Source organism: Pseudoalteromonas tunicata, assembly GCF_002310815.1.
GTDB classification, from domain to species: Bacteria; Pseudomonadota; Gammaproteobacteria; order Enterobacterales; family Alteromonadaceae; genus Pseudoalteromonas; species Pseudoalteromonas tunicata.
In genome coordinates this window covers 1-57,671 of the sequence record NZ_CP011033.1, presented here as the reverse complement: position 1 = coordinate 57,671, position 57,671 = coordinate 1, and the positions used below count along the sequence as shown (strand labels likewise).

The following is a 57,671-nucleotide window of genomic DNA, read 5'->3' as shown; positions in this document are numbered from 1 at the left end:
ACTTCGCAAGCAGGCTTGCACCTACGTAAACGTCAAAGTTCACGCCGATGCTAACAATTCCCCCGTTATCACGCCCTAAAAATAAACAATTGATGCCTGTTTTACTGTTGAGTTCACATCAATTGATTATTTGCAGAATACAGCGTGATGTCGGTGGCGCTGAAAGTGTCCAAAGAGGGATCAGCGCTAGCCTCTCTTTGAATGCCGTCGCCAGTACGACAATGGTGTTAATTTAAAAAGCAGTTTTTTAATTTAACAGCAGTTGTTTATTTGAAAACGGCTTTTAAATAACTTTCGGGCTAAAGCCGGCTTGCACCTACAAACAGCCAAAGAACCATTACCAACTATATTGCATGGTCATCGCTAAATGTCGGGGTTTGCCGGGAAAATAGCGATCGCCGCTAAAACTAGTGTAATCAGCGCGATCGGCATACGCGGTATCGGCCAAGTTATTAATACGTAATGTCAGGCTCAGTTGTGCGGTCGGTTGCCAGTTGACGCGCACATTCAGTAACTGGTGCCCCTCATACTCATGGCGATTTTCAGCATCGGTGAAATAACGGCTAACATGATGCCACTCCAACGAGGTATTAATAGTGTCGCTTGGTTGCCAATTTAACTGCACATTGGCTATGTTACGCGGGGCGGTATCCATCTCGTTGCCTTTGATATTAATCTCACCCAATTGTTGATCAGACTCGTATTTGTGCTTGGCATGCGTGCCGGCAAAACGTATTTGCCAATCAAGATTAATTGCGTACTCAAACTCTACCTCAACACCTCGATGAGAGGACTGGCCATCGTTAATGGTGAAAAAGTCACTGTCGCGAAAAATAACCTGCTTTTTATCCATGGTATAAGCCGATAATATATAGCTTAACGCTGCAATATTACCCTTTAAGCCAATTTCTAAGTTGCTTGCTGTTTCGGGTGCTAAATCGGCGACGGTTTGTTTGCGCTCTAGCTGATACAGCTCCGATGCTTGCGGGGCGCGATAACCTTTTGAAAGATTGCTATACAATACGTTATTGTCGTTTAGGACCATGCTCAGTCCCAGTTTTGGCGACCAAGTACTAAAACTATTTTCACTACTTTGTGGGCGACTATAACGACACCCGCCCATGGCACAAGGTGTGCCATCATCACGGTTACGCCCTGCTTGCATATTATTTTCGTAATCATAACTTAAATGCTCAAAGCGCGCCCCAACGTCGATGCTTAGTGCTTGCCATTGCCACTGCAGATTAAAAAATGGTGCGTACAAACTGCTCGCAACCTCGTAATCATAGTGTTTGCCTTGTGGTACTGTCGCAACTAAAAACGCCGAGCCTTGTGTTGGGTTTTGTTGGTATTGCAACATGGTGGCTTGAGTGTATTCGCTATCAAAACCCAGTTCGATTTGGATATTTTCATCCTCTTGGTAGCGCCAAAGGGATTGTATCCCCGCCCCAGTTTGGGCGTTTTCTTCAAGCGGTGTACCGGGTAAAAAATGCTTAAAAAAGGTCATGTTCTGGTCGCGAAAATAGGGGGTGAGCACTAAGGTATTGCGCTCATCTTGCCAGGTAAATTGCGACCAAACCCGCAGTGCCTGTGCACTTCGAAACGCATCAGGGTAAGCATTACTTTGTGCTACATCTCGGTCTTTATAACTTTCAAACCCTTCTATAAAGCCTGCGGTTTGTTGATCAAGATGAGTAAATGTCAGCCCCGACATCACAGCAAGGTCATCGGTTTCAAGGCGATAGCGAAGGCTCAGTTTTTCTTGTTCGACGCTTTCATCATCGCGATAACCGCTATCACGCGTGACACTTGCGCTAATGCCAATGCCTGAGTCACCCATATCATGGCCTTGTTGAAACTTAGCCCGCTTATAACCAAAGGAACCTAAATCGAGCCCCGCAAAGCCGCGGTCTTGTGTACTGTCGGGTGTGATGACATTGATCACCCCATGCACGGCATTCGAGCCATACAAAGCAGATCCCGGCCCTTTGAGCACTTCGATGCGCTCGGCCATTTCGGTATGCGCTTCAAAGAGTTCGTTAATATTACAAAATCCTGCCGCGCGAAGCGCAATGCCATCTTCTGTGGTTAAAATGCCGCCACACGCACCCGCGCCCGAGAGCACCGGCGAGCGCAGCGCGGGTAAATATTCTTGGCCATTGCCATGCTGAACATTCGCCCCTGCGATTTGTTTGAGCACCTGTTCAATATGGGTGGGCGCGATAAGTGCTAATTGTTGTTGTGAAACCGTGCTGATCACAAAAGGCAATGGCGTGGCACTACCCACACTTCGGGTTGCTGTGGTGGTAATACGTTCAATATTGGCTAATTTATCAGCCATCACAGCCGTGGATGAGAGTGCCATATAAACAAGTAAAGAGGCGCGGCGCAGTGTCATAAGGTGTCCAGTAAAAATAAAGCCAACTGGTCAGTTATACTAATGACTTTTAGCGCGCAGCTCACCCAATCGCGATAAACAACCGATTAATACGATAGATACAAAAAAGCCCCGCTTAATTAACCGCAGGGCTTTGGACAAGTAACTGTTTTAATAAAAGTCGAGATACAATTAAAGCGCTTTAAACCGAATGGCAGTACCGCCACTGGTCGCAAGCGAGAGAATGAGCGATTCTTTGGCTGTCACGATGCGTTTTTCAATCACTAAATCGTATGGATTTTGTTTCCACTCGGCGTCTGCGCCATCTCGATAAATTTGCGCTTCATAGCGACGGTTGGCATCTAAAAAGTCGAGTTTAACTGTCACTTCGCGCGCTTGTTCATCACTTACGGCACCCAAAAACCAATCATCGCCATTGTAGCGCTCAGTGGCCTTCGCTTTACGGGCAAATACCACAAAATCGCCCACTTCACCGCCAAGCGCAATGCTTTGCTGCCAGTCGGTTGGCACATCTTGAATAAACTGAAATGCATCAGGCTTAGCTAGGTAATTTTTCGGTAAATCGGCCGCCATTTGTATAGGGCTGTAGAGCACCACATATAACGCTAATTGCTTGGCGAGGGTTGTTTGCGGACGATTGGTTTTATCACCTAAGCCGTTAAAACTCATATCAAAAATACCAGGAGTAAAGTCCATTGGGCCCGCCAGCATTCGGGTAAAGGCCAGCATAGGTGCATGCTCTGGTGGGTTAGGCGGTGTGCCCCACGCGTTGAACTCTTGCCCTCTTGCTCCTTCACGTGCAAGCCAATTTGGGTAAGTACGACGCAGGCCGGTATCTTTTATAGGCTCATGAGTATTGATACTGAGTTTATGCTTCGCAGCAAGTGCTACATTATAAAGGTATTCATTCACCATAAACTGGCCATCGTGCCATTCTTTACGCACTATGCCTTGCTCATCAACACGCTTAATGTTACCACCATCGGCAACATAACCCGTTTTTATTTGCTCTACCCCAGCTTCATTGTACAGCTCAAATGCAGCTGGCATTTGCTTGCGGTAATTAGTGACATTACCCGACGTTTCGTGGTGGCCAATCAATTTTACCCCCACTTTTTTGCCATGCTCGCTAATCGCTTTAATATCAAAATCAGGATAAGCTTGGTCAAACTTAAACACGTCGCCATTAAAAAACCAATCGCCATCCCAGCCAATATTCCAACCTTCAACTAATACCCCATCAAAGCCATATTGCGCGGCAAAATCCATGTATTCAATGGTATTTTTTGTAGTAGCTCCGTGTTTGTCACCACTGCCCCAGGTGTTTTCATTAATATGCATGCCCCACCAAATACCAACGTATTTACCTGGATTCACCCAAGTTACATCGCCGAGTTTATTAGGCTCATTCAGGTTTAAAATCAAATGAGAATTAAGCAGGCCGGTCGCTTGTTTAGCCACTTGAATGGTGCGCCAAGGCGTGGTGAAGCCACCTTGTTTTTTCACTTTTATGCCATCGGACCATGGCGTTAAATCGGCTTTAAATGTGCCTGGGCGGCGTTGATTCAAAGTCATGGCCGCATAATCAATCAGCGCAGCCTCATGAATACTAACATGTACATTGTTTTTTGTTTTAAAGGTAAACGGAGTGTGCACATGCGCCGCTTGCATGAGTGGCGTAGTATTATAAACGTATTCATACCGATTCCAGCCACGAGCAGGGATCCACCATGCGGTGCTTTGGTTGGCGTCGGCAATAGCAAATTCAGTCAATTCATCGGTTATTTCGCTATGATCAAAGCCTTTTTGTTCAGGCACTTCATAACGAAAGCCAATCCCATCGTTAAAAACCTTAAAGGTGACGGAATAACGACCTTGTTTTTTATCATCACTTTGTAGCATCAGCGTGAGCGCATTATGCTGGTCGCGAATGTTTTGCTGTTCGCCCCAAGGCTGTTGCCACGTGCTGTCATGGCTTGATTGATTCACGTTTGTAATTTTAAAGCCATCAGCAAACGGTGCTTGGCGTTTGAACGTCATGCCTAAATTGGAGGGCGCAATAATGAGCTGTTCTGCTAAGGAAACTTGGTACTGTACAAGAGCATGATCATCGTTGATGCTGACAGTCAGTTGACCGTCGGGTGAACTAACAGTCACAGTTTGAGCCTGCGAGGCAGTACTCAAACCCAATAGCGCTAAGCTAATCAGTCGCATTTTAAAATTCTTATTTTATGGGATGGGGTTTCAGATTACCTTGAGATGACAAAAAAGCAGACGGCTTGCATACGTATTCACACTAATTTTGTGTTTTAGTCTCGTTGTGTGGATAAGCCAATACAATTGTTTTAACTCGCTCAACCAACTCTTTAGCAGTGCCTAAACTAAACGCTAAACAAGGAGCGCCAAAGTCATATTCTTTTATCGGGAAAAGCTTTTCGACATGATCGTAATTAAGCCCTAATGACTCAAGCTGAGTGATCATTGAATATTCTGTTTGCATTAAAAAATCGAGCCGACCAGCCACAAATTTACGGATTGTTGCGGCTGAATCATTCGTCAGGTCTAAATTAACCCCCACTTCAAACCCATGATCGAGTAAATATTTATGGCTACTGTCATTTTTATTGCTACCGGTGCGGTATTTTACAGCTTCACTTATATTTTTAATCTTAATATCAGGGCGACTGCGTAATCGATAAACAAAAATCTTCACCGCAGGAATAAGCGGGCACACCCATTGATATTGATTTTTACGCTCTTCAGTTCGATAAATAGAATAAATAATCACATTGGGCTGAGTTTGAGCAATATGCAGCGCCCTGCCCCAAGGGTAACTGTTAAGGGTGTAATCAATTTTTGCCTCGGCTAACACTGCTTTTATTACATCGGTAGAGCGACCAACAATTTGACCTTGATCGTTGGTATAGTTAAACGGTGGCCACTCTTCTGTCACCACTTGCAACGTTACGGGATCGGCAAACACTTTAAAGGTGATAGACACCACAAAAAAGAGTGTTGGTATAAACAGCAGTTTAATCATGCAAAATCGTTTAAAAACTAGAGTAACAACAAGTATAGGCAAACAAAAAAAATATGCGTTTGATACAGATTAATAAAATTGTAAAGGGGCTTTACACAGAAAAATAAGGCAAGCCGGGCAGAACTTAGGGCAGGGATGAAACACGGCGAGCAAGCATGTCGTATGCCCGCAATGTTTTATAAATAAGAAACCTAGTGCTCTTAGTCTTCTATATTATCGGGGTGGCTCATAAACTTAGAAGCGCACACTGGCACCAACAAAGTAACGAGTGCCAAATTCGTCAACACTATGTACCACACTGCCAAAATCAGGCTGGCGTAACACCATAACTTCATTCGTTAAATTGACCGCTTCAATCGAGATATCAACATTATCCAGTGCATGCCAAACAAATGAGGCATCGAGTTGATCATATGCGTCATTCACACTGTCGCTGCCGCTATTGTTGTACTGACGCATCCAATTGTCACGGTAGTTATACGCTAAACGTACACTAAACATTTCATTTTCATAATATACAGAAGCGTTATAGGAGTTTTTAGATACTTCGTTGATAGGAACGGTTTTACCCACAGAATTTGTTACTTCACTGTCGGTATAGGTATAGTTACCCAGTAGTCCAAAACCATTGCCAAAATTATGCTGCAGCTGCAATTCAAGTCCTGATACATTTGCGGTGCCTACGTTACGAGAGCGTGTAACTAAACATGTTTGTGAACAACCATTATACAACTCAATAGCACTCGTAGTTTCTATATAATCACTAATATTTTTAACAAATAACGTCGCGCCTAACACAGAAGCACTATCAAAATACCACTCTAAACCAATATCATATTGGTCGGCTTTATAAGGTTTAAGATCTGGGCTGCCAACAGTTGCGGTTGCAAAGCTGACGGATATGGTTTCAGCCATCTGCATGTCATCATAGTCAGGGCGAGACACTGTTGATCCCGCAGCAAAACGAAAAATTAAGTCTTGTGCAATATCGGCTGCAATATTCACGCTTGGTAAAAAGTTGGAATAGTCTTTTTTACCTTTAGAAGGTATGTTATCGATTAGACCTTTTGACACCACTTCGGTGTCAACGAAGCGAAGACCTACGTTACCACGAAACCCTTCACCACTAAAATTGGCTTTGACATAAGAAGCAGTAATTGCTTCATCAATTGAAAATTTACTCAATGTTGTTGTACTACTCGCTTGATTAGCCTCTGCATAACTCCAAATCCTGCGACTACCGATAGGAAATACCGACAGACTACCCGAACGGCCAGCTTTACTATGCAAACCACTCACAAAACCACCGTTAAAATCAGCTAAAGTAAGGCCATCAGCAATGGCTTTATTGACATCAACATCCCTATAATCTCCTTGAGAAGCAAATATTTGATCTTGATATTTAAAGCCTGCTTCAATGGTCGAAAAAATACCTCTGTCTAGCTGATAAGTAAAATCGGCTTGATAATAATCTATATCATTATCTCGCACATAGTTAATGTAAGTGAACTCTGTGAAAATCATAAAGTTATTATGATCTTTCATGTAGTTTGAGTTTGTGGGAATAATCTCTAAAGCGCCATCAACATCATAAGTAAAACTAGCATTAGCTGCATTGGCAGTATCACCCCACCAAGTACTACTTTGTTTTGTACGTCCTTGTGCTGATGAGCTACCCGCGACAAAATTTACCGACCAATCTTCTGCGGCATATTCTACCGTAAAATTAAGTGCATCCGTTTGCATTTCAGGTGTACGTAGTACTGTATTATTAAAAAGTGGCGCAAGCCCTGGTCCATTTACACCATTGGTTGTTGCTCGTATCACCACCCCAGCACTATTTTCTGTCACTGAGTTGCCATCTAGCGTACCAAAACCAACAATACCGAATAATGCTGAATTATTATGATCATTATTTAGCTCAAACAAGTTGTAATTTAAGCTAAGTGTTAATGCCGTTGATGGCGCGTATTGTAAGGTAACTTGAGTACTTGAACGTTCTCTGTCCTCATCAAACAAAATTGATGACATAGCACCATAGGTAGCATGAGCAATATCATTGGTATCAGTGAAATTAGCTCCAGCGGGGCTTCCAAAATTAGATAAAGTTTCGCGATAAACTTTTGATTCTTCTTTTGAATACGCAACTAAAATACCAAAAGTATCATCATCGGTTTTCCAACTGCCTAAAGCCGAATAGGCTGGATCCCATTCTTTCACACTGGTGTGATATGCCCCCTCTATAGATGCAAAAAAAGTTCCGGAATCTAAATCAAGTGGTTTGCGGGTTTTTAAATTCACCGTCCCACCAATTGCCCCCTCATTAACGTTGGCTTCAACTGATTTAAACAGATCCATACCGGATATTTGCTCAGCAGCAAGCATCTCAAAGTTAAAACTACGATTAATTCCACCTAAATCAAACCAACCTACACTGGCGACATTTTGCCCATTTAAAAGCACCATACTGTGTTCAGGAGCAGTTCCTCGCACTGTTACACCATTAACTTCACCATAAGTACGAACAACGGTAACACCAGGAATACGCTGCATCGCATCACCAATATTTTTATCGGGAAATTTACCAATATCTTCTGCCGAAATCGAGTCTATTACTGAATCGGCAAAGCGTTTGGTATTAAGAGCCTCTTCAAGGCTACGGCGAATCCCGCGTACTTCAATGGTTTCAATATTTTGATTCGCTAATACATCATCATTTGCAAGCGCAGAAGTGCTAATGCCTTGTAGCGCTGCTGTGATACAAAACGCGAGGTAACAATTGGTTTTTATACTCATTTTTGTTTTCCTTGTTGTTAATGCCGCCCCTTGACTACTCGCAGCAAATAATTAGTAAACTTGTTTTACTAACTTTTAATAAATCATTTGGACTAATTTTCAAGTGATTGTTTATTTTTAATATTCGAATGTAAGTTTTTATAGATTTATGCTTTTTCGCCTTTGATAAGTGCTGCGATATACTCAGCACTGCATGCACGGCTTGAATAGGCACAGAGGTAAGTCGCAAGTTGAGGATACTGCTCAAGTTCATAATCAGAGCGCATAGCAATGACCACAACACGCTCGCCCCATCGCAAAATGGCTTGTTGCACGCGCTGTTGTTGTTGCGCTAAGTCAAACTGCTCACCCGGCAATGGGTAATCTTCCGTTATCAATACAATCGTTTGATTTTCATCGATTTGTTTTTCACCTATTAAGCATTTTTTTAACTTCTCAAACGACAAGATTGAGCAAGCAGCAGGGCCGTAATTTAAACTTTGGCAAATAACATCTCGTGCTGAACGAGGATCATTAGGCCCAATACCGCGGGCATTGACTAAACTGTCGTAACCTTTAGGGTCTGCAACGAATGCCACAACAAATGATTGGGATGTTAACGGCCATACTCCTGAGGTGTTTCGTAGCACCTTAACCGCCTTTTGCGCGCAGTGCTTGGCCACCTTTTGACAATGGTCGCGGCTCATAGTCATTGCTTTAGCATCAGCTTTTAAATAACTATATTTATAGGCTAAAACATGCTTCAAAATATCATCAATTAAAGTCTCGCCGAGCTCACCTTGCTGCACCGCATCAATGACACCAGCAATAGTTTGAGCCTGTATTTCTTTATACGCCGTAGTACTATTTTCATAATGTTCTTCACTGAGCATAATTAAATGCGCCCCCGCTTTTAAGGCTTGCACTGCAGCATCTACTGGCGAAAAATTTTTGCGCATAGCCCACATGTTCATGCTATCGGTAATAATTAGCCCTTTAAAACCCAGTTGCTCTTTTAATAAAGTCGTTAAAATAGTTGCCGATAATGTTGCAGGGTAATGCGCGTCAATTTTTGGGTAATTAATATGGCTGGTCATGATCATTGATACACCCGCTTCAATTGCACGCTTAAAAGGCAACAAATCTTGTTGCATCATTTCATTAAGTGATTTATTAACTACGGGTAAAGCTTGATGGCTATCGGTGTGGGTATCACCATGGCCAGGAAAATGCTTGGCACAGGCAAAGTTGTCGGTACTTAAAATACCTTTGACTGCCGCTGCAACATGGCTTGCGACATGTTCTGCGGTTTCACCAAAGGCACGTTGGCCAATAATAGGGTTTTTCGGATCTGCATTCACATCAGCACATGGCGACAATAAAGTGTTATATCCAATTGATTGCATTTGCTGCGCAAATACTCGGTACATATCATAAGTTAGCGCTAAATCATTGGCTTTACCTAGGGCTAAATTACCAGGCCCAAGGTCAGTTTGCTGGGTAAGGATCCCCCATGCACCTTCTTGGTCTACGCCAAGAATTAAAGGAGCATCACACGCCCTCAGCGCAGCTAGTTGCTGTAAGGTATTTGCAAGCTTGGCAGCACTTGCTAAATCAGCCGCGTTATCATCAGTAATGTAAAAACCACCAATATGATGTGTTTGAATTAAATGCTGAGCATACTCATAGTCATGGCCAGCAAAGGCTAATACAAATAATTGCCCCACTTTTTCTTTTATTGTTAATGACCCCAGTAATTGGGCTATTTTTTTCTCTAAATCCATGGATTAATCCTAAATTTTGGCCGCAAAAAACTAGGCCCATAAATTTGAGCCAACAGTTCAACAACAAAAATGAAATTTAAGTAGCGCTTATGCCGCCTGTGATTTTGCCCCAGTGATCAGGGCGACTAAATCTTCTTTAGTCACATCGGCAACGGCCACATCAGCCACCGACTCACCTTGATACAGCACCACTGCACGGTCGCACGTTTCAACTACATGCTGCATGTTATGGCTAATTAATAAAACAGCGACACCTTGCGAACTTATCACATTAATTAACTCGTTCACTTGAGCACTTTGCTCAACACCGAGGGCAGCTGTAGGTTCATCCATAATCACAATATCTGCCCCCCAATTAATGGCGCGAGCAATAGCGACCGCTTGGCGTTGCCCGCCCGATAAAGAGATAATTTGATTACTAAACGAGGGAATGCGGCTATTGAGCCGATTTAAAGCCTTTTTCGAGCGTTTCTCCATCGCCTTTTTATCTAGCCAACCTAGCCACGCCAAAATCGGATTTTTATGCCTAATTTCGCGGTTTAAAAATAAGTTTTCAGTGATATCAAATTCAGGCACCATGGCTAAATCCTGAAATACCGTTTCAATCCCCACCGCTCTTGCATCTAAAGGCGATTGAATAAATACAGGTTTATCATTGACTAAAATCTTGCCGTCATCAGGGGCATGAATACCTGAGATACAACGTACTAAGGTTGATTTACCTGCGCCATTATCACCAAGCAACCCCACCACTTCACCTTTATTAATTTTGAAGCTGACATTTTTAAGTGCATGGACACCGCCAAAACTTTTTTTCAGCGATTTCACTTCAATCGCGACCTGATCCAGTGCTGTTCTAACCATTTTTAAGCTCCTTAACCCCAATCGCGACAGCTATAATTAAAATAAGTCCTCGGGCAATCATTTGTTCGTTGGTCGAAAACCCAGATAAAATCAAACCATTATTGATCATACCCATTAGCCACGATCCCAAAATCGCCCCCACAATACACGCTCGACCACCAAATAAACTCGTACCACCAATGGCAACAGCCGCAATCACAGTGAGCAGATCAGCTTCACCCAGAGTGTAACGTGCGCCATGTAACCGTCCTGCGTATAACAATCCGGCAAGCGCCGCCGCCATTGATGAAATCACCAAAGCATAAATGCGCAAGCGCGTGACTTTAATGCCCATCGCAAGAGCCGCTTTTGGGCTGCCCCCAACAGCTAATAAATGACGACCAAACGCTAGTTTTTTCATCACAATATAAGCAAGAGTGGCCACAGCAACTGTCCATACTAACAGCACAGGAATGCCAAAAACATCACCCGCACCAAAGGCGAAATTAAAACTCTGGTTAATAATTGGCACCGATTCTAGATTGGTTAGTTGGCGGGCAATCCCTGTGACAACTCCCATTGTACCGAGGGTGATAAGCAAAGAAGAGACTTGCAAACGCTCTATTAAAAAGCCATTAATTAAGCCAACAAGCAAACCTATGGATAACGCTCCTATGATTGCGAATGGAATCCCCACATATTGCAGTAATAATGCGCCGACCAAGGCAGATAACGCCACCACAGAGCCAATCGATAAATCAATATGGCCTACCGCCAAAGCAAATGTAAGTCCAACCGCCATCACTGTGATAGGTGCAGTTTGGCGTACAATATTCATAAAATTAGTTGCAGTTAAAAATGCCGTATCGTGTAGAAAAATGGCAAATAACACCAGCACCACCAAAAAAATATAATAAATAAATGCTTCTCGGCGTAAAGCAAACTGTTTTAGCTGTGCCATAGCGGGCATTGCTGCACTCATATCCTTATCCTCTATTATTGTTTTAATGCTAAATTAAGCATGCGCGGCACTTCTGATTTAAACGCTTGCTGCCAAATATCAGCCACATTATTTTTTGTTACTTTATCAAATGGCACTAAGGTAAAAGGTGCCGCTTTGAGGCCGATAGTCGCACCAGCACCCAGACGTGCCATCGTCTGGCCAATATCATATGGACGATCGGATACAGTGCCATACATGTTGCCACTCATGGCCATATCCAATAGGTTATTCATTCCTAAATCGTGGGAGATCACTCTAATGTCTTGGCGTCCAGCTGAGCGAAGCGCTTCAATCACTCCTTCCGCAGCTGTATCCCATGAAACATAAATGGCATTTAACTCAGGGTGTTGCAATATCATCGCCGCCGCAATATTGCTGGTTTCATGTTCTTTAACAAACCCCTTTTGTGCAACAATTGTTAAATTGGGTAACGCTGTCATTGCCTTTCTAAAAGCACTGTCTCGGTTATTTGTAATAAAATAATCCGCATCGTGGTAAATAATTCCGACTTTACCTTTATTGTTAAGCGCTGCTGCCATCAACTCGGCCGCAGCTTGCCCCATTCCAAGCATGTCATCAGTGACAATTCCAACATAATCTTGATGCAAGACAAAATCGGGAACTGGGTTGCTGAGCAGCACCAACTTTGCGCCGTCTGCTATAACTTTTTGATAACTCGCTTTAGTGCTTGCGCCATCAACCGACAAGGATAAAATAATGTCTGGTTTTAACGCTGCTATGTTTTCAAGATCTGCTACTTGTTTTGCCGGATCAAACTGTGCATCTGTGGTTGCAACCACTTCAATCCCCAAAGCTGCAAACTCCTCTGTTGCACCACGAGACACCGCACTAACCCAAGGGCTTGAGCCATGCCAAACCAATACCGCTTTAAGCTTTTTATTCGTTATGGCTTTTTGCTGCAGTTGAGTTAAATGAATATTTTGAGATTTTTCGGCATTATAGATAGCTTGAATATCAACAGCTTGGGCTTTACTCGATCCAAACATCACCGCAATAAAGCACACACTCGCAAGTGCTCGCTCTAAAAGTTGAATTTTATCAAATGATGAAAACAACATGTTCATCCTTAATGTAATGAGTGTGAATATTAACCATATTAAGTTAACAAAATATTATGTCAAACATTTTGACTTAATATTTTAAGTTCGGTTTTTTCATATTACCCTGTAAGATAACCACCTTGCTATGCGATATCTTTTTAAAGGTTTTATACAGTTGAAAGGCTCTAACTCGAAACAAAATAAAGCGCTAAATTTACGTTTAGTTCTTGCCCAAATTGTTACTCTTGGGCCAATCTCTCGTATTGAAATCGCGCGTAACACACATTTAACCAAACAAACCATTACAAATATGGTGGAAGAATTACTCGCTGCAAACCTAGTACAAGAGTTAGGGGTTAAAAAGCAAGGCAGCGTTGGAAAACCAAGCCAAATGCTTAGCATAAATAAAACAGCAGCCTATACTTTGGGTTTTCGGATCAATGAACATGATATTGAAGCGGGTATATTTACGTTAGATGGCGATCAAATCAATCGCTTAACTATGCCATATCAATCAAACGATTTATTAAAGCAAGCTCAATTTTTATTTGAAACGTTGCTCAGAGCCAGCCAACTAGCAACTACCAGCATACTCGGTGCGGGGTTAAGTTTTTCACATGTAAAACAACGCACAGTAGAAAGCTACCAGCAAAGTAAAGCACTGCAATTGCTACTTGCTGAAGCACTTGATTTACCGATAGCAATGGAAACTACCGCCTCTGCTTGTGCCGCTTATCAAATGTTATTTGGTGAAGCTAAAGAGCTGCACAGCTTTGTATATGTACATATTAGTGAAGTGATTGAGTCTGCAGTTGTTTATAATCGAAAAATTATTTTAGGTCAAAATGGCTTAACAGGAGCCATGGGCGATTTGTTTGTAACACCTGAAACTGATGATACTACCGCAGAACTTGGCCGCCTAAACGACTTTGCTTCATTAGCCTCTTTAAAAACCATGATTAATCAACCTGACTTAAGCAACGAGCAACTGATGCATTATTACCAAACGCATCCTCAAAAATTCGAAAATTGGTTTGAACAAGCAGCAGAACCGATGCGTATTGCCCTGCATACTTTAGAATCGATATTAAACAGCCAAACAATCATTTTAGGTGGCGATATTAACGATGCTTTTTTAGATAAGTTCATTACCCAACTAAGACCATTCATTCCCTCTATTGCACAGTTTGGTGAGCGCAAAGTTGTTCGATTAGTGAAGACTCCTGACGTTGAAAATATAGCCTTAAAAGGCATTGCCACGTTACCGCTGCACGCAGCTTTAAATCATGAAAACATGCAAACCTTACACCTTGAGCATAGCGATACAATGCTTACTCCAATCCAGCAACTGATCTATTAAATACAAGCCATTAATAGTTTCTTTTGATACTTGATTACTATCACTCCATCTCATATTTAAACTAGGCTAAATTAGATTTATCGAACTACCTGCTATTCGTTTAAAATCATGTTTTGCAGAGTGAACAGTTAATTTATATGTTGGGAGGTAAAGGATTATGAATGACACAATTAAAATTAAGTTTTTATCTTATCCTGCACCTGCTCAAACACAATTATTATTACTGCATGAGCTGATACATGAATTGTGTCGGGAGCATAACCTTGGGGTGATAACAGAAAGCTTAAAGTGGGGAGAAGCTAGCTATTCAGTGAGTGGCGGTAGCTCAATTCGACTTGATTTTAAGCCTAAAACCCCTGACCATTTTTATTTATTTTTTAACTGCAAAACTCAGTTAGTGAGTACATTTAAAGTGCTTTACCAGCAAGAACTTACTTTTATAGGCAATAGAGCCATTATGCTCAATATTAATGAACCGATCCCTATCAAGCCTATTCGCCATTGTCTTTTACTGGCGCTGCAATATAAAAAGTTAAAACATTTACCTCTGCTAGGTTGCTAATTAGCATCAATATTAAATAATCAATCTATCTTGGATAGTTATTTTCAACGTTAACAGCATTCAATTAACTTACCATGCTTTGCAATGGTAAATGTCTTCCCCATCAACTCAGGTTAATGAAGTTTTTAGCTGTAAAGCCCCTTTACATTTTTGTCATGCAATAAAAAAGGGTCACATTGCTGTGACCCTTTGGCTAAATAAGCTTCTTACATAGCTTTTTTATTTTTCTTATGGATTTGCTTTAACCGTTAATGTCATGCCCGATGAAGCTCTGTAACCATAAACATCGATATACCAAGTACCTGCAGCTGGTGAAGCTTGGCTACAAGACTCATTATTTGAAGAACTCTCTGATTTACAATCGAAACTTGATGTTGTTGATGCTGCACCATGACGAATATATAAATCTGCATCACCTGAACCACCAGAAAGTGTTACATCAAATGACGCATAACCTGCTGCTAAATCGACTGTGTAACGTGTCCAGCTACGGCGAGCAACTGATACATTTGTTTTTGTTTGGTCGATAACTGGTAAATCACCACCCGTACCGCCACCTGTATCACCTTCGGTATAAGTCCCCGTTAAGCTAACGCCTGAGAACGTGCTGTATGCTTTAAGGCGAACATAATAAGTACCACCTGCATCTGTAACATCACATGATTCTGCATTGCCATTTTTATATGGACGACAATCATATGATGAATCCGTTGGCGCTGAACCAAATCTTACATACATATCAACATCACCACTGCCACCGGCAGTTGCAAAATTAATAGCCGATGCACCTGCAGGTACATCCATAGTGAACATTAATTCAGCACCAGTTGCTGCTGTTAAACTTGTTTTTGCCACGCCATTTACTAACACAGTGTCACCTGTTGGTGGTGGCGGTGGTGGTGGAGTACCGCCATTACCATCACAACCATTCGCTGTAATATAGTCAATTGCGTCTTTAGTTTGCGCTAGGCCATAACCAAATTTAACATCACGACCTGCCGCACCTAAGTCTTGGGCAGTGGCATTTAATACATTACGTATTTCTACGTTGGTACAACTTGGATGGTGACTCCACACTAACGCAGCAACACCAGCAACATGAGGTGATGCCATTGATGTACCACTCATTTTACCGTAATCACCCGCACCAATATTAATGCTTGCAGATAAACCAGCTTGAGTTTTCATCGTTGCGCCATCTGTATCAGATACCGTTACACCCGGGATAGTAGTTGTATTTGTATCCCCTAACGTACCACCAAATGCGCCCGCAGCATTGTTATAAATAATTGCGCCAACACCACCTGAGCTTTCACAGTTTTTCACTTTATCGTGGAATGAAATATTACCACGTTGAATTAAACAGATGCGGCCCGCAGCACCATTGTCAATGCTCTCGCCTGTTGCAAAATCATATAGTGAACCTGATGCTTGACCTTGATTTTCCATCGCATTGGCTGTGTATGAAGTACCTGCAACATTTAAGTCAATCACTGAACCTAAGCCTGTAGGATAAGTTGAATACACATCAACACCTGGGCCTGCAATTTCAACTTGGCTATTTTTTTGCGAGAAATCAGCAAGTACTTTTGCGCTATCAATTGCCGCAACTGACATCACAGAGTCATACGATGCAGGATAGCTCATAGCATCAGTAGTACTTGTTGCAACACCATCATTACCCGCAGCAGCAATCAGTAACATGCCGCTGTCATACGCAGCTTTAATACCATTTTTTTCTGTAGTGGTTGAGCCTGCGCCACCTAAACTCATATTTACAACGCTTGCGCCTGCATTTTTACAGACATTAATTGCATCAACTAACTCAGATGAGTAACCCCAACCCGCTTCATTAAATACTTTAACGATATGAAGATTTGGATTTGAGCCAATAACGCCACGTACACCTAACCCATTGTTAAGCGCTGCAATAGTACCTGCAACGTGGGTACCGTGTGGGCCGCCATGAACATACCAATTGCCTGTGCCGCTGTCGTTAGTACCGCCAATAGTGTCGTTACGAACGCCCATATCTTCATGTGGTAGATTTAAACCAGAATCGATAATACAGATTTTTTTACCGCCTGCGGCCGCTGATGCAACATAGTCGTCAACTTGGTCAGCTTGAACCATGCTAATACCATAAGGTTGAGTTTGCGCCATTAAACGACGTGGTAAATCTTCTTCAACATATTCAACATTGCTGTCTTTACGAAGTGCTGCGATATCAGCTGCTGATAACTCAGCTGTTAACATATTTAGTGCAGGATGCTCAGATTTAACTTTGGCACCTAAACTAGCTAATTTTGCTTTAACACTCACATCACTGATTGATGCAGTATTGTTTAAGCCAAACGTTGCATTATTGCTTGTTTTATATTTTACGATGTAACGTTTTGGTAATGGCGAGATTTGCTTCGCGGAATTTACATCATCAGAAATTTGCACACCCTGTGGCTGCGCTGCGTAAAGCGCTGTTGATACCGCCATTGATAACGTACTTGCGGTGATCAGTAACTGAGTTACTTTTTTATTGGTTTTATTTTGCATGAGATATTCCTGTGATAAATCTAATTAGTGTCCCCAAGGACAGTTCAGAAGATAACACCAGACACAAAAAATTAACAATAAGTTAACCATTACAATGTTAATGAATGTAAACAAAACCACCATTAAAAACCAACTAGTTGAAAATAAAAATATTTATTTTACTTTCAAAATAAAAAACATTAAAAATTGGTAAATATTTCTTCAAAATAAAGCTTGAAAATACAATTTATCGGTAACAATTACCTAAATAATGATTATTAAACAGATCATTTCACCAATAAAATAATATACAAAAACCATTTTATTGCATCAAACGCAATGACAGCGCTGACAATATTTTTACGCTAAAAACCATCCTAAAACTTAAAATAGTGCACCGTATTTAAAAGAGAGGAAATAATATCACAATTAAACCATTGCAAATAAAAACAATTATCATTAAGATGCGCGAAATTTTATTTAACGAATTCTATATGTTACGTTCTTCTCTAACTTTAATAGCTGTCACAATAAGCGGCTTACTCCACGCGGCACCAAATGAAAATAGCGAAAACATCGAGCGAGTCATAATTACAGGCAGCCGAGTTATTGAAAACATTGATGAAGTACCCGCTTCCATTACCATCATCAGCCAAGCGGATATTCAAGAACAATTAAAAATCACTCCTGAACTACAAAATATGCTGGCACAACTTGTACCAGGTATGGCGCCATCAACAGGCACAGCAAGTAACGCGTCACAAACTCTTCGCGGTCGGGCAGCATTAATCATGATTGACGGCGTGCCTCAATCAACCCCGCTTCGTAATGGCTCTTTAGGAATAAAATCACTTGATCCTAGTGCTATCGAACGCATTGAAGTGATCAAAGGAGCAACCAGTATCTATGGTAATGGCGCCGCAGGTGGCATTATTAATTACATCACTAAAAAAGCAGCTTCAGATAAGCAATTAACTGGCTCTGCAAGCATTTCAAGCCGTTTCAGTGCAGTAAAATTTGAAGACACTCTAGGTCTACGCTACAACGCAAGCGTTAATGGTCAGCAAAACAATTTAAGTTATGTGCTCAGCGCTTCATACGAAGAAAATGGCTTACAACGCGATGCACAAGGTGATGTGCCAGGTTTAATGTATGGCCTTTCAGACAGTGAAACTGAAAACATATTTGCTAAATTGGGCTACCAAATTGATAACGATAAGTCTGTTCAATTCACTTATAATTTTTATAAATCTCAGCAACAATCCGATCTAATTGATGTCACTGGCAGCGTCAATTCTGGCGAAAAAACTTACGCAGTAAAAGCTCCCGCCAATACAGATATCAAAGGCGTGCCACAAGGCCCAAGAGGTAATCATAACTTCATGATGAAATATACCGATTTGGCACTACTCGATAATACTCAGCTAACGGTAGATTTATATAAGCAAACTATTGAAAATGTATTCTTTTTCTCAGCAGCGCTGGCTAACCAAAGTGAAGGATTTGATGGCGGCCAGTCATTGATCAAATCCGATAAGTCTGGGCTGCGACTTACAGCCAATAGTCAATTTGATTTTGAGAATGTAGAAAGTACTTTGATTTATGGCATCGATACGCTGAACGATGTGACCTCACAACCTTTAGTTGATGGCCGGATTTGGGTGCCAGAAATGGACATGGAAAACATAGCCGGGTTTTTACAAACCAAATGGGTTGTGGCGGATGATGTTGTACTCAAGGCAGGCCTTCGCAAAGAATCTATCAATTTGGCCGTTGATGATTATCAAACACTCAAACTATGTCGTGAAATAAATCAGTGTTCTGTTGCAATGGATGTGAAAGGCGATACCTTACACTACAGCGCAACAACTTATAACATCGCAGCAAAGTATAATGCGTACCCGCAATTTAGCCCGTTTATTAGTTTCTCTCAAGGAGCAGATATTTCAGATACGGGACGCTTACTAAGAGCTGCAACCGTTAATGATATTGCCGATATTCAAACCGAAGCATCAATTATCGACAATTATGAACTGGGCTTTACCTCTGAATTTGATGACTTAAGATTTGAAGTGGCTGCGTATCGCAGTACCTCGGAGCTTGGCACGACCAATAAATTTAATGCTGCTACAGGCGTCTATGAGCCTGTGCGTGCACCGCAAAAAATTTGGGGTTATGAAGCATTAGTTCAATACCAACTCAATCAAAGTTTAGCCATCAACGCCACTTATAGCTGGATAGAAGGTAAAAATACCGCGCAAGATGTGTATCTTGGTGCGCAACAAATCTCAGCACCAAAAGCAACGGTCAACCTTCGTTGGCAAGCGCTTGAAAACGCGAGCTTAAGTATTAACTATTTACATGTTGGAAATCGTAAACGTTTTGAAAAAATCGAAGGGGAATATGTCGGCGATCAAGGCCCAATTGATAATTACCAAGTGGTTAACCTCAGTGGCCAAATGCTGTTTGAACACTACAAGGTTTTTGTTGGCATCGAAAACTTATTTAACCAAGATTACTACTCTGCCCGTTCGCAAAGCTTTACTTACAAGGGATACAATACAAAAAGTATTGGCACTACAGTGAACTTAGGTTTAAGTATTGACTTTTAATCATTAAAAGTCTGCAGCCAAAGGAATGGCTGTTTAGCGCTGTAGTAGTAAAAATATAGTCGTTAAAACCACAAAGCCTGTTGCAAATAACGGCCAACGGATCACTTTAAACTTTTGATTTTTTAATTTACTAATTGCTGCTGCTTCTGTACAGGCTGCAATTTTATCAACATAACTATAACCAGATTCTAAGTAGTTTTTACACACGACTTCATCTGCAGGGATAGCGGTAAGCTCGTTATTTTTCTTCAGGACATAAAAATCCATCTGCGCACCATTCTTTTAATTATTTGATCGTTTTAAACAGTGTTTACAACACGCCAAAAAACTAACTCTTGATTATTGCAATTCTTACTGCAAAAAAGTGGGCCGAATTTAATTACAATTAGCACTTAATTACAACTCTTTTTACTAACTTTTTTGTTATTAGCTTAAGCAAAAATGCACCAAATACTTCTTTAGAGAGTTATTTAAACTCTGTTTAGAATAAGGAGTTTACTAACATATTGAATTAAAGGTATATATCTAAGTTTTTTATCTCCAGCTAGGGATTTTCAAGGCGAACAAGACGGATCGACGCATCTATTGCAAATTAGCTCTCCCCTCTTAGCATTGAAAATGGCTGCCTGAGATAGATTTATTATCCAGTTTTGAGGTTATTTAGCTGTAAAGCCCCTTTACAACAAGCATTAAGCAATAATCAAAAGGAGCAAAATGAATAAAACAATGCCCTGTAATTTAGGTAAAACCCGTTGAAAAAAAGGGAGTTGATGCTTAACAGCCATTAATGCACTTTTTTCATTCCATGCTCTGACTTTACTGACAAAAACATAACCTTGGGTTAGGTGATATTGATAAAGATGGTGATCTGCTGCAATGGCAATAAACTTGTGACGCTTGGCTAAAATATAATAATACATCGTTCAACCTGCAGAGTTAATTTATCTCACAATAAAAGAGCTTGCCTGAACTATTGATGAATTGAGAAACGTTACTTGGAATAACATTTTTATTCCAAGTAACCACTAACATTAATGACTTAACTTCTGTTGCTCCGCAACCTGAATTTCTTTATCTAATGCAAGACGCATTGCAGGGCGACTACTCATCATTTTGCGAAAACGCTCAAGGTTATCAGGCAAATCACAACCTGATTTAACCGCCCAATTAAGGGTATGAGCCAATAAAATATCAGCAACCAAAGGTGAATCTCCACAGGTATATGTGTGTTCATTTAACCAAATAGCGGCTGTCTGTGCAGCTTTGTTAAATTCCCATAACCCTGTTTCAATTGCATCAGCTCGGCGCTGTGCTTCAGGTAACGCAAATTTATGTTTCGCCATGGTCCAAAGCCCTTGTTCAAGTTCACTAATAATAAAACTACACCACTGCCAATGATGAGCGCTTTGTGCACTACCCGCCTGTGGCAGCCAAGTACCTTGGCCGTACTTTTCAGCAATGTATAAACAAATAGCGGCAGATTCAGTTAACACTGCTGTATCATCTTGGAAAACAGGCACCTTACCTTCAGGACTTAGCGCTAAAAACTCAGCTTGGCGTTGCTCGCCTTTACCAAAATCGATAAAACGATATTGCCAATCGAGTTTCAGCTCTTCGAGCAACCATGAAACACGTAATGAACGAGAGCGGGGTGTACCAAATAATGTCAGCATGTTGACCTCTTAAAAACAATGAATAGGAGTTAGGTATAACTATAACCAGAAGTTTTGTTCAATTAACGTAAATTAATGACATTTGTCGCGTAATGATTGCTTATTTGCGCCAGATTTGAAATGGTCAAACTATAACAAAATCATAACATTGCTTTTACAGGAACAGCCATGAAATTTAAGTTATCAAAAATCGCAGCTCTGTTACTGCCTTTGGTGGTAAGCAGCTCTCTCCACGCAGGCGTGGTCGAACAAACTAAAGGCAATTATGTCGATAAGTTTCGCCAACTTGATGAAGTGCTCCCCACCCCAAATGTGTATCGTAATGCCGCTGGTGAACCTGGCCATCAATATTGGCAACAACAAGTTGACTACAAAATTAAAGTCACACTTGATGAGCAAAAACGTTACTTATCTGGCTCACAAACTATTAGTTACCAAAACAACTCACCAGACACATTAAAATATTTATGGTTACAACTAGACCAAAATATTTTTAAAAATGATTCTATTGCTGAAATGACCACCACCTACAGCAGTGACTTACAAAGTGGCCCATCAAGCAAACCAGCAAAATTAAGCCTTAATCAACTGCGTCGCCAGCAATTTATGAGTGATAACGAATTAGGCTATACCCTCAGTAATATCAAAGACTCATCAGGCAAAGCACTTAATGCCACAGTTGTTGGCACATTAATGCGTGTTGATTTAAATCAGCCACTCAAACCTGGTAAAAGTGTTGATTTAAGCTTAGATTTTGGCTTTAACATTGTTGAAGAAGATGCGGTTAATTCACGCTCAGGCTATGAGCATTTTGAAGAAGACGGTAACGATATCTTTTTACTTGCCCAATGGTTCCCGCGCCTTGCCGCTTATACCGATTATGAAGCGTGGACTAATAAAGAGTTTTTAGGTCGCGGTGAATTCACCCTTGAATTTGGTAACTACGATGTAGCAATCACCGTGCCTGCGGATCATTTAGTTTCAGCAACAGGCGAGCTTACCAACGCCAGTAAAGTGCTAACTAAAGAGCAGCAAAAACGCTTAGAGCAAGCAAAAAAAGCCGACCGCCCTGTTTTTATTGTCTCTGAAGACGAAGCCATAGAAAACGAAAAAGAAGGCACAGATAAACAAAAAACATGGCAATTTAAAGCCAACAATGTGCGTGATTTTGCTTTTGCCTCATCGCGTAAATTTATCTGGGATGCCAAAGGTTATCAGCAAGGCGGTAAAGAGCGCCCACTAGTTATGGCGATGTCTTTTTATCCAAAGGAAGGCGGCGATTTATGGAAAAAATATTCAACTGAATCCGTCATTCACACCATGGAAGTGTATTCTCGTTTCTCGTTTGATTACCCATACCCAGTCGCACAATCGGTCAATGGCCCAGTCGGTGGCATGGAATACCCGATGATCACCTTTAACGGGCCACGTACAGAGCTACAAAAAGATGGTAGCCGCACGTATACCCAAGCAGAAAAACGTTTCTTGATCGGTGTGGTTATTCATGAAGTCGGCCATATTTACTTTCCAATGATTGTTAATTCAGATGAACGCCAATGGACTTGGATGGATGAAGGTTTAAATAGCTTTTTAGACGGCGTCGCTGGTCGTGAATGGGACCCTATGATCCCATGGGGTGTAGAAGCACGTGATGTCGTAGATTACATGAAATCACAAAGCCAAGTACCCATCATGACGCAGTCAGACAGTGTATTGCACTTAGGCCCTAACGCTTATAGTAAGCCAGCTGCGGCACTCAATATTCTGCGTGAAGTGATTTTAGGGCGTGAACTGTTTGATTTTGCCTTTAAAGAATACGCTAACCGCTGGAAATATAAACGCCCTACGCCATCCGATTTTTTCCGCACCATGGAAGAAGCCTCAGGTGTAGATTTAGATTGGTTCTGGCGTGGTTGGTTTTACACTACAGATCACGTTGATATCTCAATCGATAAAGTCTACCAGCTGCGTTTAGATACAAAAAACCCTGATATTGATTTTGGCCGTTTACGTGAAGAAGAACTCAATAAGCCAGTTTCTTTTCATGTTAAACGTAATCAAGAAGAAGGCAAAGTATTGTGGGTTGATAAAAACAAAGATATCAGCGATTTCTACGACGAAAATGACCGTTTTACAGTTACTAACAAAGAGCGAAATGAATACAACAAATTCCTTAAAGGGTTAAAACCATGGGAACGTAAAACCCTTGAGCGCGCTGTTAACGAAGATAAAAATTACTACGTACTTGAGTTTTCAAACTTAGGTGGATTAGTAATGCCTATTTTACTACAACTGACATACACAGATGGCACAGTAGAAGATCAATACATTCCAGCTGAAATTTGGCGTCGAAATAGTCAAAAAGTACAAAAGTTAATTGTTACCGATAAAACTAAGGTACTTAAAGATATTGCGGTTGACCCAAGCTGGGAAACAGCCGATATCGATATCGAAAACAACTATTACCCTCGTCGTATCATTCCATCACGCATTGAAGTGTTTAAGGCGAAAAAACCAAGCGGTAAAGTTAATCGCGATATCATGCAAGATATTAAAACTGAGCTTAAAACTGAAAAAGATGAAAAAGACAATAAAGACGCTAAAAGTGATGATAAAAATGCAATCGAAACGGAGCAAAACTAACCATTATGTTTAAAGCGGTAATAACAGTTGCATTATTATTACTCAGTCAGGCTGCTTGGGCGCATCAGCTCAAAGCAGCTATTACGACGGTATTATTTAATGAACGCACCAACAATCTTGAAGTGATGCATCGCTTTTATCTGCATGATAGTGAACATGCTATTCAACATCTTTACAATAAAAATGCCGATTTAATGCAAGATGACGTCACACAAACTCAGTTTGCTCGCTATGTTGAGGGTCAATTTAAGCTGCAAACCTTATCGGGTGAGCCGCTAAATTTGCACAGCGTAGGCCATCAAATTGAAGGTAAATTCTTTTGGGTTTATCAAGAAATTGAAATTCCTAAAAAAGTGAAGGGCTTTCGAATGTCACATGGTGCGCTGCGAGAGCTTTGGCCATCGCAAGTCAACATGGTGAACATTGAAGGTAAAGGAGAGATAAAAACCCTTACCTTTAGTGGCGAAGACCAATGGTTAAGCACTGAACTTTCAAAGTAAAAATCGATACCTAAAAGCCATCAAATCTGATGGCTTTTTTATTATTCTCCCTTGGGTTGGGATCCGATTTTTACCAACGTATTTAATGAAAGGTCAATAACTCAATTATTCATCTTTAGCCAGATATTTTGAAGGTCTACAAAGCGGATTAGCTAGTCATTATTGACTATCTAGACCTTAATCCGGCGCTGTTAACCTTGATAATAACAGCATGTGATAAATCTATTATTCGCTTTGAAGTTATTTAGCACTGTAAAGCCCATTTACAGTGCTAAATAACTTATTAATTACCACAAATTAGCTATTTTATTCTTTAATTTAAAAATACTGTAAAGCCCCTTTACACTCGAACTAACGTTATTCGAGCAAAAGAATCTGTAACGCGGTAAAACTATTTGCCATACTCGAGCGTATAGCCAAATAAAGTTAAGCTAGATAACAATACATGATAGAAATTAATAACATCCGCGGTTTTATTTTTGATTTAGATGGCACGTTAGTCAGCTCAAAATTAAACTTTGCTCTTATCCGCAAGCAAATCAATTGCCCTGCAGATCAAGACTTACTTACTTTTATAGCCAACATCGGCTGCGACATTGAAAAGGCAAATGCATTAGCGCATGTCCATCAGCATGAATTAGATGATGCCTACGACGCTATTATGCTACCTGGGGTCGCCACCTTGCTAGATACTCTGCATCGAAAAGGTATCCCCACAGCAATAGTGACACGAAATTTTAAACAAGCCGCTGAAATCAAAATGCGTAATAACCAAATTAATATCAGTACCTTGATCACACGTGATGATGCACCAGCAAAGCCCGACCCAACCGCACTTATACAATTGGCCCACCAATGGCAAATTCCCACCCAAGAACTTATCTATGTGGGGGATTATGTTTACGATATCGATGCTGCGATTAATGCCAATATGCGCAGTTGTTTATATGTTGAAGGCAACCTTCCCCATTACGCACACAAAGCCGACATGGTTGTTTATCATTTTGATCAACTCACTGAAAAGTTGCGCTAAATTACCGATTTTAACCGATTGTATCAACGCGGCTATCTGGCATAATCAAGAACCTTGATGATTTTAGGAACCCTTGATTATGATAGATTTTCGTTCAGATACCGTTACACGCCCCAGTGAAAAAATGCGAACTGCCATAGCCTCTGCATTGGTTGGTGACGATGTGTATGGAGATGACCCTACCGTTAATCATCTTGAACAATTTGCCGCACAGCGACACGGTTTTGCCGCCGCATTATTTTGTAGTTCTGGCACTCAAGCCAACCTACTGGCTTTAATGGCGCATTGTGAGCGCGGCGACGAATATTTATGTGGTCAACAAGCTCATAACTATAAATTTGAAGGCGGTGGTGCCGCGGTGCTTGGTTCAATTCAGCCTCAACCCATTGAAAACGAAAAAGATGGCACGCTCGATTTTGCAAAACTTGCAGCGGCAATCAAACCAAACGACCCACATTTCGCCCGCACAAAATTATTAAGCCTAGAAAATACCATCAATGGTAAAGTACTGCCGCTCAGTTATTTAGCCAAAGCACGAGAATTTGTTAACCAACATAACCTTAAGCTGCACCTTGATGGTGCCCGTGTTTATAATGCCGCGGTAGCACAAAATGTTGATATAACCGAAATCACCCAGCATTTTGATTCGGTCAGCATTTGTTTATCAAAAGGCCTTGGCGCTCCTATTGGTTCTTTATTGTTAGGTGATGAACAGCTGATAGCGAAAGCCCGGCGCTGGCGTAAAGTGCTCGGTGGCGGTATGCGTCAGGCCGGTCTACTGGCGGCTGCTGGGCACATTGCATTGACAGAAAACGTTGCACGCTTAGCCGATGACCATGCTAATGCCCGCTACTTAGGTGAATGTTTAAACGAACTATCAGGCTTTGAAGTTAATATCAATCACACCGAAACCAATATGGTGTTTGTCAAAATCGACCCAAGTATCGATGTGCATGCCCTTGCCTCAGCACTTAAACAACGCGACATTCTAGTCAGCCCAAGCAACCTAATGCGTTTAGTAATGCATTTAGATATTAATAGAAGTGATATTGAACTGTTTATCCAATGCTTAAAATATAGTTTAAAAGGCTAATTGCGATAATCACCATCTTTTAATATTTAAAGGGTAAGTTAGCTTTTACATTTTAAGCCCCCAAAGAGAAGATATTTTCTTTGGGTTAATTCAATAAACAATACAAGCAATTAACGATTTCCTTGATGTATAGTGGATTCGCTATTAATATTTCGCGATTATAAGAACACTTTATAAAAGTTAATTTAAATCAGTTCTTCATGTTTATTTTTAAACGAACTTAAATTTTAAACAATCCATATAGAGTGATTACCAACCAAGTAAAGCTGGAACTACTGAAAAAATTAGATCTGAAAGTCAGAGTTAAACAAGGAAAGTTATGATAAAAAAATTAGGTTACGTTGCTACAGGTTTTTTGTTGTGTTTACTAATAACTAAGCAGCCATTTTTTAATGAAAAAGAAATTATTGAAATAACCCTGCTGAAAATACAAAAAAATCACCGTTTAGTAATGCTATTAATCCTATCAGCTTAGAAAAAAGCAATCAGCTAACAGAACACCCTCGCCCAGAACTTTCGCAGGATTTAGTAATCGAGTACAACAAGGATGATTTAACACCTGAAGAAGTGAATATTACGACTATAGAAAACACTTACCTAGCAACACCGATTCAATTAGCCAAAATTAATGATGATTTAGATTGGATAACTCATTTTCAAGGAAATAGCTCTGTAGTAGCGACTGAAAAAACACAATTTCTAACGAATATCTTTGATTTATATACACAAGATATTGGCTATTTTTATGATTCAGGTTGCAATAAAGAGTATTGCGCAGTACTGGCACAAAACTTTAGTAATGAAGCACAAGCCCAATCAATTCTTGAAAAAATAACAAACAATCATCAACTCGGTTCGTTTATTTATACCAAGGTGTCTAAAGTACCTGATGGCTATAACCTAAGGTTATCAGTACCAATCAAACAAGATATAAAGCTTGAAGCGAATCTATTTGAAGCATTTAAACAACTTTAAAGCTTCACTTATTCATTTGCAGGGGAAGTTTCAACCCTGCAAATTACGCACAAATAAAACGAAAAAATAATACTATCAGAAGCTGTTTCTGCTTATAAAAATGATGATTATTTCACGCCAATTAGATTATGTTAAATAGGTGATCTTTTTCATTTCATAAATATTAGATAAATAAAAAATGCAGCTAAATTTAGTGTGCTACTAGCCCTTAGGAGCATCACTTGATAAAATCGGGCAACGACAATTTCCCAAGATTAAGAGTGAAGAAGATGGGCAGAGCATTTGAAGTACGTAAAGGTTCAATGATGAAAACGGCTGCGGCCAAAACAAAAGTGAATTCAAAATACGGTAAGGAAATCTACGTAGCAGCTAAAAGTGGTGGCCCTGATCCTGATGCAAACTTATCTTTACGTCGTTTAATCGAAAAAGCTAAAAAAGACCAAGTTCCAGCACATGTAATCGAAAAAGCAATTGAAAAAAGCCAAGGTGGAGCAGGGGAAGACTACGCACCAGCACGTTACGAAGGCTTTGGCCCAGGTAGCTGTATGGTTATTGTAGATTGTTTAACTGACAACCCAAACCGTACCATTAAAGATGTACGTTTAGCATTTACTAAAACAGAATCAAAAATTGGTAGCCCAGGCACTGCAGCTCATATGTTCGATCACTTAGCTATTTTAGGCTTTCAAGGCGATGATGAAGATGCCGTACTTGAAGCATTAATGATGGCTGATGTTGATGTAACGGATGTTGAATCTGAAGAAGGTTTAATTTCTGTACTTGCACCACCCACTGAATATTTCAAAGCAAAAACTGCAATTATTGAAGCTTTTGGCGATGTAAACTTTGAAATCGATGAAATTACTTTTGTGCCACAAACATCAACCGAAATCACCGGTGATGACATCCCATTATTTGAAAAATTTATGGCGATGCTGGAAGATTTTGATGATGTACAACATGTTTATCACAATGCCATAGTTAAAAACTAAACTAAGCTCATCTGATTAAGCATGAAAAAAACCGAGTTGACACTCGGTTTTTTATTATAAAATTTTATAAATTAATCTCTATTCAAACCTCAATAAGTACATTGCCTCTATCAATCCATAATTACACACAGCAATAACTCAGATCATCATTTAACTAACACAACAAACACAGATCAAGATTTTACTAACCAAACGATTTAGGATCAGATTTTTACTAAGTAATTAGCAGGATCATTAAAATACCCAGTAAAACCGCAGCACTTGTTAAATAATTGATAATAAAAAAGCTTTTTTAGTCTATTTCTGACTAATAACAACCTTCTTCTGGGCAGAATAGAAACAATTGAGCGCATGATGCTTAAAAATTTTACGCTTTGGATCAGATTTTTATTAACTCAAACATGCTCAGATCAGCATTTTACTAGCTCAGTGAGAAATGAAGTACAATAAAACTGAACTGTAAACCCCCTTTACAATTTTATTACAACAAAAAATCAAAAAAGCCATACTTTAATCAGTATGGCTTAGTAAAAAATCGGTTTGGCCCAAAAATTATGCTAATTGACGCTTTTTTTCGAGGCGACGACGATGCAAAACAGGTTCGGTATAACCATTTGGTTGTTTACAACCTTGGAGTACAAGCTCTAAAGCCGCTTGAAATGCGATGCTGTTAGTAAAATTTTGTTCTGAACCTGCCATGTTAGTATAACTCTGATCTGAACTATTTTGCTGATCGACCACAGCCGCCATACGCTTCATAGTTTCAATCACTTGCTCAACACTACAGATCCCATGACGTAGCCAATTGGCAATATGCTGACTTGAAATACGAAGCGTTGCACGGTCTTCCATTAATCCCACGTTATTAATATCGGGCACTTTGGAACAACCAATCCCTTGATCTATCCAGCGCACCACGTAGCCTAAAATACCTTGCGCGTTATTATCAAGCTCAGCTTGAATTTGAACAGCGGTTAATTTTACATCTGCGCACTGAAGGGGAGGGGTTAATATGGCGTCTAATGAAGCAATAGGGCGGTCAATAATCTGCTGCTGTACAGCAAAAACATCAACCTGATGGTAATGCATGGCATGCAATGTTGCCGCAGTAGGGGAGGGCACCCATGCTGTATTAGCGCCCGATTGTGGATGAACCTGTTTTTGCTCAAGCATGGCCGCCATTTGATCAGGAATTGGCCACATGCCTTTACCGATTTGGGCTTTTTTACTTAACCCACATTTTAAGCCAATATCAACGTTCCAAAGCTCATAGGCTTGAATCCATTTAGCCTGCTTAATCTGTGCTTTAGGTGTCACGACACCGGCTTCCATTGAGGTATGGATTTCATCGCCAGTACGGTCTAAAAAACCAGTATTGATAAATACCACTCGTTCTTTAGCCTCAAAAATACATTGCGGTAAGTTAACTGTTGTGCGGCGCTCCTCATCCATAATCCCCATTTTAATGGTATTTCGATTAAGGCCTAAAACATCTTCAACTCGGCTAAATAATAAGTTACTAAAAGCGACTTCTTCAGGGCCATGCATTTTAGGTTTAACTATGTTGATGCAGTTAGCAGTTGAGTTTTTCACAGGGCTTAGACCTTTAAGGTCATGTAATGCAGCCAAAGAAGTGATCATCGCATCCATGATCCCTTCAAAAATCTCATTACCATTTTGATCTAAGATAGCGGGGTTTGTCATTAAGTGACCGACATTACGCACAAACATCATGCTGCGGCCTTTTAAGCTAAAACTTTCACCTTGCAAGTTAGTATAATGATGATCTGGAGCCAATTTGCGTTCGATCACTTGACCATTTTTTTCAAGCTTTTCCGTTAACGTACCTTGCATTAAACCAAGCCAATTTCGATAAACTTGTACTTTATCTTGCGCATCAACAGCTGCCACAGAGTCTTCGCAATCCATGATGGTGGTTAAGGCCGCTTCAAGCACTAAATCTTTAATACCGGCAGGATCTGAAGAACCGATAGCGCTGGCATGATCAATATTAATTTCGAAATGTAAGCCATTATTTTGTAGTAATATTGTTTTTGGATTTTGCGGTTGGCCAACATAACCACGCAATTTTTCAGGCTGAGCCAGACAAATTTGACGGCTATCATTAAGGGTCACTAACAATTGACCATGAATAATTGAATAATTGGTACTATCGTGATGCGAGCCGGTCGAAAGCGGGATAGCTAAATCGAGAAAATCTCGGCCTTTGGCAATTACTTTATGACCACGCACAGGATTGTAGATCCCAGCCTTTTCAGCACCATCAGCCTCGCTAATTGCATCAGTGCCATACAAAGCGTCGTACAACGAGCCCCAGCGCGCGTTAGCGGCATTAAGCGCGAAACGCGCATTACTCACAGGCACAACAAGTTGCGGCGCACCATGCAAGGCAATTTCAGGCTCAACCTGAGCGGTAGTGATTGAAAAATCACCGACTTCTGGTGCTAGGTAACCAATTTGCGTTAAAAATGTCCGATATTGCTGAAGATCAAACTCTAAATGACTCTGATGGTATAAATCAATTTGCAGTTGAAAATCATCTCGTTTAGTCAGCAAAACCCGATTTATCGGTGTTAACTCATCCACCACTGCAGCAAATTTAGGCCAAAAGCTCTCACTGCTGATCCCTGTGCCTGGCAGCACTTCTAGATTAATAAATTCAAATAATTGTGAGTCAATTTGCATCCCTGAATGCGAAATACGTGCGGCCATAATCTTGCTACCCCTAAGCGATGTGAGAAATGTGAAGTGCTTTTAGCTCAATGCTCAAAAAGACACTCACTCTAACGGTTGTTATTTAACTTATCGTGAAATAACAAAAAAATCTCGTTATAAGGGTAAAAACACCATTCATAAAATAAATACTCGCGATAACAACTATAAATTAACTAAATCAATTGAAATGGGCCTAGTGTTTAATTAAGCGCTAAACAACCGAAGAATTAGTCGCCTCTCACAATTAAGCAAATAACTGAATTAGTATCGCAACCCGTTTAAAGGAATTTTATTATGTCGACATATCAACAAGAAATTGACCATATCAGCACCTTATGTCAAATCCAAGGCACTGCTTGGAATGCAATTAATCCTGAATATGCAACTCGCATGCGTTTACAAAATCGTTTTCGTACCGGGTTAGATATTGCCAAATACACTGCAAAAATCATGCGTCAAGATATGGCAGATTATGATAAAGACCATAACGATTACACTCAGTCACTTGGTTGCTGGCATGGTTTTACCGCACAACAAATGATGATGGCTGTTAAACGCCATCAGAAAACCACCAAAAAAAGCTATGTCTATTTAAGTGGTTGGATGGTTGCAGCACTGCGCTCTGACTTTGGCCCGCTGCCTGATCAAAGCATGCATGAAAAAACAGCTGTAGCGAACCTAATCGAAGAAATTTATACCTTCTTAAAACAAGCTGATGCACGCGAACTTGACCACCTTTACAAAGACTTAGATAGAGCACGAGCAACTGGCGGTGATGTATCGGCGATTATCAACCAAATTGATAACTTCGAAACTCACATTGTGCCAATCATTGCCGATATCGACGCCGGTTTTGGGAACGAAGAAGCCACTTATTTATTGGCTAAAAAGATGATTGAAGCAGGTGCATGCTGTATTCAAATCGAAAACCAAGTATCTGACGCTAAACAATGTGGTCATCAAGCGGGTAAAGTAACGGTACCTCATGAAGACTTCTTGTCAAAAATCAATGCTGTACGTTATGCATTTTTAGAACTGGGCGTTGATGATGGTATTATTGTTGCGCGTACCGACTCATTAGGTGCCAGCTTAACGCAAAAAATCCCGGTATCTCGCACACCAGGCGACTTAGCAAGTCAATACAACAGCTTCTTAGATACAACACCAGTAAACAGCCCTGACGACTTAAAAGATGGCGATATGACGATGAAAATCGATGGCCAACTTGTTAAGCCAGTACGTTTAGATAACGGCTTATATCAATTTCGTGAGGGTACTGAAAAACAACGTGTGGTACTCGATTGTATTACCAGCCTTCAATCTGGTGCAGACCTATTATGGATTGAAACTGAAAAACCACATGTGAAACAAATTGCTGAACTCGTAAACGAGATTAAAGAAACCGTGCCTAATGCCAAGTTAGTGTACAACAACTCACCTTCGTTTAACTGGACGCTAAAATTCCGTGAACAAGTGTATCAAGAGTGGCAAGCACAAGGTAAAGACGTAAGTGCATATCCTGATCCAAGTGTGGATGCCAAAGCCTTAATGCATAGCACAATGGATGCAACCGACCTTGCTAAAGAAGCGGATTTATTAGTACAAAACTTCCAACGCGATGGCGCACGTGAGGCAGGTATTTTCCATCATTTAATTACCTTACCAACTTACCACACTGCAGCGCTCAGTACCGATATTTTGGCTGAAGGTTACTTTGGTGATTTAGGTATGCTGGCTTATGTACGTGATGTACAACGTCAAGAAATTCGCCGCGAGCAAGCCTCGGTTAAACACCAAGACTTAGCAGGCTCAAACATTGGTGATACCCATAAAGAATACTTTTCGGGTGACAATGCACTTAAAGCAGGTGGTGAAGCCAATACTATGAATCAATTTTAATTCATACACTGTTATTCCCTAACTGTGTTCTAAAGGCTGGCAACAGCCTTTTTTTATGGCAAAAATAAATAGAGATCAGTTTTATACCAACACCTTTCTCACAAAAACATTAACTTACCAAAAATACATCACAAACTTTCAGACCAAAATAAAACTCAGACAGTGCAATAAAAAGGGTAATTATTATGCCCCCAACTTTATAGCTGGTACAAAAAACAATTAACTGACTAAAAATAAAGCAAAAAGTATCAGCGCGCATTTACAGATCACGATTTTATTAACTCAGAGTCTGTGCCTATTTTCAGATCATTTTTTTACTAACCAAAGTGACATTGAATAAAAAAAGACTGGGATCATTATTTTACCAACTTAAAATGCTTCTTAAATGAGAAAATAGAGTCAATTGAATAAAATTTGGCTCTTTTTATAGAATGAGTGAGTACTCAAACCCTTTTTATTTCACCTGAGTTCAATAAAGATCAGATTTTTACTAAGTAATAGAGGTTAAATTAGGGCAAGCACACCTTAAATTGCACATGAAGTGAATCTGAGATCAGTTTTTTACTAAGTGAACAGAGCTGCCAGAATGGTAAACCTATCTCAAGCAGCTATTTTCAAGATTAACATAATAAAATCGACTTCAGTAATAGACAATTTCTAAACGAAAGTAAGATAGTTACATTTCAATTTATTCAACAACTTACCACAACCATTGCCGAGAGTACGAGTTGAAAAATTACGTGTTCACGTTAAAACATTCAGCAAAAAAATATACATTATTAATAGCCGATATATTTAGAGTGTCACCTATTTAAAAACTCTGATTAGGTTAGTAAAACTCAGATCTGATAAGAATCAGCCTACAATAACAGAACAAAAATCAATAGCTTTATGGGTTTTTGACCACTTCTATGTCATAACTAATACAGCCTTTTAAAATAAACAGGAAATCAGCTGTGCTTAAAATAAAACAATGGCTAATTTCAAGTATGCTTTTTATGAGCCATGTAAGTATTGCCACAGAAATCTCAGTAGTACATACCTATGAAAATGAAGCATTTAAACACCTGATTGAAAAGTTCAGCGAAAAAACAGGGGTTAAGATCAAAATCAGCTGGCTTGATCAAGCAGATTTAAAAGTCAGAATTTTACGTAGTGCCGAAAAAAATGTGACTCCCGATGTGATCATTGTTCCTGCCGATCATTTAGGGTTAGATGAGCGCGTTCACTTTAGTGAAATCCCTGCAGAGCTAATATCTAGTGATATCAATCAAAATACCTTAGCCACAGCAAGTATTAATGGCCGCACCTTAGGTATTCCTATTATCTCAGGTAACCATTTACTCCTTTATTACAATAAAAAATGGGTCAAAGAAGTCGCTACCGATTGGCAGACTTTAATTGCACAACGTGAACAACTACCAAAATCGCTTCATTTAATTAGCTGGAGCTTTATGGAAATGTACTGGTTTATCCCATTTTTAACCGCTTTTGATGCCAAACCTATCATCGGGGTCATGCCCAACTTTAAAAATGACGAAGTACAAAATGCACTGCAATTTGTGTGGCAATTGGCGAAACAACAAATAGTTGATAATTTATGTGATTACCGCTGTGCTTTTGAGAGATTTAGCCAAGGAGAATCGGCCTATACCATTAACGGTGTCTGGGCATTTGGCCAATTTAAACAATCACTCGGTGACGATTTTGGTTTAGCGCCTTTACCTAACATCAACCATCACGCAATGAAATCCTATTATTCTAGTTATGTTGTTGCTTTTCCAAAGAACTCATTAAATGGTGAAAAAAAAGAAATCTTGACTCAGTTTGCTCTGTTTATGCAAAGTGAAGCCTTACAAAACGAAATAATGACACAGCTTAATGATTTGCCTGTACATAATAAAATACTTGCTAAAATAAGACAGTCTGACAATCAATATCTAAAAATAATAATCAAAGCGTTAGATCAATCTGTCGCGATGCCAACCAATCAAAACATGGCAATAATTTGGGAAGCTATGCTTAAAGGGTTTACTCGTTATGGTAGTGGAGCCATGAACGCTGAAAAAGCATCAATTTATATGCAAAAAATAGCGGAGCGATCTATTGCCCGCCAAGGTAATTAAATGCAGTCCAACAAATTTAGTCGAACCCTCTTTGTTAGTATTTTATTACTTGTTATCACGCCGTTACTCTTAATTGCGGGGGTTTTTTCATTTAATTTTTATCACAATACATTAATGCAGGCCAATACCACTGTAGGCTGGCATGCTAAAAATAACGCCGCTGATTTAAAACAGATTATTTTTGAACAACAACAACTAGGCAGACGACTAAGTAATAACAAAGCGATAAATCAGTTACCAATTAATATTATTTATTCAAATTTAGCCTCGAGAGACTTACAAGAATTTGCAAAAAAAAACCCTATCAATAGCGCTTCTTTTATTTTTGATCTTGATGGTTTTGTTGTTGAATCTTATCCGCTAGCATCACTTTCGGTTAATACAGATAACCTGTCACCTTTAGTGCTAAAAGAACTCAGCAAAAAAAACTTAGATCCTCAAGTTTATGTGCTGCAAGAGCAACAGATTAGCCAACTGTTTTTAAGTGACAATCCTCACGAACCATTTTTAGCCATTGTGACGCCTTTAATACACGAGCTTGATTTGCTCGACACACCTTTTGAAGTCACAGGTGCGTTAGTCAATATAATCGCATTTTCTGATTTATTTCATTTACTTAATCAGATTGAAGATAACGATTTAGCGCAATATCAACTTTTTATCAAAAACCAATTTTCGTACGATTCTTTTGCCGCAAAAAATCAGCAATTTATTCGCCAAACGGCTCAAGTAACACCCGTATTATTAAGTGATGGCAATGAAGCCACTTTAGAATTTGCCATTTTAGAAGCCCAACAACCCTATTTAAAAGTGGTTGTACAAAGCATGCTACTAGCCGCAGTGCTGATCTGCATTTTAATTATTATTTGTATTTATCTTAGTAAGTTACTCAGCGATAAATTACATAAGCCTTTATCACAAATTGCAGCCATGAGCGAAAATTTTGCAAAAGGAGACTACCAAAACAAACAAATGTCATTTAATTATATCGAGTTTCAGTCAATTGCTAATTCATTAAATTTAATGGCAAAAACGATTGATAATCATATAACCAAACTAAACCAAGCAAAGCTTGATGCAGAAAGTTCTGAGCAACTAAAATCGCAGTTTTTAGCCAATATGAGCCACGAAATACGCACCCCAATGAATGGTATTTTAGGCTTTGTCCAATTACTGCAATCATCTCATTTAACGCCAGAGCAAGAAGATTTTCTACATCATATAAATAGTTCAAGTAAGATGCTGTTGACTATTATTAACGACATTCTTGATTTATCTAAAATTGAAGCCAATCAGCTCACACTTCACGTAATGCCATGTAATTTAACCCAAATATTACAAGATGTTGTTACCTTGTTTAAACCAGCCTGTTTAGCCAAAGGCATCAAAATCGAATTTACTGCCAATGCGGCTTATTGGGTCTATTGTGATGAAATGCGCGTAAAACAAATTTTTACTAACCTAATATCTAACGCGATAAAATTTACTTTAAAAGGCAAAGTCACTCTTACCCTCAAAAAAATTACAGCAACAGATGAAAATACACAGTTTGAGGTGAACGTTGAAGATACCGGAATTGGCATAGCCGATGATGTGATAGGCAAACTTTTTAAGCCTTTCATTCAAGCACAAGGTGATACCACTCGGCGCTTTGGCGGCACAGGCCTTGGCCTGTCAATCAGTAAGCGACTGATTGAATTAATGCAAGGTAATATCTCCTTAACCAGCAAAGAGCATGTCGGTACTCAATTTTTAGTGAGGCTAAATTTTAAAAATAGCGCGCCGATATTTTTAGAAACCGCAGCCGCTGATGATACGGCCCAACTTTTTAGCAGTAGATCCTATAAGTTACTCGTTGCCGAAGACAACCCAATTAATCAAATTGTGATCTCTAAGTTTTTGGCCAAATTAGGCCTTGAAGCTGTTATTGCTAACAATGGTCAAGAAGCTATTGATTTGGCGTCGCATCAAACCTTTGATTTAATTTTAATGGATATCCAAATGCCGGTAATGGATGGATATCAGGCAAGCAGCCATCTACTTACTTTAGATAACTTTTCAACCCCAATTGTTGCTGTGAGTGCTAATGCCATGGTGAGTGATATTGATAAATGTTTAGAAATTGGCATGGTAGGACATTTGGCAAAACCAATCGAATACCCAAAACTGGTTGAACTGTTAAAAACTTGGCTACATTAACTTACCCATTGCTGGATCATAAATTTACTAAGGTACTAAATTAAGCTTGGGCTCAAGCTACCGATTTTCAAGGGGAGTAAGCGAAGGCAGATTGGCTTGTCAATAGCGAGCCTATTGCACGTTAATGTACCGCTGCGAGTGTTAATAAATCTGCCTAAGATAGTTCTATGATCCTACGCTCAGTTTATCTAAAGTTTAAATTGGCGCTTAAAACAAAAAGCCCCAAAACAATGGAGCTTATTGTCATACGATTAGCCTTAACCTGACGCTAGCGCTCTTTCTAGCGCCTCTTGTAAAGATATTTTTGTGGTTGCAGTTGTAGATTCTTCATGTTTTACCATTGAGTGGCTCTCGGAAAAGTCACTACTTGATACTAAACTAAGTTCTGGCTTTTTTGCAATTGGCTCAATGCGTTGTGTTTTGCTTTCCAATGCTGAAGATAGCAATGCTTTTGCTTTGGAAACATCTGCGGTGTTTATTGTCGCGTTTTGTAGTTTTGCTTTAGCTGCGGCAATTTGCTGTTGTAACAGCATTTTTGCAGGGTCTTGCTGAAGAGCCTGGCCCAACAAAGATTTAGTCTTTTGTAACTTATCATTTGAAACAGTTGCTTGCGGCGTGACGTTTTTTACCCCAAGACGATTAAGCGATAATCCTTCTTGCTCCATTTGTGCAAGCAAACTCTCTGAAGGTAATTTTAAGTAAGGCATTACTGCACTAAACACATCTCGTATTTCAATCGCTTGGCGCATGCTTAAGCTTGCAAGGGCCGATTTTAACTGTGCTAAATCTAAAAAAAGTGGTTTTAAATGACTGCGCAAAACAGAGTCAGCACTTGCCACCTGATGTTGATTTTTACTACTGCCATCAAAGTCATCAAGGGATAAGCCTTCTGCCGCCATGCTAGCTAAAAGAGTAGGAGAGGGAATATTCAACGATGAAATTGCATTTTGCAGGTTATATTTCACCTGTAACGCTTCAGAAACTGAATATTTTTGAAAAACAGCAATTAAATTATTTTTATCAGAAATAACTGTAAACATTTCATTCGCCCCTTTAGATTTATTAGCGACATAATAAAAATAATATGTGACAGAAAAATGAAAAAGGGACGATCGCGTCCCTTTTTATCGACAATCTCTCACAATTGTATGTTTTATAATAACCACACTTCAACGCGTCGGTTTCGCTCTCTACCGCTTTCGTTATCATTATTTGCAACCGGAAGGGCCTCACCTAATCCTTCAACTGCCATAACGCCAATCCCTCGAGCTTGTAATTCTTTTTCAACCGCTTTAGCGCGATTAAGAGATAGCTGAGTATTTTTAAGTTTGGCGCCTATGCTATCGGAATAACCCATTAAGACTAAACGACGCCCTGGATTTTCCTCCATAAACTCAATTAAACGGTCGAGATCGCGCTTACCTTTGTTATCTAAATCCTGATCGCCATAGTTAAAACGAAAGTTTAACGATAAACGCTTTCCTAAATCGGCATATTTATTATAAATCTCAGGCGCTTCAGCCATCGGATACACACTTTCTACTTTTATGTTTTGTGAAATTAAGCCACTTTTTTCTACAATCGCTTGGCCAGCACTCGAAATAGCAAATTGCGAGAACTCTTTGACTTGATTACTCGCATTAGTGGGTGTGTACAAATAAAGGCGACGAGCAAGAGCATAATCTTCTGTACCAATGGTAAAACGAGTTGGGAAAATCGCCGCGGTGCCTTCACCTTCAGAAATCGCTAATGCTTTGTTGTACTGAATATAATTTAAACCAATAAAACCAATGGCAGCCTCATCTTGCGATACCAAAGTTGATAGTTCAGTACTTGACTCTAAACGAGTTGCATTTTGTGCTAACGATAAGTCGAACTTTTTGAGCACCAAGTTTTTAAAGGTATCCCAAGTGCCTGATTTTACATCTCGAGCAAATAATTTAATTGGTAAATCTGGCCCACCTAATTGGGCCCAATTATTTATTTTGCCAGCAAACACATTGGCCAGTGCATCAGTCGATAATTTACTAATTGGGTTATTTTGATTAACGATCACCGCAAGCCCATCAAGACCAATAATGTGCTCGTTGCCCACTTTACTTAAATCTCCCAAGGCTGGTCGTAAACTTTCAACTTCAGAAGGCTTTACTCTACGTGATGACATGCCGATATCAGCGATCCCCGTTTCAAGGCCTTTAAATGCAGTTGTGGAACCATGCGCTTGAAGGTTAATTTGAAAGACCTGACCGTCTGCAACATATTGCACACTGCGTTCAACCGGGTTAATACCATGCTGCCAAACAAATTCAGTAATACCATGTTCAGTAAAATAAGCTTCTATCAATGCTGGAGCGAGTTTTTCACCAATAGTATTTGAGCCATGCACGCTAAAAACGGTCTGCGCATTTTCAACCGGTAAACTAATAGCATTTATATTACTTGTCGCAGGGGTTACGCTTGGCGTCGGTGCCACTGCAACGACTGGCGCAGTTGTCACTGATGGCGTAATTGGCGTATTGCTTGTACTTGGCGACATCACCTGATACACCACGAATAATAAAATCAACAAAACTAAACCACTAACCATCATTAAGATCGATTTTTTATGGTTTGCCGAGTTGCTTTGTGCGATTACTTCAGGCGCTGCTGCATAAACAGCCGCTTGATTAATTTGTTTGTATAACCAATGGCAGCGGTCGATAATCGTAATAAATTCAGGGTGATTAAGTTCATACAATTCGGATAAAACAAGGTTACGATATTCATCATCGTCAAACATTTTTTGACTTGAAATGGTAATGTCAAATTGACTTAAAGACAGTTGTTCTAAAGATTGAAATAGACTGAGCAGCTCACGTTCTTGCTCTGCGATTTGATTAACCGATTGGTTTTCCACCGATATTCCCCTCATTCCTGTGTTATTTTGGGCACATAGTAAAAAACTTTGATGGCAGATTTATGACACTGTAAAGGGGGTTTACATTTAATATCGGTTTGGCGAAACGAAAATACGAATCTTTAAATTAATACTATTTTGCTAAAACCACCTTACAAAGCTGTTACCGTATTTCAATCTGTTTTATGCTAACCATATTGCAAATTAATAAAGAGGCTCATTCATGAGTACAGCACTTGATGCACAAAAAATATCAGCCATTTTAAAAAATGATAATCAACAACGTTATCAATATCTGTTAAAAGAAGTGGTGGCAAATAATGAGATTTGGATTTTAACGGATGAACATGGCTGTGTCATGCTCAATACCGATGATGAAGATTGTGTACCTGTGTGGCCTAATCAAGAATTTGCTGAACTATGGGCAACTGGAGATTGGCAAGATTGCCAAGCACAAGCTATTACGTTACAAAAATGGCAAACTGATTGGACTAACGGTTTAGCCGATGATGAATTAGCACTTGCTGTATTTCCTGTGCCAGATAAAGATGGCTTAATTGTTTACCCTGATGAATTTGATTTTGAGTTAAATGCGCAAGCTAAAAAGAAATAATCGCTCTTAGATTAGTCTATTAACTTAAGTGAAAATAACGAAGGAGTCATTATTGGCTCCCTCGTTATTTTAAGTTTTATTGTTATCACACTTACGACCTTTTAAAACGATTAGCGTTTTATTAATCAATCCATACCGAGTATTTTTCTTGAGGCAAACTAGCCAACTCAGAGATAGATACAGAGCCTCGATTGATAAACTTAGCAGTGCGATTTGCGTTATGTGTGAGTGCAAATTTATGCACGGATTCACCATTACACATTAATTTTTCACGAATGGTATCAACTTTTAAATTGTATTCTTTCAATTCATTACGCAATTGCATTGGACTATTACTTTTAACAGCAATACAGGTTTCAACTAAGGCATTATGTAAATGAGGATCCATTTTCGCATAACTAATTGAAAGCGGCGCTGCGATAGCAGCAAGTGTGATTATTGAGCGAGCGAGCTTATTCATACAACCTCCAAATAGATTTGTTCACCAAGAACAGCACTAACTCTAGTCAAAATAAAATTATTTTTATCAACAAACGGTCAGCAAAATGTCAACGTGATGATCCAATCCGTTACAAGATATGTAACTGCTTATAATTCAATAAAATAAAAAAAGGAACATCTCAGCATTAACACATTATTTTACATTTATTGATGCAGTTTTAGCGGTAGAACCCAAAAGCAAAAGGGCTGCTTTATCATCTAATAAAGCAGCCCTTTAATACAGAGCAGAGTTTTACTAACTCTGCGTTAAAAACCATAAAAACAACGGCACGCTTTTACTCAATACGATAAAAAGAATAAACCTATAATGAAGGTTATTATGAGTAAAAACAAAACTAACCACTTAATAAATATAGCTTTATAAGAAATTAACGCTGTAATTATCACAATACTCATCGCCATAAAACCGCACCAAAGTAAAACGCCATAACCCTGATATTGGTAATAAGAGAGTACTACTGTTAGTAATATAATGATCCAAGCAGCGAGAGTTAGTAGAAAACTGATCCGTTGATTAGGCCTCACAGTAAAGGCATCACGATAATGATTAGCCTTTGCTAATGCAAAGCAATTAAAACTGATTAAGGTAAGTAAAAAAATAACTAACAAAATCATGATGTCACTCCACGCTTAAGGGCAGAGCTATTTTTTACTAACCGAGCGGGAGGAGAGCTCAGCTTTTGATATTGCATAAATGAGGCAAAAGCAATTACTAAACAAACAAAATCAGCACTGAATAATACCCAATTTTTTTCATTAAGATAACGCCACGTATTACCTTCAAGCACCATGCTATTAAGTAGGGGTAGACCCGCAAACATTACGCCAATAAGCAGGGCTAAGTTTCGCCACACAGCACGGTCGCGTTTAAAACAAGCAAACATACAAACAGCTAACCAAGTGATAAAAAAACTTAAGATTTCTTGATCAGCTCTTGCCAATGTGGCATTGGGCAGTAAACGATTAGCATATAAAAAAACGCCTGTGGCAAGCGGTAATCCCATAATGGTTGCTACATTTAACGCTTCTACTAATTTTAAGCCAAAAGACCCTTTAATATTTGCTTTCATTCGCTCCCTGATGCGTTTTGCCCACATCACGCAACCTGAAGCAATCATTACACAACCCGCGATACCGCAGAAAAAATATAGCCAGCGCAGCACTGGCTCAGCCAATCGACCTGTATGGAGTGCTGTCATAGAGTCAAAAATAGTTTCACTGCTACTAAGCTTTACCGGAGTAGCGGCTAATAATTGCGCCGTATTGGCATCAAATACCAGCGTTGGTGGCTCATCACGAATGGTTTTTAGCGTACTTGCCCTAAAAGTAATCGTTGCAGCCTGATCAAATGGATAGCTCACAGACACAGAATCAAGCGCAGTATTGGGCCAAGTATGCTGAACTTGAGTCAGTATTTGTTCAAGAGGTGCGAGCTCATCTTTGATATGACTACGCTGATATTGTATTTTTGTCGCGCTTAATTCTTGGCTAAATGCTTTAAAATCACCATTAAAGGTGCTCAGAATAGGGTAGGGGAAATACATAAAAATTAAAGTAATGATCCCCGTGTAGGTGATCATTAAGTGAAAAGGCAGTGCAATAACAGAGCTAAGGTTGTGGCCGTCGAGCCATGTTCGGCTTCCTTTGCCACGCCTAAAACTAAACATATCTTTAAAGATACGTTTATGGATCACCACGCCAGAGATCAACGCTATCAACATGAATAAACTGGCAAAACCGACTAACCAACGAGCCAGTTTACGATCAAGATAATGTAAATCGAAATGCAAGCGATAAAAAAAGTTACCGCCAGCAGTTTGACGATAATCGCTCAGTTCATCAAAAGTATTTGGATCAAAATAATGACTTTCACGTTTACCTCGCCCTTTACCTTCGGTACGCGCAGCTTGAGTCACTAGCTCTAAAGCTGGCTTGCGATCATTGGGCAAACTAATTCGCCAATTATCAGCATCAGGGGCCTGTTTAGACAAACGTTCTATAGCAAACACTAACTGCTGCTTTTGCGCTTGTGTATCCGGCTGAACAGCTTGAATCGAATGAAAGGCAGGCTGACTCCAAAGCGTTATTTCATGACGAAAAAAGCTCAACGTACCTGCAAAAAAAATTAAAAATAATAACCAACACACACTCAAACCGACCCAAGTATGCAACCAGGTCATACTGCGAAAAAAACTCTCTTTCATAGCTTTCCCTGCAACAAAACACTTAAGCCAGTAAACAATAACGAACAGCCGATTAAAGAGCACCAAATGTATTTTAAGCCTCGAAAATAAAAGGCTGCAATAAAACTAACAGCATAAAATAATACTGATAACGATAAAGTTAGCAGTACCGCATCAGTACGTTTAAGCGGTAAAACCAAGGGTAATAAAGCTGTTATGCTGGCACTTAAAAGATAACCACCAAGTACTGCCGCGGCAAAACGCGACAATACCTGCAGGCGATAATGCATTGAAGAAGTAAATAATACTGCGCGAATGAATTGGGTACGACTTGACTGAGCGGGTGGTAAGAAATCAGTAGTATTACGAGTACAATCTGAGCCACTAACGTGATGTGCTAACATCCTAATGCCTTATTTTAAATAACAATAGCGAATAAGGTCGATATTATATACGGCACAAACACAAAAGATAGTAATTCTCATTTGTAATACAATTTATTTCATGGAGACATTCAATTATATTACTCAAACTAGGTTTGCTATCAATTTAGCCTGAACTCTGAAAAGTAAATTTATCTCAAACAAAGTTCAGGCTATTTAAAAACTAATGCACTTTATTGATCATTTTTTACTGCAATTTTATAAGCCCAAATGACCAAACCAAATAATAAAAAAGGTAATGCGGCCAACGTATAAACCAACCAATCACGGTCAGATAATTGCGGTTGCATTAACCAATGGCCACCGACAGGAACTAAAATCGCCAATAAAACCAAAGGAAGGATTAATAACTCTTTTTTGTTGTTATGTTTTTCATTCATAAATAAACCAATTTTATTGCAGTAATGGATGGTCGCTCGGTAACTGTTTGGCAATCCATATTGCTAACTTATGCTTCATGTGTGGCACATCTTCGTGACCAAACGCCAGCGGTTGAATAAGTTTGTCGTTGATGAGTAAGCGATAGAGTATTTCTACTTTTTGGTTTGCCGATACCGTTGGCTCAAATCCTTTAAAACCACGATTTTGAGCATACTTTTCACCAATAATAATCGCTTTTTTTAACAGCCCACTTTCATTTTTAAGTTTTTTCATCTGCAATCCTTGAGTCATACATAAAACATTACGGTGCTTGCAGCATAAAGGTCTGTGAAGCAACCTTATTGCCGTTGACCAAAATACTAAGCTGATGAAGCCCAGCATAATATTGTCGTGTTGAGATTTTTTTAAACGAAAAACTTTTTTTAAAGTGCAAAGCCTCCCTTGGCCGTAACCTGATATTTTTTAATTTGAACACTTTGTTGTTGGTTTTACCATTGCTTTTGACAAAATCAATCGCAAAATCGACTACACAAGCTTGCTCAGTTTGGCCCATGAGACAAAGTGCGAACTCAAATTCTAATGCCTGTCCCATTTCTAACTGTTGCTGTGCAATTAACAATTGAACCGGCATTAATGCAAGATTCTGATTATACCCTAATAAGTTAAAAACCTCAGGGTGACCTTGTTTAACTAAACTTCGAGTTGCATGTTTAATAATCCATTGCGTGTACGGGCTTGCATTAGCTTGCCACTGATAACAAATTTTAAGCACGACATTAGGATGATCTTTTGCAATATCATTAAGATGATTTGCTACAGAACGACGAACATACACACTCGAGTCATTATTAAGTACGGATAACAACACCAAATTTGGCGTAGGATCGACCACAAACTCAGTTAGTCTCAGTCCCCAAGGCAATCTTGGTCGTGTACCTTCAGAAACTAAACGGCGCACATGTTCACAGTCATCATGCACCCAACTTAAAAAATAACGATGGCAAATGTCTGGATAACGCACAATAAACGGTCGAATCGCAAACTCAGCTGAAAATAAACTCGTTAGCTGTTTTAATGTTTCAAGCGCTATTTGAGGTTCATCTAAGCCATACTGAGCGACATAATCAATCAGTGGCCAAGCAGCAAAACCAGCATTTGGTTCTGATGTTTGATGACGTTGCCAAATAGGCACAATAGTCACTAATAGTTGACTCATGGCAGCAAAGTCTTTATTCAAACAACAATGTAAACAGTGAATAATATGACTAACGCGCTGTTTAAGCTCTAACTCATCAAGCCCTTGCAGCGCCATTCTAGTAAACAATTTGCCATCAAATAACGGATCTACATGGCCAATCGCGTTGGCAATACGGCGAATGGCAGCATCACCTAAACCATTTTTCATTAACGCCATCTATACCTCATCTGGTGAACCAAAATTAATATGAAAATGCAAATGCTTTGAATCTTGATATTGCCCTAAGTTAGTTAATACTCGGGCAGCACCATACTGGTTTTCAACCATAGCTGCGACCTCGGCCACAAAACAGATTAAATGTTGCAAGTCAGAAGCACTGTATGACCCAAGTTGAGTTAAAGAGGGTACATGTAGTTTTGGGATCACAACTATATGTACTGGCCAAAATGGTTTTGTATGATAAAAAGCCAAACAAGCCTTATCTTCTTTAACCATCCTGGGCTTAACTTTTCCGCTGAGCACTTGCTCACAATAAAAATCATTTCCTTGATAGTCCATGTAATTACTCCGTTAAATCTGTGACCGGTTGGGTGTTGGATTTCAGCACCGATGGCTCATCAAGTACATCGGCTGCGCCAAGCTCTAAATGGGCTTGTTCAACCAGCGGGGCTGGGAGCTCTTTTTGCACGCTCACCCCTAAATCTCGAAATTCGGCAGCTTGTTTTATTAAGTTACCTTTACCACTATAAAGCTGGGCAAACGCCTTATCATAGCTTTCTTTTGCTTTATCAAGTTGCTTACCAACGCCTTGCATACTCGATAAAAAACTATTGAGTTTGTTATAAAACCGCTCAGCTCGATTAGCTAACTCTGCCGTATGTTTACTTTGATCTTCAAAACGCCACAGCTGTTTAACAATATTTAAGCTGGTCAATAACGTTGTAGGGGTTGCTACTAATATTTGGCGTTCTATGGCTTTTTGATACAAGTCAGGTTGGTATTTTAATGCTTCGACATAAGCCGATTCTATTGGCACAAATAGCACCACGACTTCAGGGGAGTTTAAGCCAGGTAACTTAAAATAATCTTTGTTAGATAATTCATTAATACGGTCATTCATAGCCTGAGCATGCTGTTTTAAGGCAACTTGGGCATCAAGTTCAGATTCGGCATTTACATAACGGGTATAGGCAGATAAAGATGTTTTGGCATCAATAACCAAATGGCGATTTTGTGGTAAATACACCACTACATCTGGGCGTAATTTGCCATCATCAGTATTAAAACTGACCTCTCGTTTATAATCGAGCCCAAGCCTTAATCCAGCACTATCGAGTACGTTCTCAAGCATTAACTCGCCCCAATTACCTTGTACTTTTTTTTGCCCTTGTAACGCATTGGTCAGTTGTTGTGCTTGAGCTGTGATGTCTTGATTTAATTTTTGTAAGTTTATTAACTCTGTTTTAAGTTCGCTGCGCTGTTTTAATTCTTCACTATGAATTGCTTCAACTTTATCTCGAAAGCCTTTCATTTCAGTTTGCATCGGCATTAACAACTGCTGCACACTTTCTTGGTTCAAAGTTTTAAATTCGGCACTTTTTTGTGATAGAACACGATTAGCTAAGTTCTCGAACTCTTTACCGAGCTCAGCTTTACTATTGGCTATTTGCTCTAGCTGCGCATTAAAACTCAGTTCTTTTTCAGTTAAGCTACTTTGCAAGGTAGCAAGTTGTACCATTACCTCGCTTAATTTCTCTTGGCTACTTTGCCACTGGTTATGATAGTGCTTACTTTGTTGCTGTGACTCAATTAAACGGGTTTTAAAATGCTGCTGTTGTTCTTTGCTGGTGCGTAATTCAATATTTAACTCTTGATTATTAAGCTGAAGTACTTGCAGCTCAGATTTAAGGTAATCAAGCTGTTGCTCAGCGCCTTTAGCTTGTGCCAGTGAAATTTGGTCAGTTTGATGCAAAGCGGTTAGCTCAACCAATTGGCTTTGTGTTTCGACTACTTTTTTATTGAGAAGGCGCACTTTATAAAAACACACTAAAGCGCAAAGCAGCAGAGGAAGCGAGCCCACCAAAATATAGGGCTGCAATTGCAACCAAGAAAATTCAACCGTCATAATAAACCTTTACCGTTTTTCTTATTGTTTTGATTATACCCTTGAACGCAGAAGAGGCGACTATCAAATCCCAACTAAGCACAGGATATGTAAAAGATCTTTACATATAAGCAATCAATAATGCTCTATTTATCTCTAAATGCATTAAAGGCTGTAAAGGTCCTTTACAGGTCAAAAAACACGCTCTATTCAAGACGGTTTTTATACGCTTAAATGGCAATACAAAAACATTTACGAGCAGAAATCATGAGTGGAATTACACAAGAATTAAAACAATTACAACAAGCTTACCAGTCAATTAACCCAGCTTGGATAGAGCCAGAAAAAGTAGTTTTTATTACCAATAAAATTGCACAACTCAAAAAACAACAATATAAAGATTGGGGCATTAAAATAATCATTGCGGTGCTCGAAGCACTCAGCTTATTGAGCATGTTAGTACTAAGTTGGGCTACCTTATGGTTATTTTAATGCTTAGCGGTTTAAATATGGCGACAGTGCCTTGCGACATTCAGGCTCAATAATAATTTGCTGTGATTGTGCATCTGTTTGATAAATATCGACTCGTAATCGCTGTAATAAATAATTAAGCAATGCGGCACGAGTACGGATCACTTTTTTACCATCTTGCATTTGATAATCAAACTCAATGCATTGACGTTGCTTTAGGGCAAGGCGCTGATCTGGACAAATCACGACATCAAGCCAAGTTTGCCAAAGCAAATCGTCTGCTGCGGTATGTGTTGCAGCCCCTTCAAAAACAAACTCACCATTAAAACGCGATAAAACAAAATCTCGAAAATCTTGATTTTTCTCACAAAACCCTCTGACATGGTACCTGAAACCATCAAATACAATGCTATGAGGCTGAATAATACGATCTTCATAATCAGGACTTGATAATGACAAGTAGCCAATATCGAGTCGAAGAGACTGTTTTATCGCTAACAAAATTGGCCTAACCCATTCTGGAGTAACATTACGTAAAGGCACGGGTAATAATTCAATTGCAAAATGTAATGGGGAATCAGACTCAGGTTGAGCCGCAAAAAATTGCTGATACTGGGCAAAATCACTTGAGATAAACAAAGGTTCAAAACCAGCGACCGCAATGTGGCCTTTTTCGCTATTATTACGCGCAAATGCGGTTGGATTAAGTTCTTTATAATCTGTAATACTTTTTTGAGCCGAAGGACGGCTTATAGAAAAATAATCCGTTAAATGACGAGCAGTTAAACGGCCTTCCCAGAGCAAAATGACTTCAATTAATTGATATCGTAATAAGTCATCTTTTCTCATTGTACGCGCTCCTAAAAAAATACCTCCTTGATAGTACAATGAAAAAATAAAAAGCCAACCTAAAAAGGTTGGCTTAAACATTACTAAACTTAGTAATCAATCGGGGGGAAAACATTTAACACAAACAAGAAAACAACATCACAACTATATAAATAGACAACCGACAATTCTGTTAGTTCAAAATAAATTAAAATAATTCATTTTTTTTACTGAGCTAATTGAAATCGTTATTACCAAAAATTAAACCGTAGAAAAACAAAAAGCCAACCTATTGGTTGGCCATTATTACTAAGATTAGTAATCAAGGGGGAAATCTAACTTTCAGGGATAGCGCCTAAGCACTGTAAATATAGACTGACTATTTTTAGTTAAGTTCACACTAATTTTAATATTTTTTGATTGTTTTTTAATCACTGAAAACTAAACATTACCCTGAATATGACTCGCCATAAAAAATTAAATTATGAAATACAGCCGTTTGTTGCGTTACATTGCGATAACCATGAGGCTGATCAGCACAAAACTTAGCAACTTGCCCTGCCGTTAAGCGTAGCCAATTATCATTAAGTAAATATTCAATCGCGCCACTGATGACGACTATATGCTCTATCACCCCATGGTTATGCGGTAATGATAAATGACTGTAACCAGGATTTATCACAATCTGAAACAGCTCAAACCGAGTAATACTATCAAAGGGCAACAAGGTTTTTATTTGCAAGTCATTTAAATTACGTTGAATTTGAAAAGCGGCGTCATCAGGCACCTCGACTCCACTATCCTGACCCGGCGTTAATAAAAAATAAGATAAAGGAAGCGTAAAGCCTGTTGCGATTTTCCAGAGCGTTGCAACAGTAGGGCTTGACTCTCCTCGTTCAATTTGACCTAACATTGCCTTAGAAACACCGGTGTGGGTAGCACAAAGTTCTAAACTCCACTTACGATGTTGTCGAGCGCGCTTTAATTGCCTAGCGAGAATAGGGCCATGATTGTCCGTTTGATTCAAAACCACCTCTGATTAAAAAGTTTAAAAAACAGCCTAACTTTGATTGTGCGTTATAACATACAATGTTAATTTAAAGCCAACATACGTTATAACGCACAAATAATAATGATAAAAATACAGCATATACATCAAGGTGCAAATGCATTAACAGCTGGTTTTATCGCTGTACTTGTTGGGTTCACCAGCTCTGTGGCGCTTATTTACCAAGCTGTTGTTAACTTAGGCGGGAATGCCGACTTAGTCGCAAGCTGGCTCATGGTCCTTGGTTTGAGCATGGGAATACTTTCTATCACATTATCAGTGCTTTACCGAGTGCCTATTTTAATTGCTTGGTCCACACCTGGTGCGGCATTACTCATTTCAAGCAGCCAAGGGTTTACCTTAGAACAAGCTACAGGCGCATTCATTTTTTGTGCTGTACTGATTTTTATTTCTGGAGTAACAGGGTTATTCGAAAAATTGATGCGCCGCATTCCATTACCTTTAGCAAGCGCGATGCTTGCAGGTGTACTTGTAGGTTTTGGAATTGATGTCTTTAATTTATTGCCTCAACAAACGGCATTAATTGCCAGCATGCTCATAACCTACCTTATAACTAAATTGATAAGCCCTAGATGGTGCATGATCATGGTATTAATTGTTGGACTTATCGTCGCTTGGTCTTTGCAACTACTAAACTTTTCAGCATTAGAATTTAAATTGGCAACACTTCAATTTACCAACCCACAGTGGAGCTGGCCTGCTGTGATGAATATAGGTTTACCTCTTTTTATTGTCACGATGGCATCACAAAACTTACCTGGAATTGCTGTGATGCAAGCCCACAATTATCCAGTTCCAATCTCAAAAACATTAACAATCACAGGCGCCACCAATATACTCATCGCGCCTTTTGGTGGTTATGCGATTAATTTTGCAGCGATCACCGCAGCAATATGTATGACGCCAGAGGTGAATCCTAATCCAAATAAACGCTTTTTAGGAAGCGTCGCTGCAGGGTTATTCTATATTTTGCTCGCCATTGGCAGTGGCACTTTAATCAGCCTATTAGATGCGATGCCCAGCGCGCTCATTCTTGCTCTAGCCGGTATAGCCCTTTTTGGCACAATTGCGAGTAGCTTAAAACTCGCTTTGTCTGAATCATATTATCTAGAAGCATCCATGATCACCTTTTTAGTTACGGCGTCGGATTTGGTGCTACTGAATATTGGCTCACCACTTTGGGGGATTCTAGCGGGGTGTTTAACTCTATTTATTCAACAAATAACGCAAAAAAAAGCCAACCTAATTAGGTTGGCTTTTAGACAAAAACAAACAAAGGAGTAACAAAATTGAAACCGGGAATCAGTAACAAATCACAACTATTAAAGTAGACACACCAAGCAACTATAAGTTCAAACAAATAATAAAATTATTTTAATAAAGCCAAAATCTCTTCTGCTGAACTAACACTAAACTGCTTACTCGCCGCATCAAAAAACGATTCAGCTAATGCAGCTTTATTTTGTTGCATTTCGTAGACTCGTTCTTCAATGGTATCTTGGCAAATCAGCTTATACACAAATACCGGTTTTTTCTGGCCAATACGATAAGCTCTATCGGTTGCTTGTTGCTCAACAGCTGGATTCCACCATGGATCAAAGTGAATAACCGTATCTGCCGCGGTTAAATTTAATCCGGTGCCACCTGCTTTTAAACTGATCAAAAAGATACTTTTATCACCTTGTTGAAATGAATCAACAGCACTTTGACGATCACGAGTTTGCCCGGTCAAAATCGCATAACCTAAGTTAAGTGCTTGTAATTGCTGTTCAATTAAACTCAACATACTGGTAAATTGACTAAAAATAATCACTTTACGACCTTGTTGTAACATTGCAGGTAAGTGCTTAGCTAACCAATCGAGTTTGGTACTGTCTGCAAAACTAAATTGCAGCCCTTCGTCAGATAGTAATTGAGGTGAACAACAAATTTGGCGTAGTTTAAGTAAGGCCTCAAGGAATGCCAATCGACTCTTATCTATGCCAATTTCAGCAAATAAGTCCTTGAGTTTAAATTCCATTTTTTGGCGAATTTCACCATAACATTTTTGTTGAGAAGGCATGAGTTCAAGCATTTTTACCATTTCGGTTTTAGCCGGCAGCTCAGTTACCACTTGCGCTTTAGTACGACGTAGCAAAAAGGGTTTAACTAACTCTTTTAATTGATCAGCACGTAATTGGTTATGCTCTTTTTCAATCGGGGTTTGATAAAACTCTTTGAAATGCGTTTGTGATGGCAGTAATCCTGGCATAGCGAAATCAAGCAGAGACTTAAGCTCACTTAAATTATTTTCAACCGGAGTACCACTTAGGCATAAATTAAAGTTGCTGTTAAGCGCCTTAACATGCCTAGATACTTTTGCATTGATATTTTTAATGGTTTGCGCTTCGTCTAAAATAACGTGCTCAAACGCTATATCGTTAAAAATAGCTTCATCACGAACTAAAAGTGGATAGGTTGTAATAACACAATCCGCTTTTGACAATTTCACAAATTGCTTTTGCCGTTGGCTACCAAAACTAACAACCACATTTAAACTTGGCGCAAAACGTTGCAACTCCTGCAACCAGTTATTCACTAAGCTGGTTGGGCAAATAATTAAAGAAGGAAGTTTTACTTTCCCTTTACCTTGCTCTGCCAATAAAAAAGCGATGGTTTGTAAGGTTTTTCCAAGCCCCATGTCATCAGCTAAAATACCACCAAGTTGAAACTTCTTTAAAAAACGTAACCAATGTAATCCATGAATTTGATAATCACGTAAGGTCGCGTTAAGTTTTTTGGGCACTTGTAACTTTGCGCCAAAATCATCTTTTGCTACCAGTTGAGTGAGTTCCAATAGACTGGCTTCATCACTGGTGATTTGTGATTTTTGAAACCCTGAAAGTTTTCGAGCATACGCAAGTGGCAAATTAAGGCGTTTAGGGTACTTTTTTCCTTGATAAAACTCTTGGTAAAATGCGATTAAAATTTCGACGTCGACTTTTGCAAATGCAACCCAACGCTCATTAGGTAGGCAAATATAATAAAAGGTTTGCGCGGTATTATTACAAAGCGAACTAATAGTTAAAAAGTCAGCAAATGCATAACGTTTATCAGCCAGAAAAAAATAAGGCTCTATTACAAGTTTATTTTTCTTATCCCGACTAAGGTGAACCATTAATTGACCTTCGGTAATCTCGTCTTGCTGCAAAGCTTGGCCATTAATTTGCCAGCCATCTTTTTTAAGGTTTTGAGTAATCTCATTAACAAAACAATGCCATAAAGCAGGGCGCTCCGCAGAAATGGCTAAACTGTAATATTCCACATGCTGTAAAGGGCCTTTACAGTCAACAAAACCAGCATTTTTTAAACGATTGATACAGGTATTTTCAAAACTAAGATTTCGCCCTAACGAGTTATCTTGTAACTCGCTTTCACTGTTAAGAAGTTCATTTGGATACTGAAATTGTAATCGTACCACCGGGTTTTGATTAAAGTATTCAAAACTAATAACCGGTTTAATGGATAACTTTTTTACTTTACGACTTACCTCGCCGTTTTGTTTAATAACAGACATGCCAAATAGCTGGTTAAAGCGCTGCTCGACTTGAGTCTGCATATTTGTATTAATGACAGGCATAGTAAGCAGGTGCTTGATTTCATCACTCTGTAGTGGCGTTACTAATTCGCCAATAACCAACTGTTCAACATCAATAAAATAAGGTGGTACAGTATTAAATAATTGCCAACTTTTACAACCGGTTACATTTGCTTGTAAGGAAAGATTATTACCTTCGTTGTGCCAATTGAATTCAAGCGGTCGACTATTCGTCATGCTTAGTGCATCACGAGAGTCTTGCCAAAAACAACGCTCTGTTGCAATTAATTTTAATAATGCAATTGCGCCCCATTGGCCCTCTAACATCAATTTACCAAATGTATTTTGCGAGCGGATCCAACTTATTAAGCGAAAATCTGCTTCATCTAAATTTTCAGGTGTTACTTGGCTACTAAGCTGCTTTTCGGTTAATAAACGACCAAGACCGAACTTACCATTTTTGGCAACAGAGGCAACTTTAGGGGTAACAATTAATGAACCTTTGAAAGGTTCAATAACAAATAAAATGACATCTTTATTTAGAGGTTTTTGATTTACTTTTAGTTTTTCTAATTGATTAAACCAATCATGCAATAAATAATTTTGGCCAAATTCACCAGAATGCTCAGTTTTTAATTTCAATAAAACGGCAGCAATGTGTTTACACTTACGCTGAACTTTGCAAGAACAATGGGCATTTAAAGTGATGTTAGCATTATCACGTATAATTTGAATGTGTTGATGACTTGGCTCAGCCAAGCTATTGAACACCTCAGAAGTGATTTGAGAAAAGTCATTATTGGCATCGATTTGGCCAATTTGCTTATTGGTTAAGTACTGTTTGGCGTTTTCAAGTACTGCAGGTTTAAAGTACCGTTTTAAAAAAATCTCAGTTAGCGGGAATTCACGAGCTTGCTCTGTTTTGATTTCATCAAACAGGGATAATAAATCTTTTTTGGTAAAGCCTTTAGCCATGACACTCTGCAAAAATCGAATTATCCAGCCAGTATATGCTGTTCGCTCAGAGATCTAAAGCACTAAAAGATATAAATTAGAATTGCTCAAGTTGATGAAAATGCGAATTAAAAAAGAAAAAATCTGAGGCAAATATTTAACCTCAGATCAATTTTTTACTAACTTTAAAGAGTAAAAGTAAACCAACTAGATAATATTAGTTGGATTAATTTTTATTAATTAAAATTCGCAAGTAACTTTTCAAGTTGCTCAAAACGTTTATCGGTGAGTACTCGGTTATCAATTTTAATCACTAAATCGCCTGTTTTTTGATTTCGATGACCGATAATATATTCACTATTAAATTCAAGCTTTTCACGATTGGCTTGAATTTCAACTGTTGGCTGTTCAACTAATGCTTTTGTTATCGCAATTGCGGTTTTTTCATCACTTTCTTGCTGATAATTCGAAAGATTGTTTTTTATTGCAGTTACAGTATCAAAAAATACAGCTTGATTAAGTTCAATAGCGGCAATGATTTTCTTAGCAACCTCACGACCTACAAAATTTGCGGTAGGGTAAAGAGCTATCACTTCATTCGGTATTTTATCAAACGCTTTAAGTGCATCAGCGATAGCAGTATGTGATACTCCTTCGACTTCTGCAATTTCACGATAGGAGCCTTTTTTACCTGCTTGGATCAGGTCATGTTTGGTTTCGCTGTATGCTTGACCTAATTCCCATAAGCTTGGCGCTATGTATTGATCTGATGATACAGCTAAGATTTTGGCATCTTCATCGTTAAAATCATTTGAGGTTAATACGATATAATCGGCCTTTGCAAGCAGACATGCTTTGCGGCGTCTAGAGCCAGCTAATACGTATTCTACGCCTTCTTTTGACCAACAAAGAGCAGGGTGTTGGTTACGTTTATCGGCTTTAATTGCGGGTAGAATATCAGCAACAGCTTGCTCATTTAATAATGACTGTACACGGCGGTTTTTACCATAAACTTTAGTTAACTGTTCGATATCATTATATTTAATGATTTTACAAGTTAGTTTAATTGAGCGGTTAGGATCAGCAGGGGCTGGCATTGTAATTTCTTGGCCAACACTTGCGCTTTCAAGTAATGCATCTAGGTTACTCGTTTCAACAAAAGTAGAAAAAGGATCGATTCGAGTGTCATTTTTACGTTTTTTTACCATGGTAATCCCTTACTTATGCTGATTCTAATGTACATTGGGTTGAAGCCCAATTTGAACGGATCAACATTTCGAGTTCATCAACAACATCTTTAATATTTTCTTGTGCTTTGATCAATGATTCACGACTTGCGAGGCTGTCTGATGTTTTTTGATCAAAAATAGTATTAAAAGATGATGAACTGGCAGTAATGGCTGCACTATGATTTATTGGATAACTCATTACTTGACGACCAAAAGCACTTCTAACATCTTTGACTATGTCACGTTGTGAATGATTACCTTTAACGTAGTTGGTAACTAAAAATTGCATAAAATCCCAACCATCATGGCCAAGCGCTGCAACAGTGTGATAAATCTCACCTAAACGTTTTAAATATTTGTTATTTGCATCAAAATCAACAGCTTCTGGGTGAACTGGTATTAACATCGCAGTAGATGCCATTAATGCATTATAAAACATAAAGTTAAGTGAAGGTGCTGTGTCTATTAAAATAAGATCGAACTCACTGGCAACAGGCTCAATCACTTTTTCTAGCAATTTATGATAATGGCGAGTTTGATCGTAACCAACTTGATCTTTTAATTGTGTAGCCGTTTCATGCTCAAAATAAAAATCATCCATTCCTGAAGGTAAAATACGAATATTAGGAATATGAGTGGGTAAAAAGGCTGAAGAAACTACGTCTGACCATACTTCGTTTTCGTCAAGTTCAATACAATCGCGCATTAAATCACCAACGGTAATGGGATCATGTGCTATTGGGGGAAAGAAACTTGAAGAGGAACCTTGAGGGTCAAGATCAATAATGCCTATACGATAACGTTTAATATTTGTGGTTGCTAAGGCTGCTGCAATGTTGACTAAGCTTGTTGTTTTACCACAGCCACCTTTTAATGAATTAACAACTATTACTTGGAGCTTATCACTTGGCAAACGATGGCTTGGACGTAGACCCATAATATCTGCCATTGCATAGATATTACTTAACGTATAAGCGTAGTGACCATTCGCACCTCGTTTTATTTCAAGGATATCAAAATCGCCTTGGTCATGTTTTCTTTTAAGTGTGCGATTATTACAACCAAGTAAATCAGCGGCAGCTTTTTGTGTATAAGTACGTAATTCTTTGTCTTCGGCTTTAATATGAGCACGATAATGTTGAATGCGTCCTTCTAATGATTGCTCTGCAACAGTTGCTGTTGCTTTAAGCAATTTATAGGTATCTAACGCTGATTTTTTTATTGTCATTCAATGAACCCTCTTAATTGCTGTTAGTATAATGTCCATTGAAAAACAAGTAAACCATTAAAGTAGTAGACATGTATATAAATTAAAAATAAATAATTTTCTGATTAATTGAATAGAATAAATAAATAAGGTTGAATATGGTTAAAGTTAAGGTAATTAA

45 protein-coding genes are annotated in these 57,671 nt (G+C 39.2%); 16 read left to right on the top strand and 29 right to left on the bottom strand.

The features are described 5' to 3' along the window. Positions 1-337: 337 nt before the first annotated feature. The 8 genes from PTUN_RS18210 to PTUN_RS18175 all read right to left on the bottom strand — a co-directional run bounded on the left by PTUN_RS18210 (position 338) and on the right by PTUN_RS18175 (position 12,922). The gene (locus tag PTUN_RS18210) at positions 338-2,398 is read right to left on the bottom strand and encodes a TonB-dependent receptor (protein WP_009836494.1); all 2,061 of its coding nucleotides are present in this window, start codon (positions 2,396-2,398) and stop codon (positions 338-340) included. Between the two features lie 171 nt (positions 2,399-2,569). Continuing rightward, the gene (locus PTUN_RS18205; RefSeq protein ID WP_009836495.1) at positions 2,570-4,612 is read right to left on the bottom strand and encodes a glycoside hydrolase family 97 protein; all 2,043 of its coding nucleotides are present in this window, start codon (positions 4,610-4,612) and stop codon (positions 2,570-2,572) included. An 82-nt stretch (positions 4,613-4,694) separates the two neighbouring features. After that, positions 4,695-5,438, bottom strand: a complete 744-nt coding sequence (locus PTUN_RS18200; RefSeq protein WP_009836496.1) for a substrate-binding periplasmic protein — start codon at positions 5,436-5,438, stop codon at positions 4,695-4,697. A 234-nt stretch (positions 5,439-5,672) separates the two neighbouring features. Then, positions 5,673-8,234, bottom strand: a complete 2,562-nt coding sequence (locus PTUN_RS18195; protein ID WP_009836498.1) for a TonB-dependent receptor — start codon at positions 8,232-8,234, stop codon at positions 5,673-5,675. A gap of 146 nt (positions 8,235-8,380) precedes the next feature. After that, positions 8,381-9,997: a glycoside hydrolase family 3 protein gene (locus PTUN_RS18190; protein WP_009836499.1), complete on the bottom strand. Its 1,617-nt coding sequence runs from the start codon at positions 9,995-9,997 to the stop codon at positions 8,381-8,383. Positions 9,998-10,084: 87 nt separating this feature from the next. Continuing rightward, positions 10,085-10,861 carry an ATP-binding cassette domain-containing protein gene (locus PTUN_RS18185; RefSeq protein ID WP_009836500.1) on the bottom strand — a complete coding sequence of 259 codons (777 nt, stop codon included), beginning with the start codon at positions 10,859-10,861 and terminating at the stop codon, positions 10,085-10,087. Further along, the gene (locus tag PTUN_RS18180) at positions 10,854-11,822 is read right to left on the bottom strand and encodes an ABC transporter permease (RefSeq protein ID WP_009836501.1); all 969 of its coding nucleotides are present in this window, start codon (positions 11,820-11,822) and stop codon (positions 10,854-10,856) included. The genes PTUN_RS18185 and PTUN_RS18180 overlap by 8 nt, the downstream gene beginning before the upstream one ends. A gap of 14 nt (positions 11,823-11,836) precedes the next feature. Next, a complete protein-coding gene (locus PTUN_RS18175) occupies positions 11,837-12,922 on the bottom strand; it encodes a substrate-binding domain-containing protein (RefSeq protein WP_009836502.1) in 1,086 nt (361 codons plus the stop codon). Between the two features lie 157 nt (positions 12,923-13,079). Between PTUN_RS18175 and PTUN_RS18170 the strand changes: the two genes are divergently transcribed. Together PTUN_RS18170 and PTUN_RS18165 are read left to right on the top strand one after the other, a co-directional pair. Beyond that, positions 13,080-14,264: an ROK family transcriptional regulator gene (locus tag PTUN_RS18170; protein ID WP_119081748.1), complete on the top strand. Its 1,185-nt coding sequence runs from the start codon at positions 13,080-13,082 to the stop codon at positions 14,262-14,264. Between the two features lie 157 nt (positions 14,265-14,421). Further along, positions 14,422-14,826 (top strand): hypothetical protein, encoded by a 405-nt coding sequence (locus PTUN_RS18165; RefSeq protein WP_009836504.1) that lies wholly within the window; start codon positions 14,422-14,424, stop codon positions 14,824-14,826. Positions 14,827-15,054: 228 nt separating this feature from the next. Here the strand turns inward: PTUN_RS18165 and PTUN_RS18160 are convergent, their stop codons facing one another. Next, complete coding sequence (locus PTUN_RS18160; RefSeq protein WP_009836505.1) at positions 15,055-17,376, bottom strand: S8 family serine peptidase; 2,322 nt, start codon at positions 17,374-17,376, stop codon at positions 15,055-15,057. Between the two features lie 473 nt (positions 17,377-17,849). Between PTUN_RS18160 and PTUN_RS18155 the strand changes: the two genes are divergently transcribed. Continuing rightward, complete coding sequence (locus PTUN_RS18155) at positions 17,850-19,967, top strand: TonB-dependent receptor (RefSeq protein ID WP_040643519.1); 2,118 nt, start codon at positions 17,850-17,852, stop codon at positions 19,965-19,967. Positions 19,968-20,000: 33 nt separating this feature from the next. Here the strand turns inward: PTUN_RS18155 and PTUN_RS18150 are convergent, their stop codons facing one another. From PTUN_RS18150 to PTUN_RS18140, 3 genes are all read right to left on the bottom strand, one after another. Next, positions 20,001-20,234, bottom strand: coding sequence for a hypothetical protein (locus PTUN_RS18150; protein ID WP_009836508.1), 234 nt, complete (start codon positions 20,232-20,234; stop codon positions 20,001-20,003). A gap of 422 nt (positions 20,235-20,656) precedes the next feature. Next, the gene (locus PTUN_RS18145) at positions 20,657-20,887 is read right to left on the bottom strand and encodes a hypothetical protein (RefSeq protein WP_009836509.1); all 231 of its coding nucleotides are present in this window, start codon (positions 20,885-20,887) and stop codon (positions 20,657-20,659) included. Between the two features lie 111 nt (positions 20,888-20,998). Continuing rightward, on the bottom strand, positions 20,999-21,640 hold the full coding sequence (locus tag PTUN_RS18140; RefSeq protein ID WP_009836510.1) for a glutathione S-transferase family protein: 642 nt from the start codon (positions 21,638-21,640) through the stop codon (positions 20,999-21,001). A gap of 168 nt (positions 21,641-21,808) precedes the next feature. Here PTUN_RS18140 and PTUN_RS18135 point away from each other — a divergent pair, with 168 nt between their 5' ends. The 7 genes from PTUN_RS18135 (at position 21,809) to PTUN_RS18110 (ending at position 28,876) form a co-directional block, all read left to right on the top strand. Then, positions 21,809-24,283, top strand: coding sequence for a M1 family metallopeptidase (locus PTUN_RS18135; protein ID WP_009836511.1), 2,475 nt, complete (start codon positions 21,809-21,811; stop codon positions 24,281-24,283). A 5-nt stretch (positions 24,284-24,288) separates the two neighbouring features. Further along, positions 24,289-24,783: a DUF6702 family protein gene (locus tag PTUN_RS18130; protein ID WP_009836512.1), complete on the top strand. Its 495-nt coding sequence runs from the start codon at positions 24,289-24,291 to the stop codon at positions 24,781-24,783. Between the two features lie 445 nt (positions 24,784-25,228). Continuing rightward, positions 25,229-25,816, top strand: coding sequence for an HAD family hydrolase (locus PTUN_RS18125; RefSeq protein WP_009836513.1), 588 nt, complete (start codon positions 25,229-25,231; stop codon positions 25,814-25,816). Positions 25,817-25,895: 79 nt separating this feature from the next. Further along, entirely contained in the window at positions 25,896-26,909 is a 1,014-nt protein-coding gene (gene ltaE, locus PTUN_RS18120; RefSeq protein WP_009836514.1) for a low-specificity L-threonine aldolase, read from the top strand. A 319-nt stretch (positions 26,910-27,228) separates the two neighbouring features. Next, positions 27,229-27,384: a hypothetical protein gene (locus PTUN_RS21845; protein WP_009836515.1), complete on the top strand. Its 156-nt coding sequence runs from the start codon at positions 27,229-27,231 to the stop codon at positions 27,382-27,384. Positions 27,385-27,476: 92 nt separating this feature from the next. Beyond that, positions 27,477-27,884 carry a hypothetical protein gene (locus tag PTUN_RS18115; RefSeq protein WP_009836516.1) on the top strand — a complete coding sequence of 136 codons (408 nt, stop codon included), beginning with the start codon at positions 27,477-27,479 and terminating at the stop codon, positions 27,882-27,884. 269 nt (positions 27,885-28,153) lie between these two features. Then, entirely contained in the window at positions 28,154-28,876 is a 723-nt protein-coding gene (locus PTUN_RS18110) for a YebC/PmpR family DNA-binding transcriptional regulator (protein WP_009836517.1), read from the top strand. A gap of 552 nt (positions 28,877-29,428) precedes the next feature. On the opposite strand, the gene PTUN_RS18105 is transcribed toward PTUN_RS18110, so the two are convergent. Continuing rightward, positions 29,429-31,609 (bottom strand): malate synthase G, encoded by a 2,181-nt coding sequence (locus PTUN_RS18105; protein WP_009836518.1) that lies wholly within the window; start codon positions 31,607-31,609, stop codon positions 29,429-29,431. Positions 31,610-31,906: 297 nt separating this feature from the next. On the opposite strand from PTUN_RS18105, the gene PTUN_RS18100 reads away from it, so the two are divergent. The 3 genes from PTUN_RS18100 (at position 31,907) to PTUN_RS18090 (ending at position 37,836) form a co-directional block, all read left to right on the top strand. Then, entirely contained in the window at positions 31,907-33,511 is a 1,605-nt protein-coding gene (locus tag PTUN_RS18100; protein WP_009836519.1) for an isocitrate lyase, read from the top strand. Positions 33,512-34,467: 956 nt separating this feature from the next. Continuing rightward, positions 34,468-35,637 (top strand): sugar ABC transporter substrate-binding protein, encoded by a 1,170-nt coding sequence (locus PTUN_RS18095; RefSeq protein WP_040643422.1) that lies wholly within the window; start codon positions 34,468-34,470, stop codon positions 35,635-35,637. Further along, entirely contained in the window at positions 35,638-37,836 is a 2,199-nt protein-coding gene (locus PTUN_RS18090; protein ID WP_009836522.1) for an ATP-binding protein, read from the top strand. A 257-nt stretch (positions 37,837-38,093) separates the two neighbouring features. Here the strand turns inward: PTUN_RS18090 and PTUN_RS18085 are convergent, their stop codons facing one another. Next, the gene (locus PTUN_RS18085; RefSeq protein WP_009836523.1) at positions 38,094-38,876 is read right to left on the bottom strand and encodes a hypothetical protein; all 783 of its coding nucleotides are present in this window, start codon (positions 38,874-38,876) and stop codon (positions 38,094-38,096) included. A gap of 113 nt (positions 38,877-38,989) precedes the next feature. Then, complete coding sequence (locus PTUN_RS18080; protein WP_009836524.1) at positions 38,990-40,732, bottom strand: substrate-binding domain-containing protein; 1,743 nt, start codon at positions 40,730-40,732, stop codon at positions 38,990-38,992. A gap of 223 nt (positions 40,733-40,955) precedes the next feature. Here PTUN_RS18080 and PTUN_RS18075 point away from each other — a divergent pair, with 223 nt between their 5' ends. Then, complete coding sequence (locus PTUN_RS18075) at positions 40,956-41,345, top strand: DUF2750 domain-containing protein (protein ID WP_009836525.1); 390 nt, start codon at positions 40,956-40,958, stop codon at positions 41,343-41,345. A gap of 121 nt (positions 41,346-41,466) precedes the next feature. Here the strand turns inward: PTUN_RS18075 and PTUN_RS18070 are convergent, their stop codons facing one another. The 9 genes from PTUN_RS18070 to PTUN_RS18030 form a co-directional block, all read right to left on the bottom strand. After that, positions 41,467-41,805: a DUF3718 domain-containing protein gene (locus PTUN_RS18070; RefSeq protein ID WP_009836526.1), complete on the bottom strand. Its 339-nt coding sequence runs from the start codon at positions 41,803-41,805 to the stop codon at positions 41,467-41,469. A gap of 320 nt (positions 41,806-42,125) precedes the next feature. Then, on the bottom strand, positions 42,126-42,461 hold the full coding sequence (locus PTUN_RS22610) for a DUF3325 domain-containing protein (RefSeq protein ID WP_009836527.1): 336 nt from the start codon (positions 42,459-42,461) through the stop codon (positions 42,126-42,128). Continuing rightward, a complete protein-coding gene (locus PTUN_RS18060; protein ID WP_009836528.1) occupies positions 42,458-44,050 on the bottom strand; it encodes a PepSY-associated TM helix domain-containing protein in 1,593 nt (530 codons plus the stop codon). Before PTUN_RS18060 ends, PTUN_RS22610 begins: the two co-directional genes overlap by 4 nt. Beyond that, a complete protein-coding gene (locus PTUN_RS18055) occupies positions 44,047-44,433 on the bottom strand; it encodes a hypothetical protein (RefSeq protein ID WP_009836529.1) in 387 nt (128 codons plus the stop codon). The genes PTUN_RS18060 and PTUN_RS18055 overlap by 4 nt, the downstream gene beginning before the upstream one ends. A gap of 212 nt (positions 44,434-44,645) precedes the next feature. After that, positions 44,646-44,852 carry a hypothetical protein gene (locus tag PTUN_RS18050; protein WP_009836530.1) on the bottom strand — a complete coding sequence of 69 codons (207 nt, stop codon included), beginning with the start codon at positions 44,850-44,852 and terminating at the stop codon, positions 44,646-44,648. 13 nt (positions 44,853-44,865) lie between these two features. Beyond that, the gene (locus tag PTUN_RS18045; protein ID WP_009836531.1) at positions 44,866-45,126 is read right to left on the bottom strand and encodes a DUF5062 family protein; all 261 of its coding nucleotides are present in this window, start codon (positions 45,124-45,126) and stop codon (positions 44,866-44,868) included. Between the two features lie 28 nt (positions 45,127-45,154). After that, a complete protein-coding gene (locus PTUN_RS18040) occupies positions 45,155-46,267 on the bottom strand; it encodes a DNA alkylation repair enzyme (protein ID WP_009836532.1) in 1,113 nt (370 codons plus the stop codon). Next, positions 46,268-46,609 carry an HIT family protein gene (locus PTUN_RS18035; RefSeq protein ID WP_009836533.1) on the bottom strand — a complete coding sequence of 114 codons (342 nt, stop codon included), beginning with the start codon at positions 46,607-46,609 and terminating at the stop codon, positions 46,268-46,270. Between the two features lie 4 nt (positions 46,610-46,613). Continuing rightward, the gene (locus PTUN_RS18030; RefSeq protein WP_009836534.1) at positions 46,614-48,176 is read right to left on the bottom strand and encodes a DNA recombination protein RmuC; all 1,563 of its coding nucleotides are present in this window, start codon (positions 48,174-48,176) and stop codon (positions 46,614-46,616) included. A 246-nt stretch (positions 48,177-48,422) separates the two neighbouring features. Between PTUN_RS18030 and PTUN_RS18025 the strand changes: the two genes are divergently transcribed. Then, positions 48,423-48,647 (top strand): hypothetical protein, encoded by a 225-nt coding sequence (locus PTUN_RS18025; protein WP_040643423.1) that lies wholly within the window; start codon positions 48,423-48,425, stop codon positions 48,645-48,647. Between the two features lie 3 nt (positions 48,648-48,650). On the opposite strand, the gene PTUN_RS18020 is transcribed toward PTUN_RS18025, so the two are convergent. Continuing rightward, complete coding sequence (locus PTUN_RS18020; protein ID WP_040643523.1) at positions 48,651-49,475, bottom strand: WYL domain-containing protein; 825 nt, start codon at positions 49,473-49,475, stop codon at positions 48,651-48,653. A gap of 427 nt (positions 49,476-49,902) precedes the next feature. Next, positions 49,903-50,481 (bottom strand): helix-turn-helix domain-containing protein, encoded by a 579-nt coding sequence (locus PTUN_RS18015; protein ID WP_040643524.1) that lies wholly within the window; start codon positions 50,479-50,481, stop codon positions 49,903-49,905. A 105-nt stretch (positions 50,482-50,586) separates the two neighbouring features. On the opposite strand from PTUN_RS18015, the gene PTUN_RS18010 reads away from it, so the two are divergent. Continuing rightward, a complete protein-coding gene (locus PTUN_RS18010) occupies positions 50,587-51,807 on the top strand; it encodes a benzoate/H(+) symporter BenE family transporter (RefSeq protein WP_009836538.1) in 1,221 nt (406 codons plus the stop codon). A gap of 85 nt (positions 51,808-51,892) precedes the next feature. On the opposite strand, the gene PTUN_RS18005 is transcribed toward PTUN_RS18010, so the two are convergent. From PTUN_RS18005 to PTUN_RS17995, 3 genes are all read right to left on the bottom strand, one after another. Then, on the bottom strand, positions 51,893-55,075 hold the full coding sequence (locus PTUN_RS18005) for a DEAD/DEAH box helicase (protein WP_009836539.1): 3,183 nt from the start codon (positions 55,073-55,075) through the stop codon (positions 51,893-51,895). A 215-nt stretch (positions 55,076-55,290) separates the two neighbouring features. Then, positions 55,291-56,262, bottom strand: coding sequence for a ParB N-terminal domain-containing protein (locus PTUN_RS18000; RefSeq protein ID WP_009836540.1), 972 nt, complete (start codon positions 56,260-56,262; stop codon positions 55,291-55,293). 13 nt (positions 56,263-56,275) lie between these two features. Further along, the gene (locus PTUN_RS17995) at positions 56,276-57,511 is read right to left on the bottom strand and encodes an AAA family ATPase (protein WP_009836541.1); all 1,236 of its coding nucleotides are present in this window, start codon (positions 57,509-57,511) and stop codon (positions 56,276-56,278) included. Positions 57,512-57,671 lie beyond the last annotated feature (160 nt).

What these genes read in the sequence shown, in the direction of transcription:
- PTUN_RS18030 (WP_009836534.1), bottom strand. Translation starts at nt 48,176, where the DNA reads ATGACGGTTGAATTTTCTTGGTTGCAATTGCAGCCCTATATTTTGGTG.
- PTUN_RS17995 (WP_009836541.1), bottom strand. Translation starts at nt 57,511, where the DNA reads ATGACAATAAAAAAATCAGCGTTAGATACCTATAAATTGCTTAAAGCA.
- PTUN_RS18160 (WP_009836505.1), bottom strand. Translation starts at nt 17,376, where the DNA reads ATGCAAAATAAAACCAATAAAAAAGTAACTCAGTTACTGATCACCGCA.
- PTUN_RS18195 (WP_009836498.1), bottom strand. Translation starts at nt 8,234, where the DNA reads ATGAGTATAAAAACCAATTGTTACCTCGCGTTTTGTATCACAGCAGCG.
- PTUN_RS18050 (WP_009836530.1), bottom strand. Translation starts at nt 44,852, where the DNA reads ATGAATGAAAAACATAACAACAAAAAAGAGTTATTAATCCTTCCTTTG.
- PTUN_RS18060 (WP_009836528.1), bottom strand. Translation starts at nt 44,050, where the DNA reads ATGAAAGAGAGTTTTTTTCGCAGTATGACCTGGTTGCATACTTGGGTC.
- PTUN_RS18110 (WP_009836517.1), top strand. Translation starts at nt 28,154, where the DNA reads ATGGGCAGAGCATTTGAAGTACGTAAAGGTTCAATGATGAAAACGGCT.
- PTUN_RS18025 (WP_040643423.1), top strand. Translation starts at nt 48,423, where the DNA reads ATGAGTGGAATTACACAAGAATTAAAACAATTACAACAAGCTTACCAG.
- PTUN_RS18070 (WP_009836526.1), bottom strand. Translation starts at nt 41,805, where the DNA reads ATGAATAAGCTCGCTCGCTCAATAATCACACTTGCTGCTATCGCAGCG.
- PTUN_RS18000 (WP_009836540.1), bottom strand. Translation starts at nt 56,262, where the DNA reads ATGGTAAAAAAACGTAAAAATGACACTCGAATCGATCCTTTTTCTACT.
- PTUN_RS18075 (WP_009836525.1), top strand. Translation starts at nt 40,956, where the DNA reads ATGAGTACAGCACTTGATGCACAAAAAATATCAGCCATTTTAAAAAAT.
- PTUN_RS18155 (WP_040643519.1), top strand. Translation starts at nt 17,850, where the DNA reads ATGTTACGTTCTTCTCTAACTTTAATAGCTGTCACAATAAGCGGCTTA.
- PTUN_RS18105 (WP_009836518.1), bottom strand. Translation starts at nt 31,609, where the DNA reads ATGGCCGCACGTATTTCGCATTCAGGGATGCAAATTGACTCACAATTA.
- PTUN_RS18200 (WP_009836496.1), bottom strand. Translation starts at nt 5,438, where the DNA reads ATGATTAAACTGCTGTTTATACCAACACTCTTTTTTGTGGTGTCTATC.
- PTUN_RS21845 (WP_009836515.1), top strand. Translation starts at nt 27,229, where the DNA reads ATGATAAAAAAATTAGGTTACGTTGCTACAGGTTTTTTGTTGTGTTTA.
- PTUN_RS18045 (WP_009836531.1), bottom strand. Translation starts at nt 45,126, where the DNA reads ATGAAAAAACTTAAAAATGAAAGTGGGCTGTTAAAAAAAGCGATTATT.
- PTUN_RS18100 (WP_009836519.1), top strand. Translation starts at nt 31,907, where the DNA reads ATGTCGACATATCAACAAGAAATTGACCATATCAGCACCTTATGTCAA.
- PTUN_RS18055 (WP_009836529.1), bottom strand. Translation starts at nt 44,433, where the DNA reads ATGTTAGCACATCACGTTAGTGGCTCAGATTGTACTCGTAATACTACT.
- PTUN_RS18010 (WP_009836538.1), top strand. Translation starts at nt 50,587, where the DNA reads ATGATAAAAATACAGCATATACATCAAGGTGCAAATGCATTAACAGCT.
- PTUN_RS18205 (WP_009836495.1), bottom strand. Translation starts at nt 4,612, where the DNA reads ATGCGACTGATTAGCTTAGCGCTATTGGGTTTGAGTACTGCCTCGCAG.
- PTUN_RS18135 (WP_009836511.1), top strand. Translation starts at nt 21,809, where the DNA reads ATGAAATTTAAGTTATCAAAAATCGCAGCTCTGTTACTGCCTTTGGTG.
- PTUN_RS18145 (WP_009836509.1), bottom strand. Translation starts at nt 20,887, where the DNA reads ATGTATTATTATATTTTAGCCAAGCGTCACAAGTTTATTGCCATTGCA.
- ltaE (WP_009836514.1), top strand. Translation starts at nt 25,896, where the DNA reads ATGATAGATTTTCGTTCAGATACCGTTACACGCCCCAGTGAAAAAATG.
- PTUN_RS18005 (WP_009836539.1), bottom strand. Translation starts at nt 55,075, where the DNA reads ATGGCTAAAGGCTTTACCAAAAAAGATTTATTATCCCTGTTTGATGAA.
- PTUN_RS18175 (WP_009836502.1), bottom strand. Translation starts at nt 12,922, where the DNA reads ATGTTGTTTTCATCATTTGATAAAATTCAACTTTTAGAGCGAGCACTT.
- PTUN_RS18210 (WP_009836494.1), bottom strand. Translation starts at nt 2,398, where the DNA reads ATGACACTGCGCCGCGCCTCTTTACTTGTTTATATGGCACTCTCATCC.
- PTUN_RS18130 (WP_009836512.1), top strand. Translation starts at nt 24,289, where the DNA reads ATGTTTAAAGCGGTAATAACAGTTGCATTATTATTACTCAGTCAGGCT.
- PTUN_RS18040 (WP_009836532.1), bottom strand. Translation starts at nt 46,267, where the DNA reads ATGGCGTTAATGAAAAATGGTTTAGGTGATGCTGCCATTCGCCGTATT.
- PTUN_RS18140 (WP_009836510.1), bottom strand. Translation starts at nt 21,640, where the DNA reads ATGCTGACATTATTTGGTACACCCCGCTCTCGTTCATTACGTGTTTCA.
- PTUN_RS18185 (WP_009836500.1), bottom strand. Translation starts at nt 10,861, where the DNA reads ATGGTTAGAACAGCACTGGATCAGGTCGCGATTGAAGTGAAATCGCTG.
- PTUN_RS18020 (WP_040643523.1), bottom strand. Translation starts at nt 49,475, where the DNA reads ATGAGAAAAGATGACTTATTACGATATCAATTAATTGAAGTCATTTTG.
- PTUN_RS18180 (WP_009836501.1), bottom strand. Translation starts at nt 11,822, where the DNA reads ATGAGTGCAGCAATGCCCGCTATGGCACAGCTAAAACAGTTTGCTTTA.
- PTUN_RS18125 (WP_009836513.1), top strand. Translation starts at nt 25,229, where the DNA reads ATGATAGAAATTAATAACATCCGCGGTTTTATTTTTGATTTAGATGGC.
- PTUN_RS18035 (WP_009836533.1), bottom strand. Translation starts at nt 46,609, where the DNA reads ATGGACTATCAAGGAAATGATTTTTATTGTGAGCAAGTGCTCAGCGGA.
- PTUN_RS18090 (WP_009836522.1), top strand. Translation starts at nt 35,638, where the DNA reads ATGCAGTCCAACAAATTTAGTCGAACCCTCTTTGTTAGTATTTTATTA.
- PTUN_RS18085 (WP_009836523.1), bottom strand. Translation starts at nt 38,876, where the DNA reads ATGTTTACAGTTATTTCTGATAAAAATAATTTAATTGCTGTTTTTCAA.
- PTUN_RS18150 (WP_009836508.1), bottom strand. Translation starts at nt 20,234, where the DNA reads ATGGATTTTTATGTCCTGAAGAAAAATAACGAGCTTACCGCTATCCCT.
- PTUN_RS22610 (WP_009836527.1), bottom strand. Translation starts at nt 42,461, where the DNA reads ATGATTTTGTTAGTTATTTTTTTACTTACCTTAATCAGTTTTAATTGC.
- PTUN_RS18190 (WP_009836499.1), bottom strand. Translation starts at nt 9,997, where the DNA reads ATGGATTTAGAGAAAAAAATAGCCCAATTACTGGGGTCATTAACAATA.
- PTUN_RS18165 (WP_009836504.1), top strand. Translation starts at nt 14,422, where the DNA reads ATGAATGACACAATTAAAATTAAGTTTTTATCTTATCCTGCACCTGCT.